Below are 57,671 nucleotides of genomic sequence, written 5' to 3'. Positions count from 1 at the left end.
TATGCCGCCATCCCTTGTCTCATCTTTGCAACTGCTCAAAGCTTTAATCAGCTGGTACTGGGTCGTCTGCTGATGGGTATTGTGGGTGCTGGTTTTGTGATTGGCATTCGCATGACAGCTGAGTGGTTCCCGCCTAAGGAAGTCGGCACGGCAGAAGGCATCTACGGGGGTTGGGGCAACTTTGGCTCCGCTTTCTCTGCCTTTACTATGGTCATCTTCGCGCTGGCGTTGACAGCTTTGCCGGGTGCTTTCCAGTTCCCCGAGGCTGAGACTTTCCGAGTACTCGTATTCCCACCCTTTCAGACCGATGTTTTGAACTGGCGAGCTGCGATCGCTGGTAGTGGTCTCGTGGCTGCCTTTTACGGTGTGTTCTATTACTTCAACGTCACCGATACCCCTCCTGGTAAAGTCTATCAGCGGCCCGATAGTGCTCGCGGTATGGAAGTCACTACCGTCAGAGACTTCTGGTTTTTGATGGCGATGAACTTACCCCTCACCCTAATTTTGATGGTGTTGGCTTGGCGCCTACAAAAGGTGGCTTTCCTAACCACGGGTGGTATGTATATTGCTTGGGTATGTTTGCTGGGACTTTATGCTTTCCAAGCTTACAACTGCTGGGCTGTGAACAAGGACTTGCTCTCTGGCGCTAAAGTCTATCCTCCCCAAGAGCGCTATCGGTTCAAGCAGGTGGCGATGCTAGAGCTGACCTACATTGTCAACTTTGGTTCTGAGATTGCTGTGGTCACCATGCTGCCAGCTTTCTTTGAAGGCACCTTTGGTCTCAACAAAGCAACCGCCGGTTTGGTAGCAGCGAGCTACGCCTTCATGAACTTGGCTTCGCGCCCAGGTGGAGGTCTTATTTCCGACAAGATGGGCAGTCGTAAATGGACGATGGTCGTGCTGACAGCAGGTATGGGCATTGGCTACCTGATGATGAGTATGGTAAGTGGTTCTTGGCCGCTGCCATTAGCAGTCATCCTGACGATGGCCTGCTCCTTCTTTGTGCAGTCTTCTGAAGGGGCGACCTTTGCCATGGTTCCCCTCGTTAAACGCAAGGTGACGGGGCAGATTGCGGGTAACGTTGGGGCCTACGGTAACGTCGGTGCGGTAGCGTATCTCTCTACTCGTCTCCTCTTTACCGATGCGTCGGCAGCTGCTAACGGTGGTACACCCATCATGCCAGTGGTCAATGCTCAGTTCTTCCAAATGTTGGGCACTGCGGGTCTGATTGTAGCCATACTCTGTATTTTCTTCTTGGATGAGCCTCAGGGATCCTTTGCTGATTTCCATGAGGGAGAAGATCCTGAAATGATTCCAGTAGGGCACCCGACAGTTTTGCCCAACGATCAGTCAACTCGTCTGCTCTAATTCCACGTTCGATCCCTGGGAAATCTTTCCCTTTAGCATCAGACAGTTGTCGGGGAGTACAGTTCTTTTAAGAAGGTGTATTCCCCGACTTTCTTCAAATCAAGGTTCCCTGTATTGGTCATCGGTAACTGGGGGATTTACTTCATCTATGACATCTACTAAAACTCTATGCCCCTACTGTGGCGTTGGCTGTGGTTTGGAAGTCGTCTCTGATGAGTCTGGATCATCTAAAAGAAATGACTTGACGGTGCGCGGCGATCGCGCTCATCCTTCGAGTCAGGGCATGGTCTGTGTAAAAGGCGGCACGATTGGCGAGGCTCTCGACAAAAACCGTCTTTTATATCCGCTGATGCGAGAGTCTTTGGATGAGCCATTTCGCCAGGTGAGTTGGGATGAAGCTTTAGATGCGATCGCTAACCGTATTCGCCATGTTGTTGCCCAGCAAGGGCCAGAAGCCGTTTGTATGTATGGATCTGGTCAACTCCAGACAGAAGATTATTATCTAGCGCAAAAATTATTGAAAGGGTGTCTAGGCACCAATAACTTCGATGCCAATTCGCGGTTGTGCATGTCTTCGGCCGTCGCCGCCTATATTCAAAGCTTTGGGTCAGATGGCCCTCCCCCCTGCTATGACGACTTGGAACAGACCGAATGCGCCTTTTTAATCGGCACCAATACAGCGGACTGTCATCCAATTGTGTTTAACCGTTTGCGCAAATATCACCGCAAGAAGAAAGGCAAAGTCAAGCTGATTGTGGTTGATCCTCGTCGCACCGAGACGGCCAAAGCTGCCGATCTGCACTTAGCAATTCGTCCAGGTACCGACATTACGCTGATGAACGGTATTGCTCACATCCTGCTTCACAAACGCTGGATCGATGCCGCCTTTATCGATGAAGCCACGAAAGGATTTCAAGATTACGTTGAAGTCATCCAGCAGTATCCCCCCGAGCACGTAGCTGAAGTCTGTGGCATTTCCGTCCAAGATTTAGAAGCAGCAGCCCAATGTTGGGGACTATCCAAGAGTGTGTTGTCTCTCTGGTCGATGGGGCTAAACCAGTTTGCCGAAGGCACTGCTAAAGCCCGGACGCTGATCAATTTACATCTCATGACGGGGCAACTTGGCAAACCTGGTGCTGGCCCCTTTTCTCTTACCGGACAGCCGAATGCTATGGGTGGCCGAGAGGCAGGAGGACTTGCACACATTCTGCCTGGCTATCGACTCGTGAAGAATGCGGAGCATCGCCAAGCCGTGGAACAGGCTTGGGGATTACCAGAAGGCAGCATTTCACCAACACCCGGCTTAGCTGCTTGGGACATGATGGTGGGGCTAGAACAGGGGGCTGTGGGTCTGTTATGGATAGCTGCAACTAATCCTGCCGTCAGCATGCCAGACATTGAACGCACTAAAGCAGCGCTGCGGCGATCGCCCTTCACCGTTTACCAAGAGACTTACTATCCCACCGAAACCGCCGAATATGCTCACGTGCTGCTACCCGCCGCCCAATGGGGTGAGAAAACAGGCATCATGACCAATTCTGAGCGCACTGTTACCTACTGCCAAGCATTTCGACCTGCTCCAGGAGAAGCCAGAGCTGATTGGGAAATCTTTGCTGAAGTCGGACGTCGTCTAGGATTTGAGCAGCAGTTTTCTTTTCAATCGTCTGCTGACGTCTATGCCGAGTTTGTCCAACTCACGGCTGGTCGCGTTTGCGACATGACGGGGCTAAGCCATGATCGCCTCGCAGCTGAAGGCCCCATCCAGTGGCCTTGCCCCGAGCATGAGACAGAAGCAACCGCAGCCACAAAACACGATAAGCGACTCTACGCAGACCACTATTTTCCAACTCCGAATGGACGCGCTAACTTTGCCGCTTTTCACGAGAAGGGACTAACAGAACCGCCGGACCCAGAATTTCCTTTTGTGCTAACCAATGGGCGACTCTATGGTCACTGGCATACTCAAAGCCGAACTGGCCGCATCGAGCGCATTCAAAAGATGCATCCTGAACCCTTACTAGAGATGCACCCGATTGATGCCCAGCACTTGCAGGTGCAGTCAGGAGATTGGGTGGAGCTGCGATCGCGCCGAGGCACGGCTCGATTGAAAGTTCATGTCACTCAATACATTCGCAAAGGGGTTTTATTTATTCCAATGCATTGGGGTTCGCTTTGGGCGGACTCAGCGGAATGTAACGCTTTAACCCATTCCACCGTTTGTCCGATTTCTTTGCAGCCAGAATTGAAAGCAAGCGCTGTTGCCGTCGTCCCCATTCCCCACGGCGAATATCGCTTGGAGCAAGACTATCTTTCAGTTGAGCGCGAAACCTATGCCCACAGCAAATCCAACCTTCTTTCAATTTGAAGCCGATTTTGTTCAATCGTTACGATGCATTCCGATGCAGGTCCGCTACAAGTTGGATACCTGCGGCATCAAGCTCAAACTTGAGCACTGGAACAAGTTCTCGAAGGAGGACCGCGAAAAACTGGTTACTCAGCCTTGCGACACCGCAGCGGACATTGAGGTCTATCGTAAAACGGTGCAGGCTTTAGTCGCTAAGCAGACTGAAACTCCTGCAAAGGATTTGCCAATTGAGGCAGATCCTCCCTGGCTACAGGCTAATCAGATTCCGGCTGATGTTATTGCTCAGGCGCAACACTTTCAGACAACGATATCCCTAGATCGCTGGGCAGCACTCTCTCCACTAGAGCGGTTTGCGCTTTGCAAACTCAGCCGCCCCGGTCACGAAAATCGCAATTTTTTGCCCGCGCTTCGAGAATTTGGCTTAGCTGCATAATGCTTCACAAGATTGACTACTCTAAAAGGGAATAGGAAATGGGGTGTGCTTGACTCAAATGCATGCCGCTTTAAGTACAGTCCAAAGAGAACAGGGAGTAGTTGACCGGGAACAGAGTGTACTTGTTGCACCTACACATCGCTGTAAGCTCTGTTTTGGGTCGGGTCGATTTGCTACCGCTTGCACCAAGCCGTCGATCAAGCCATCTTGACGGTGAGTACTGAACAACTTTCTAGAAGTTTCTCTTCAAAACTGTCGATGTTCTCGGAAATATGAGAACACTAAGCGAAAGGGGAAATAGAAAGCTTGTTATTCTCTCACGACTCTTATGATTCAGTGGCCTTCGATCAGCGTTATTGTGCCAACCTATCAGCGGGAAGACGTCCTCTGCAGCACGATCGCAGATGTCCTCAAACAGGATTATCCAGACTTTGAAGTACTGGTGGTCGATCAAACTCGTGATCATCAGCCTGCAACACAGCACTACTTACAAGAGACAAGCGAAGGCGGCCAAATTCAATGGTTGCAAGTCGATTGGGCGAGCTTACCCGCAGCTCGCAATTACGGTATCGAGCGATCGCGGGGCGATATCATTCTCTTCATTGATGACGATGTAGAACTGCCTGCAGGCTATCTCAAAGCTCATGCTCAGATTCTCGTTAGCAAGCCGGAGGTAGGAGCGGTTGCCGGACGTGTTTTCGACCGCATGAAGTTAGGCGACAATCCTGATCTCTCAATTGACTATTTACCTGAAGAGGCCATGGACCCGGGTATTGCCTGGTATTACATTGACCTGGTTCACACAACGCAGCCTCAACAGGTAATCACGGCAAGAGGCTGTAACATGTCGTTCCGTCGAGACATCTTTGGCAAGCATGGTCTTCGGTTCGATGAGCGATTTCGCGGCAATGCTGTTCGTGAAGAATCCGACTTTTGCTTGCAGATCCGGCAGACTGGATACATTGTCTGGTATGCACCGGAAGCCAATCTCATCCATCTAGGTGAAGAAACAGGGGGCTGTCACGACATCAGCACGCGATCGCTCTCCTACCAGATCACCTTCTACCACAATCATTTTTTAATGGGGCTGAAAAACCTTAGCTTTGGTCAGGCCATGCGCCTCTATGCGCGGCTGTTCGATTGTCACGTTCTGGGTCATCCTCCGTGTAACAAGAGTGGTTCTCCCCTTAAAATCATCACTCGCTTCAGTTTCTACTGCCTTGGATTTCTAGATGCGACGCGCACTTTAGCTCAAACGGGTAAACGGCATCGCGTTTATACCCATCCGACTGATACGCCGATGTCGCTCTCAGCTCAGTGTTAACCTGCTCGTCTAAAAGTCAATCTAAAACCGCCACATGAGAGTACTTGTTGCCAGCCATACCTATATCGTGGACTTGAATTGCGAAAAGTTTCGCACTCTGGCTCGGTTAGAACCCGATATAGAAGTCACAATTGTGGTTCCCAAACGCTGGCGTCCCGGTGGCGTCCAAAAGCGTTTAGTTGAAACGCATGCTTGGCAAGACGATCGCTTTCGTGTTGTCCCCATTTCCAACTTCAGCCAGAACAACCAAGGAATACTGACCTTTGGCTGGGATCTAGTGCGCTTATTGAAGGAGTTCCAACCCCATGTCATGCAAGTGGAACAAGGTTCAAAGGGATTAGCCTACGCCGAAATGATTACCCTAAATCGACTGTTAGGGCTGCAAGCTAAAATGCTCTTTTTTACTTGGTGGAATCTGCCCTACCAGCTGAAATTTCCAGTTTCTGCTCTAGAACGCTATAACTTGAACGGCAGTGACGGCATTATTTCCGGGAATCAGGACGGAGCAGACATCCTACGAGATCGCGGCTATCACGGTCCTATTCGCGTCATGCCCCAACTCGGCATTGACGAAACCCTCTTTCGACCTCAACCACAACCAGCGCTAGCCGACAGTTTAACTATCGCTGCAGATGATTTCGTCATTGGCTTTGTCGGACGTTTTGTGCCGGAAAAAGGACTGCTAACGCTGATGCAAGCGTTGGGTCAGCTGAAAGAGGCTGCCCAATCTTGGAAATGTTTATTGTTAGGACGAGGACCACTCAAGGCAGAGCTTCAACAACAGGCAGAAGCATTGGGAATTAGCGATCGCCTCCGTTGGGTTGAAAGCGTGCCCCACGACGACGTCCCAAGATACATCAACCTGATGTCAACCTTGATTCTGCCATCAGAGACAACCTATCAGTTTAAGACCATGACCTCCGTTGGCTGGAAAGAGCAGTTTGGGCATGTCTTGATTGAAGCAATGGCCTGTCAAGTCCCCGTTATCGGCTCCGATTCCGGTGAGATTCCCTACGTCATTGGAGACGCAGGACTGGTTTTTCCTGAAGGCGACGCTGACAGCCTGTCTGACCGTATTCGCAGCTTGCTGGAGTCACCGGACCGACAAACCCATCTCAGTAAGCGAGGTTACGATCTCGCCATGGAAAAATATACGAATCGCGCTTTGGCTCAGCAAGTCTTGGATTTTTACCGAGAACTATTGGCATGAGTCAGTCGTTGAAAATTTTACAAATCGTCCCGTCCATCTCATTAGTCTATGGTGGCCCCAGCCAGATGGTACGGGGCTTCTCTCAGGCACTCGCCACAGCGGGAACAGAGGTCACAATCGCCACAACCGACTCGAACGGCGATGTTGATGAGGTTCCACTGGATGTACCTTTGGGCCAACCTGTCTCTCAAGACCGCTACACCATCTATCACTTTCGCTGTGCTCCCTTTCGCCGCTATAAGTTTTCAGTTGGGCTTCTGAAATGGCTGTGGGAACATGGCCAGGAGTACGATATTGCCCATATCCACGCTCTGTTTTCCCCAATCACCTCCCTCGCTGCGACTGTGCTAAGGCAGCAAGGTGTGCCTTACCTTCTGCGTCCTTTAGGAACCCTCGATCCAGCCGATTTACAGAAGAAAAAACGGCTCAAACAGCTCTATGCTGCTGTGTTAGAACGTCCAAATCTGGCAGGGGCCACTGCGATTCATTTCACGAGTGAGCAGGAGGCTAAAGTCTCAGAGCGTTTTGGCACTCGAACTCCCGGTGTTGTTATGCCGCTGGGGGTGTCGCCTCTTCCGCCAACAGATATGAGACTCGATGTTCGCGATCGCTTCCAAATTCCCCGCAGCCAACCTCTACTCCTCTTCATGTCTCGGTTAGATCCTAAAAAGGGCATTGATCTGCTGCTGCCAGCACTGATGGCTCTACAGCAAGAGGGACATAACTTTCATCTGCTGATGTGCGGCGCCAATCCTCAAGATCGCGAGTATGAGCAGTCGGTTCATGCTCGCATAGAAGGCTCCGAGCTGCGATCGCACATCACCCTCACAGGCTTTGTTTCTGGGGATCTCAAGGCAGCTATTCTGCAAGCAGCTGATGTGTTTGTGCTGCCGTCCTATTACGAAAATTTTGGCATTGCTGTTGCTGAGGCCATGTTGGCAGGGTTGCCGGTCGTCATCTCAGACCAAGTTCACATTTGGCAAACCATTCAGCAAAATGAGGCGGGCTGGATCTGTAGCTGTGATGAGAAGACTTTAGCTCAACAGTTGCGGGCCGCTTTGGCGTCGCAGACGGAACGACAGCGACGAGGACAAAACGCCCAACACTGCGCGAAAACGCATTTCAGCTGGGATGCGATCGCCCAACAAGCGATCGGGCTTTATGAGGATATTTTGTCCGGAAATTTCAGCCCGACTTCCCTCTGATAGAGACTAGGTTGTGATGGGTCATTTACAATAACAGCCATGCGCGTTTCCCATGTGGGAATTCGTTGATTGTAGACGTATGGCAATACCGTGACTCTACAGTTCGCAATACTGATAGCTGCCTCTGCCCCATGACTAACCAGATCGATTTATTCGCTGCTTCTGAAACTTCCGAGGCAATCCCTGAAGACTTCGATATCGATGCGATTCCTACCAGCGCTAGCGTGCCAATTCCCCCTGGCATCTACGAGAATTTAGAAACTTTAGCAACCCACTGCAATGGCTGCCAGCGATGTGACCTAGCAGCAGGTCGCACCAATGTCGTTGTTAGTCGTGGCAATCCCAAGGCTCACATCATGATTGTGGGTGAGGGACCAGGCCAGCAAGAGGACGAACAGGGACTACCCTTTGTGGGGCGATCGGGACAGCTCCTAGAAAAGATTTTGGCCGCCGTCCGCTTAGACACCGAACAGGACGTTTATATTTGCAACGTGGTGAAGTGTCGCCCGCCCAACAACCGTACGCCCTCTGCCGAAGAAACAGCCGCCTGCAAAGGCTACCTATTGGAGCAAATCCGCTTGGTCAATCCTAAGATCATTCTTTTGACAGGGGCCACGGCGATGAAAGGATTGACCGGAGAAAAACGCGGCATCACAAAAATTCGTGGTCAGTGGATTGAGTGGGAAGATCGCTGGTGCATGCCCATCTTTCACCCAGCTTATCTGCTACGTAACCCATCCCGTGAAAAGGGATCCCCAAAATGGCTTATGTGGCAAGATATCCAAGCCGTTAAGGCAAGGCTGGATGAAATTGTCTCGCAGTCGCAGTAGCCTGGTTAAAAACAGTCTTGTGGGGCTGCCATGACCGTTTCGAGATGAAGTAACCTGCGGGAAAAAATAGCTCTGTGGAGACCGATACCGGTATGACGCGATATATCGCGCTTTGTCGTCATTCTCACCCATTCCCCTAAACCTCTTCCAACTGCTTCACTAATTCTGGCCCTCTCGAAGTCCCAATCCGAGTGGCACCTGCCTGTATTAGCAGCAAAGCCTGCTCAGCCGTCCGGATTCCGCCAGAAGCCTTAATCCCGACTCTTCCCTTCGCAATTTCGCGAAGCTGACGGATAACGTCCACCGTTGCTCCTCCTTGCCAACCTGTGCTCGTCTTCAAAAACGCAGCTCCAGCATCCATACAAATATCGGCAGCCGTTTTCAGCTCAGCCGGTGACAACACACTGGTCTCTAAGATTGCTTTTACTGGCGTTCCTGTCGCTTCACAAATTTCAGCGACTTCTCGATGCAAGCGATCATGCTGCCCTGACTTGAGCCAGCCTTGATTGATGACGACATCTAGCTCAGTCGCCCCATTCTCAACCGCTTCTTGAGCCTCATATAGCTTACAGGCGGTGGTGGTTGCCCCAGTTGGAAAGCCGATTACAGTACACACCTTGGCAGATTTGCCCTGGAGCTGTTCTCTTGCCAAAGCAACATAGACGGGAGACACACACACCGTCGCAAATCTGTAGCGATCGCAATCACTACACCATTGCATCACCTGCTCCGGAGTGGCGGTTGAAGTCAGTAAAGAATGGTCGATCAGAGGGGCTAGATCAACTTGTGGCAAGTCTTGATGAAGTTGCAAGCTATCCATGGCAAATCTACGAGAAAGACATCATGGGACACCGGATATTAACCTACCGTAAACTTTCGGTGCATACCCGGATGCATTTACTGAGATAGAGAGAATTGAACTACTTACGGGAATGATTAGAACGAGTCTATGCCCGTGGTAGTTAGGATGTGACCTTATGCCCGCTCGCCTTTCTGCAATTATTTGCACTCATAACCGAGAAGATTACTTAGGTGCGGCGATCGACAGCTTGCTAGAGCAAGATTTTGCCGACTATGAGGTCATCGTTGTGGACAATGCTTCTACTGATCGTACTCGGGCAGTTGTGGAAGCTCGTTTACCCCATCCACGCCTGCGATACGTTTATGAGCAAACGCTGGGACTTTCTGTTGCCCGCAATACTGGCGCCAATTGTGCTGAAGGCGAGATCTTAGCTTACCTAGATGACGATGCCGAAGCTAGTCAGCACTGGTTAACAGCACTTTCTCAAATCTTTGAGCACGATGAAAAGGTCGCGATCGCAGGGGGGAAAGTCACCCTCATTTGGCCGCCTGACTGTGAACCGCCCCAATGGCTCTCAAGCAACATGGCGGGTAATTTGGGAGCGTACGATTTAGGCAATGACATTCTTTATATTACTCAGCCTGGATTGACACCCAGAGGTCTCAACTATGCTATCCGAGCAGATTTCCTCAAACGCATTGGTGGTTTTGATCCCAACCTAGGCAGGGTAGGCAAAAATCTTCTCTCCAATGAAGAACTTTACATGACCGAGAAAGCATTATCAATGGGCCTCAAAGTCACCTATTTGCCAAATGCGCTAGTCGCTCACAACGTTGCGCCGAGTCGTCTGGCTCCGTCTTGGTTTATCAGCCGCAGTTGGTGGCAGGGCATCAGCGAGTGCTACCGCGAACGAATTGCCGGTCGATCAGGTTGGAAGCAGCTGCGATCGGGCGGAGAGCGATTCTGCCGAGGGCTTTATAAAACCGTCAAATATCTCCATGATCCGGCTCAGCGCTTTGAAAATCTGCTATATGCCTATGGGCAAATTGGTTATCTTGCCAGTGCTATTCGAGGCTTACTCTTTACAGCATCTGGGTAACCTTTAGTGGTAAGGAAACTTGGGATGCTCTACCTAAATACCGTTTGCTTCACTTCCTGTCTTGATCCCCTGCGCCAACTCAATCACCCATCAATCTACTATGACCTCCAAAATCCCAGTTTCTGTCCTCATCCCGGCTAAGAACGAGGAATCCAACTTGCCAGCTTGCTTGGAGAGTGTTGCCCGTGCTGATGAAGTGTTCGTTGTGGATTCGCAAAGTGCAGACCGATCAGTAGAAATCTGTGAGCAGCATGGTGCTCAGGTCGTCCAATTTCATTTCAATGGACGCTGGCCCAAAAAGAAAAACTGGTCTCTGGACAATCTGCCATTTAAGAACGACTGGGTTCTCATTGTCGATTGTGACGAGCGCATTCCAGACGAGTTGTGGGACGAGATTGAACAGGCCATTCAAGTCTCGGACTATAACGGTTACTATCTCAATCGCAGGGTTTTCTTCCTGGGCAAGTGGATTCGTTTTGGAGGGAAATATCCTGACTGGAATCTGCGGCTGTTTCGCCACGCCGTGGGGCGTTATGAGAATCTCAACACTGAGGAGATTCGTAATACTGGGGACAATGAAGTCCACGAACATGTGGTCATTGAACAGGGCCAGGTAGGTTACCTCAAAACGGATATGCTCCATATCGACTTTCGAGACCTCTTTCACTGGCTGGAGCGACATAATCGCTATTCCAACTGGGAAGCGCGGGTCTATTACAACTTGCTTACAGGCATGGGAGAGGATGGAACCATTGGTGCCAACCTCTTCGGGGATTCAGTACAGCGCAAGCGGTTTTTGAAAAAGATTTGGGTCCGCTTGCCCTTCAAACCTTTTTTAAGATTTGTTCTATGTTATTTCATTCGTCTCGGTTTCTTAGATGGACGAGCCGGATATATCTACGCACGTTTGCTCAGTCAGTATGAGTATCAAATTGGGGTGAAGTTATTCGAGCTGAAAAAATTTGGCGGACAGCTTAATGTTCGAGAGAAGAAAGAGGAGGTCAATACACCCATTCAGTCCACGAATGACAAACCGCAAGCGATCGCATCCGTCAATGTTCAGAGCTAGCGGCATTGAAACATGACGCATTCCTTTGATGAAAAGGCAGTGGTGCATCCAATGACAGTCTACTCACAGCCTCAACAGAGCAACGGGATTGGGGAACCTGCCCTGGTAGATCTACGACAATATGACCAGTCGTGGTACTCACCTGGACGGCCTAAATGGGTAGTGTTACTGTGGTGGTTAATACAAGCGATCGCGTTTCCGCTAACTCTTCACGCGCATCATGCCCCCCGCCGGGCCCTGTTGCGTTTGTTTGGGGCAAAAATCGGCACACAAGTGGTTATTCGCCCTTCAGCCCGATTTTACTATCCCTGGAAAATAGAAATTGGGGATTACAGCTGGATTGGTAGCGGAGTTGAGTTCTACAGTTTGGCCTCTATTCGTCTGGGAAATCACTGCGTCGTTTCTCAAAACAGCTACCTCTGCACAGGGTCTCATAATCCATCAGATTGTGCATTTGGCTTACAAGTTGCTCCCATCACCTTAGAAAACGGTGTTTGGATAGCCGCAAACTGCTTTGTTGGCCCAGGCGTATCCGTCGGCGCTAATACAGTAGTAGGTGCTAATAGCGGTGTTTTTTCCGATCTACCATCTCAGTGCATTTGCTTAGGAAACCCGTGTAAGCCCTACAAGGCTAGACATGTCAGCGAAAATGTTTACCAGATATTTACAGATGACACTGTCCATAAACCCAATAGGACAGGATTATAAGTAAAGACAGATCCCTTCATCTAACCCTCGGACCATGGATCAGAAAGACTATCAGAATTACAAAGATTACATCGAGCAGATTGATTTGCAGCGGTACTGGCTGGTACTCAAGCGACGCTGGTTACCTGCAACTGCTCTTGCCCTGCTGTGTGTCCTAGGGGCGGGCTTCGTAGCCATGCGAATGAAGGGAGGCTACAAAGCCTCAGGACGAGTGTTTATCCAGAGAGATCGGACAGCATCTTTGATTGGTATTGGTCAAGAACTGTCTACCCCGGCAACATTGGACAGAGAAGCCAACATTCTGGAAACGCAGCGTCAGATTTTGCAAGCGACTCCGCTCTTGACACAGGTTATCGAAACGCTGGATCTGAGAAATGATGAGGGCAATTTAATTTCTCCTAATGCCCTCAGATCTGACTTAACCGTTGAGTCAGTTCCAGGAACGAACATTCTTGAAGTATCATACGTGTCTGCTAATCCAGAACGATCAGCAGCGGTGGTCAACACTCTGATGGATGCATTCATCGAGAAGAATGTCGAGAACAACCGTAGTGAGGCAAGAGCCGCTAGGGAATTCATCGAGGATCAACTGCCGACGATTCGAGATGGCGTGGATCGAGCGGCTGCAGCGCTACGGGATTTCAAAGTTCGCAACGATATCGTTAACTTGGCTGAAGAAACTCAGGCTGTCGTTGGCTTTCTTCAAGGTGTTGAAGGAGAGGCACAAGGCTTAGAAACTCAGCTGGCGGCAGTGGCTTCCCGTTCTAACACCCTACGCGACCAACTGAACCTGTCTGCCGAGGAGGCTCAGGACCTGGTTAAGTTGAATTCTGCTGAAAGTGTGCAGGAGGTTCTAACCAGTTTGGGAGAGGTGCAAACTGAACTAGCGGTTCAGGGCGCTACGTATACTGAGAATCACCCGATTGTCTCTAATCTGAGACGCCAGCAAGATGCACTTGTATCGCTTTTGAACGAACGTGTCTCTGACGTAATCGGTCGGACCTACAGCTCCGATGTAGGAGACTACGAAATCAGTGATATCGAAGCCAACCTAACGGCGGAACTTCTGCAAGTCGAGGCTGAACGCCAGTCTATCGAGGAAAGTATTCGGGAACTAGAGCAGGCCCGTGAAGAGTATATCGAGCGTTCTGCCATCATACCAACACTAGAAAAAGAAGAACTGGAACTGGTCACCGATCTGGAGACAGCTCAACGAGATTACGACCTGTTGGTCAGCCGATTACAAGAGGTGCGGTTGACTGAAAACCAAACGTTGGGAACAGTTCAGATTCAAGAGCAGGCTACTCCACCTGCTAACCCAGTGTCCGATCGCAGTAGGCAGATGAAGCTCATTCTGGCCGGCATTGGTGCGGGTGTTCTGTCGGGTATTGCATTGGCCTTCCTGCTCGACTTGCTGGATAAATCGGTCAAAACGGCTAAAGACGCTGAAGCTCTGCTGGGGTATACCCTACTAGGCGTCATTCCTAAATTTGGTACCGGTGATAGCAATGAGTTTGTGCTACCGACGGCTCACAGTGGCGGCATTTCGCCTCGGGTCGTGACCCTAACTGGAACCCAGCCCATTATCTCGTCTGGATACCAGATGTTGCAAGCAAATCTGAAATTTATCCGGTCTGACCATCCACTACGGATGTTTGTGGTCACGAGTTCGGTTGCCCAAGAGGGGAAGACTGAAGTGTGTGCGAATTTAGCCGTTTCAATGGCACAAGTTGGTCGTCGCGTCTTGCTAATTGACGCCGACATGCGATCGCCCTCACAACACCATATCTGGAACGTCCTAAACCGCGTCGGTTTGAGCCACGTTTTGGTAGGAGAAGGAGAGCTAGAGGAAGCACTACAGCCTGTTGCCGAGAACGTTACGCTTCTACCTGCGGGTGTTGTACCACCGAATCCGTTAGCGCTGGTGGACTCCGAGCGGATGGCAAATCTGATGCAACAGCTATCGACTCAATATGATTACGTCATTCTGGATTCTCCACCTCTAATCGGGGCCGCAGATGCCGCCATTCTAGGCAAGATGGCAGACGGTGTTTTGATGGTTGTCCGTCCTCGTCACGTCGATTCTGCCAGTGTGCTAGCGGCTAAATCATTGCTGAGTCGAGCCGAAGCTGATGTTTTGGGATTTGTCGCCAATGGCATCAACGTTAATAACGAGCACGACGATTACGTATCCATGACCCGTAGCCGGTTCGACTGGCCTGGTGAGGAAGCTGAACGCTCCCTTATGAGCCCGAAGAACAAACAGGGTTCCATTGGCGTCAGATAGATAAAGCACAGCGCCACAAACTACTGTGGCGCTGTCCGATTACATCTTCAAGTTTTATTCTTAAAGTAGATATAGCGATGTCCCTCTCAAAGAACTACACAATTTTTCGGTGGCTGAGCTTCACCTTGCTGCCTTTGTCAAGTGCAGTACTGATCAGTCCCGCAGTGGCTGACTCAACTGAGATGACTGTGAAAGAGGCGACACCGACTCAGCTACAAATGGCTGACGCTCACATTGAAGACGAAGATTCTGAGCTAATATCCCCTTTGCCAGCTGCGTCAGAAACTCCTGACCCGCCCCCAGGAGAAGAAAATGATTCAGAGGAGATGGAGGACGATTCAGAGGAGATGGAGGATGATCTGGCGGATGAGGTCTTTGAAACGCTGCCTCCGCCTCCTGAAGAGCCAGTTTTCTTTGATGAAACCCTAGATTCCACGGTCCCATTCAGCGATCTTAATACTGGATTAACTGGGTATCTACTAGGACCGGGTGATCAGCTTGATGTTTCAGTCATCGGTGTTACTGACCTGGAACGTAACCGTATTGTCCTGCCAGATGGAACCATTCTGTTGCCACTGGTTGGTGCCGTAACCGCAGCAGGAAGAACTCTTGAGGATCTCGAAGCAGATATTACTCGTCGCTTCAGCTTCTATTTAGTTGAACCTGTTGTCGAGGTTAGTCTCAATACTTTAAGACCTGTTGTAGTAACGGTTGGCGGTGAAGTCAATCGTCCTGGCCCTGTGCAGCTCAATAGTCTTTCAACTTTCAACACCCGAGTTGATAACAATGCACAGCTGACATCAGCATCCACTGCACCTACTTTGAGTACAGCTCTAGTCGGTGCGGGCGGTGTTTTGCGAACAGCGGACTTAAGGGATATCAAAGTTCAGCGACAGCTGCCTGATGGACGTGACGTAACGCTAGAAGTCAACTTATGGGAGTCTATTTTTGAAGGGGGCGGGGACAGTAATGTCCTGCTTCAAGATGGCGATATTGTATTTGTTCCAGAAGCGCCTCCTGCTGCGATTGACATCAACCCGCAAGTTGTAGCTCGCTCTAGCTTGGCTCCTGAATCCGTTAATGTGCGTGTCATTGGTGAGGTAGTCAGACCTGGAGACGTCGAAGTCCCCACAGATGGAACCGTCTCAACGGCATTGGCGATCGCCGGCGGCTACGATATCGACACGGCAGACCTGTCCACAGTAGCGTTACTGCGATTGCAAGATAACGGGCAAGTGGAAGAGCAAATCATCGATATGAACTCAAACTTGGTGGATGGTACACCCATTCAAGATGGCGACATCATCGTTGTTCCTAAACGGGGTTACCTCAATACCCTGGACACCATTGGCCGAACACTATCCCCATTAACGGCGCCATTCAACTTCATCCTCTTATTGGAGCGCATCTTTGGTGGTGGCTAATTGCCTGAGACAGTCGTTCAATTCGGGTCGGATAACGACTAGGAACACCAAAAATAAGTTACAGCAGTGATTGCTAGAGCCAAAAGACAGACGTAATCTCTTGTTCAATTAAATTTCTGTTCTGACCATTTTGGCGACGATCATCTTAATTTCTGATTTGATGTTCTGCCGATTCGTGATTTCGAATAAATCTTGAACCTTAATGATTGAATTTTAAGGACCATTTTTTTATGGCTTGGGAAGTTTGGCTAAAAACAGCACTGGGGATACTGCTTGGGGCAGTATCTGTTGCCTATCTCGCATTAACTGCGTTGCTGTTGATGGAATGTCTCCTCGCACTCTTTCCGGTCTCAAAAAAGAGCCAACCTGATAATTCAGAATCGGCATTATCGTTTGCCGTTTTAATGCCTGCTCATAATGAAGAGAGCGTCATCAAGAATACCCTTAACCAATTAATTCCAGAAGTTGATAGTCCAAACAAAATCTGGGTTATCGCTGACAACTGTAGTGATCAAACCGCAGAACTTGCCCGCACCACGGGCGTCACTGTATTGGAGCGAACAGACACCTCACGTCGAGGAAAAGGATATGCTCTGGACTACGGTTTGAGAGCCTTAGCAGAGCACCAGCCCGATGTGGTGGTGATGGTCGATGCAGACTGTTGGGTTACGCCTGGAACGCTAGATCGCATTGCCCAAGAAGCCTTTCACAGTGATCGCCCCGTACAAGCACTTTATTTAATGGAGCAACCAATTGAGCCGACGTTGCGAGATCGCGTTTCAGCCTTTGCAATGACGGTTAAGAATCGAGTGAGAACTCAGGGTCTAACTCAGATTGGAGCGCCCATCATGCTGGGGGGAACTGGCATGGCTTTTCCCTGGAAGGCTTTGCAATCTGTGGAGTTAGCTAGTGGACATATCGTTGAGGATATGAAGCTGGGTATGGATTTAGCGATCGCGGGTTACAAAACTACGCTTGATCCTAAGTCTCAAGTGATTGGCGTTTTGCCTGACGATAGCGAAGCTGCGAAAAGCCAGCGAACTCGATGGGAGCATGGCCATCTACAGGTTCTCAAAACGTATGTTCCTAAGCTTGTCGGTCAATCAGTTCGCCAGTTGAGACCCGATTTACTGTTTCTTGCGCTTGATCTAGCTATTCCACCGCTGGCCTTGTGGAGCATTCTTGGACTATTAGCAACTGTTGTCACAGGCATCACAACACTTTTTGGAGTCATACTTCCCTTCCAAATCCAGCTGGTTGCCGATGTTATTTTAGTCAGTACAATCTTAATCTGCTGGATTGTTTGGGGCCGCAAAACGTTGACTTTTTCTCAGCTCATCGCGATTCCACTATACATTTTCTGGAAAGTTCCAATTTACATCAAAGCCTTCCTAAAACCTGAGAAAGATTGGGTTCGAACGAAGCGCAATACGTAGTTTTTTGACCGTCTTTCCTAAAATCAAGGCAAATTCATATTAGGGAATTTAATTGAATTAACAGGTTGAATTTCCTCAAGTTCATGTCAGAACTGAAGACGCAACGGGAACTCTACGACAAAACAGCTTAATTCGGAAATCTTCTTTTCGACGCTGTATTGATAGATAGATCCTAAAGTCGTCATTCGGGAGGAACGCGCATGGGCGCTTTCATTGGAATTAGTGTTTTCCTAATTGTGATTTTGATTGTGCTGGCTGTTGTGGCCGCGATCGCGATTATGAACATTTACAATCGGCTTGTCACGCTCCGCAATCGTTACCGAAATGCTTTTTCGCAAATCGACGTTCAGCTCAGACGCCGACATGATTTAATTCCTAACTTGGTGGAAACGGTCAGAGGTTACATGAAACACGAGCGTGAAACGCTGGAAGCGGTGATTGCTGCTCGTAACAGCGCGATCGCCGCAAACCAACAGGCCGCTCAATTGCCAGGAGATCCTGCTGCTATGCAGCAATTAGCAGGAGCAGAAGCTGCTTTGACAGGCACATTAGGACGGCTGTTTGCCCTTTCTGAAGCCTATCCCGACCTCAAAGCTAGTCAAAACATGGCTCAGCTTACGGAAGAATTGAGAACAACCGAAAACCAAATTGCATTTGCTCGTCAGGCTTTCAACGACGCCGTGACCCGCTACAACACAAGCCGAGAAGTCTTTCCTAACAATATGGTCGCCAGCGGATTCAATTTTCAATCCGCTGAACTACTTGAAACAATCGAAGCTCCCGAGATGCGACAAGCTCCTCAGGTCTCTTTCTAGCTCCACGTTTCACAAGGGCAGAAGACAGCTAGCAAAAGGCAGACTCGTAGCTTTTTAGCCGTTGAGACTAATGCATCAAGTAACGTCTAGGTGCTTGTCGCATAGTCAAAAGCAGAACTGACGACGGCTATAATTCTTACACAGCAAGCTTTTTGGCATTCCTGCCCGTCTCAGATTGAATGACCAAAGGCCATCTCCTAGGCTGCTCTTCCGAGCAATCATCGCATCGCTTCATTCCTTGGCTAGTGAGAACAACGCGACTCTACGCTCTGAGCTATGAATTTTTTTGAACATCAGGACCAAGCTCGTCGAAATACCGGAAGGCTAATTGCTCTCTTTGTGTTGGCAATCTTTGCCATGATTATTGCGTTCTACCTCATTGCTGTTTTCGGCCTGCAAGAGTATTCTGACGGCCAATTTCGGCTCTGGCAGCCTGCCCTTTTTGGATTGGTCAGTGTTGGGACACTAGGCATCATTAGTTTTGGCAGCCTTAGAAAGATGGTGGAGCTCCGGCGTGGAGGTCCTGCCGTGGCCGAAAGTCTAGGAGGCAAACAGGTCAATCCTCAAACGAGTGACTTTAGGGAGAAGCAACTGCTCAATGTTGTCGCAGAAATGGCGATCGCTTCAGGAACTCCCATTCCTACCGTTTATCTGCTGGAGCGTGAGACCGGGATCAATGCCTTTGCTGCGGGGTACGTTCCAGATGACGCGGTTATTGGCGTCACCCAAGGCTGTTTAGAACAGCTCAGCCGGGAAGAATTACAGGGCGTCATTGCCCACGAATTCAGCCATATTCTCAACGGTGATATGCGGCTCAATCTCAAACTGATTGGCGTACTTCAGGGTCTACTCTACATCTATATTCTAGGGCGCATGATGCTTGAGGGTTCAGGGCGATCGCGCTCTTCACGTAGAGATAAAGATGGTGGTGGCAAGGTAGCCCTAATCGGCATCTCAATGCTGGTGGTGGGGGGTATTGGTCTTGTGTTTGGACGGCTGATTAAAAGTGGCGTTTCCCGCCAGCGTGAATTCTTAGCAGATGCATCCTCGGTTCAGTTCACCCGCAATCCAGCAGCTTTGGCCGGAGCACTTGGTCGTATTGGTGGCTTTGCTAGTGGTTCACGATTGCGATCGCCCAAAGCCGAAGAAGCCAGCCACATGTTTTTTGGAGAAGCTGTAAGCCTTTCCTTGATGAGTAACTGGATGGCGACCCATCCGCCACTAAAGGAAAGAATTCGCCGCATCACAGGGGTGGTTATGGAGGGAGCTGCTATGCCAATAGCTACCGGAGCCGAATCCATGACGGGTGCTGTGATGGGTTTTCAGGCCAACAACGCACCAACCTCGCCCGACTTGGAGGCTATTGCGCCTCCCCTCCCGGCCCCAGCAACGACTTCTATTCAGGCCAGTGCCTTTGTTGCACAGATTGGCACAGCTAGTCCACAGCAGTTAAAGAAAGCGCAGACTTTTCTGCAAGCTTTACCTACTGATTTGAAGGACGCAGTACGATCGCAACAGGGAGCCATGGCCCTGGTCTATGGTTTGCTATTGGACACTCACCCAGATGTGCGATCGCGCCAGCTTGGCCTGTTTCAGACACCCCAAACACTGGTTCCACCTCAATCAGTGGAACACATGGCGAACCTATTGCAAGCCTTAGATTCTAGACAATATCTGTCCTTGCTTGATCTATCAATACCAGCATTAAGAACCATAACCCCCCAGCAGTGTGCTCAGTTTTTCAAGCAAATCCAGGCTCTTGTTCGGGCTGATAGCAAACTTAGTCTCTCTGAATATGTACTGCAGCTCATTCTGCAAAAGCGTTTACGTCCCCACTTTCAGAAGAAAGCAGAACCACTCAAGGAAATTACAAGCTTAGGACCAGTTTGGTCAGACTGTCAGGTTGTGTTAACGGTCCTAGCACGTATCGGTCATCAGCAACCCGCAGACGCCCTTTATGCGTTCAAATCTGGACTAAGTCACTTGCCCGAAGCCCGCAAACGAGAACCCCCCCATACGCTGTTCCGAGTCAGCTTGAATGACTTTGGTCAAAGTTTGAGGCGGTTAGAACCTGTCATCCCCAAACTAAAACAGTCCATCGTGGATGCAGCAGCGCATACCGTACTGCTTGATAACAACGTTACTTCCAAGGAAGCAGAGCTTCTGAGGGCGATCGTGATCATGCTGGATTGTCCCATCCCCCCTTTTCTCGAACCGGTGGAGCGACCCAACCTAACTCAGAGATCTGTGAAAGCAACTTGATTAACTTATCGTCCTGTGCAGCTTGGTCAAGTACATCTCAGGGTCTTAAGGGAGTAGGGAGTAGGGAATAGGGAGCGGGGTGTGCTTGATTCAAATGCATGCCGCTATGTAGCTGTCGTCAGTTTCGCTAGGACATGATGGCGAGCTATCTGACTAAAGCTATACATCAGCTACAGCTTTAATTTGGCTTGTCCTTCAGAGATCGCCGTGCCAGTTTACTGTAAGTCTTTGCTGTTTCGTAGGGCATATCTAAGTCGTTGGCAATGTCTAGGAGCGAGTCGCCTTGTTCTCGGCGAGCCAGAACTGTGGCCCATTTCTCCGCAATATTTTGAGCGCGATCGCCGCCCGTGCGTTTGCGCTGCTCTCGAAACAGGATTGTAAGTTCTTCAATGCGCTCTGCAAGTAACACTTGAACAGGGGGAACGTCCAAAGTGGTCTCTTTGAGATGCCAGCCTGCGATTGTGTGGCCAAGGCCAAAAGTCGTTTTATGTCCAGTGCCACAATAGGGAGCTAATCGTCCCAGCGTGAAAAATAAGTTATGGAAATTAGGATGGTTTTTAGCTTGAGACGTCAGGGCATAGGCGATCGCCCCAGTGAATCCCGTTACGGATCCCCGTTTGCCCGCTGCCACCTTAACTGACTGCATTTGATGTCGCTGAATAATAGCGTGGTCATCAATCCAGTCTAAAAACTCGTCTTGAGAAACCGCTTGCTCCGAGAAATGGTTCCAACGTCGCAGATAGCTATGAAAGACGTTACGCGGCCAGGGTAACGGTAGATGATGACCTTTACGTCGAAAGCTGGTGGGGCTAGCGAAGGTGAGGCTGAAGGAGTTGCTGTCCGATGGCTCTTTTGACAAAGCTTGGTAGGTTGTTGCTGGTAGGACAATCTGAATATCTTGAACAGTCAGGGGCGTTGTCTTGATGACCAACTCCGTTGGCGGTTCCTGCAACCAAGCGGCTAAGCCTGCAGCAGCCTCTTTGGAGAAACCATGCACTTGCCAACGATAGGTTTGTCCTTGCTTCAGCTGCAATGATCGCCGATGAGAAACGAATTGCCCGTCTAATCCCGTGATAGAAAAGGATTTTTCTGATTCGCCGTCGTGTAGATAGGCTGAAAGTTCTGGATCAAAGCTCTGAATTTGTTGTAAAAACCAGGCGTGGAGAGCGATCGTGTATTGCGGGTACAACTCACAGTCTTGCGTAGCTTGGAGCAAAAATTCCAGTCCAACAAGTTCTGTCTTCTTCGGCCAGGATAACTTTCGCTGCCGTTGAGGAGCCACAGGTCACCTCCGATCTCAAAGGCTGATGCCCCAGCATAGCATCCTTCCCCAAAAGGGGACTGAAAATCCTTGATGCCAATACCACCTTCGATTTGATGCATGCCGGCAAGAGTATTCGCTCTGTGGTGCTGTATTGACCGTATGGCTAAAAAAGATGGTTAGGGGATGCAGTTCCCGTAGACATGGGAAAACCCGTGTTTGGGGTGGGCTGAGCATTAGATTTTTGACGGCGCGATCGCCAACGACGAATCGAAATGGCCTGTCGCTGAATAGGCGTGAGATAGCCGTCTATCGGCTCCATTACATCATCCGGTTGCATCGAGCGGGGTTGATAGCTCAGGCCGGGTTGCAGCGTGTCGAAATAGTCTTCCAGCACTAATGCCCGCATCAGTTCGTCAACCGTTTCAAAGCGGTCAACGACATCAGGACTCAACATTTTTTCTAAAATATCGGTGAAGCGATTGCTAAGTTTGACTAAGTGCTGCCATAGAATACGGCCTGTTTTGGGATCTGAATCAAATTCAATCGGTGTCTTGCTCGTTAATAAAAACAGGCAGGTCATCCCCAGCGCATAAATGTCACTGGAGTAAGTAGGACGCAGCGCTTGCTGTTCTGGTGGGGCAAATCCGGGCGTCCCCACAAACTGTGTCATCGAGTTTTGGTAGCTGCCTTCTCCAAGTTCGCCTAAACACTCACGTACAGCTCCGAAATCAATCAGGACCAACCGCCCGTCGTCAGCACAACGAATGATATTGGGTGGTTTGATATCACGATGAATGATGCGGCAACGGTGAACAAACTTGACGACAGGCAAAATCTCTCGCAGAAATTGCTTGACGTGCCGTTCACTCTGAGGTCCATAACGCCGCACTTCTTTGGTCAGAACCTGTCCAGGAATATATTCCTGAACTAAATAAAAACCGTCATTGATTGTGAAATAGTCCAGCAGGAGAGGAATTTGAGAATGGCTGCCGACTTTTGCCAAGACCTTGGCTTCTTTGCGAAAGCGTCGTTTTGCCCGCTCTAATGCAAGAGGACTGTTGACCTTAGGACAAAGCTGCTTAATTACGCAAAGGGGACTCCCTGGAATAACACCATCTTGAGCCAGATACGTCACCCCGAATCCCCCAGAGGCTAAGACTTTAACGATCCGGTAACGATCCCGAAACAGGTGACCAGGTTTATGGAGCAGCTTGCGACGAGCTTGACGGCCACTAGCATCCCGATAATCCGATAGTTTTGGCGGAGAATCCTGCATGGCAACCGGGGTGAGGGTAAAAATCCTAGCAACTAATGTTCATATCAAGGTTACACGGTTTTCTCTAGCAGTGGGCGTGATCTGGCTTCGTGAGAGCCAGATGTCCCCGCAATTGGTAACCAAAATCGAAAGATGCTGCCCTGTCCGACGATGCTCTCAACTTCAATATGCCCACCATGAAGGTCGATTAAACGCTGGCAAATGGTTAATCCGATACCTGTGCCCCCGGAAGCGCGATCGCGTGAGCGATCAGCTCGCCAGAAGCGGTCAAACACATGATTGACATCTTCTGGCGCAATGCCTGGGCCAGTATCTTCCACGGACACCCAAACCTTCATCCCTTCCGACCATACCCTCACTTGAACATATCCGACCTCCGTATGTCGTAACGCATTGCTGAGGAGATTGACCATCACCTGCTCAATACGCTCTGCATCGGCTTGCACCAAAGGGAGCTTTTTGGGATAGTGCAACCGCAACTGGACCGGATCATCCGGCAAACGTTGATCGGTAAACCGAGCCATGATAGAGGCCAGCAGATCGTGTAAATCTGTAGGTCGGGGGTTGATGGATAAATAACCTGACTCTAGCTGGGATAGCTCTTGAAGATCATTTACCAACCGCTGAAGTCGTCCTGTTTCGCGGATGAGGCGATCGTAAATGGCAGGATCAGCCTCTAAAGTTCCATCTGAAAGCCCTTCTAAATAACCTTTCAGGATCGTTAGCGGAGTCCGTAACTCATGGGATAGGTCACTCACCAAATCACGTCGCCGCTGTTCCACGCTCTGAATATCAGCCGCCATGTGATTCACGCTATTAGCCAACTGAGTCAGCTCCAGAATTTCATACTCGGGCAGGCGTCGGTCCAGTTCTCCCGAGGCAAAGGCGCGGGTAATTCCTTCCATCTCTAACAGCGGATCGACAATGCGCTGAGACAGCCAATAGCTCAAACTACTGGCTGAGATTCCTCCTAGCAGCGCCGCCCACAACATCCCACGCCCCCAAGCAAACTGAAAAACTTCGACGAGTTGCCCTTGAACTTGGGCCATGCGGAAATTGCTGCCTTGGATACGCCGTAGCCGCAGGATAAAGAGTCGTGGCGTGTATAGCCAGCCCACAATTGTTAGGGTGATGATTCCGATCGCTAGTACAGTCAGGTGTGCTCTAAACAGACGACTTCGCAGGCTAGGCTTTCTCATGATGGATCAGCTTCGTCCTCAAACTTGTACCCTACCCCAATCACCGTTTTGATATGGGTTGGCTGAGCCGGGTCCGGTTCAACCTTTTTTCGTAGACGAGCTATGTGAGCGTCTACGATCCGCTCATCCCCATAAAAGTCTTCGCCCCAAAGCTTTTCGATCAGCTGGGGGCGTGTCCATACACGACCGGGGTAGCTGACAAAGGTTGCCAATAGGTCAAATTCTAGCGTGGTCAAAGACAGGGGTTCCGATGTGCCATCTGGGAGCGATCGCGTTGCTAGCCGCTGAGTTGGATCGAGCTGAAAATGCGGACTCTGAAACTGGGGTGTTTGCCCCCCCTGCCGTAGACTACGCCGTAGCAAAGCCCTCACCCTGGCGACCAACTCCCTTGGGCTAAACGGCTTCACCAAATAGTCATCCGCCCCAGTAGATAAACCAATAATGCGATCCAGTTCTTCCCCCTTAGCCGTCACCATCATGATGTAAGGATCTTTGTCCCCAGGTTTCTGACGGATTTGGGCACACACTTCGAGTCCATCCAGTCCAGGCAGCATCAGGTCCAGCACAACAACATCTGGCTGAATGGTCTGAGCCATTTGCAATGCCTGCTGCCCGTCGCGACAAAGATGAACCGTAAAACCTTCCTTTTCCAGATAAACCTTGATGAGATTGGCAATGTCTAGCTCATCTTCAACAACCAGGATATCCATAATAATGAGGGGAGGTGAATGACGACGCTGTCAGCAGGCCACACGTTAGAAGGCTGTTTAAGAGCACCCGTAGGATTGTCTACCAGCTGCGATCTAGTCTCATGCTAATACCTGCTATACACACCATAGAGAAAAACGATGTCTTTGCAGTTAGTTATTGATTATCCAGATACTTTTCCAGATGCCCTTGGCCGTACTCAAGAGCAATTTGAACAAGAAGCCAAGTGGGCTATGGCTGTAAAACTCTTCGAAATGAAACGACTGTCTTCCGGTATGGCCGCTAGGCTTCTGAACGTAGACCGAATCACATTTCTGCTCAAGCTAGATGACTATGGAGTGCCAGTGATTGATTTAACCGAAGCCGAACTGTTGTCTGATATTGCTAATGCCTGACTCAAAGGTAATTGTCGTTAATACATCTCCGTTAATCTCTCTTGTTGCTGGCAGACGCATAGCTCGGCTGTGTGGGTTATCTTTGACTGGCTCTATTGGAGTGCTGCTTAAAGACAAGCAACAAAACCCGTCTTTCTCACTCAAATCTGCTATCGATAACATGCTTAATCATCGCATCCGCCTCAGCAAAACCGTCATTGATTTTGCATTGAAGCAATCTGGCGAAAAATCATAGACGCTCTTGGAGATAGCCCGCTAAAACGATGCCAAAACGACCTCCTAAGCACTACAGTCAGGCAGTTGATTTTCCCTGTGAGGTGACGCTGAGGGCTATTGGGATCGTACGATCGCCCTATACAGAGCGCCATGGAACACCACGACAGTCTCAGCTCTCCACCGTGCCATCAGACTACAATCCCGCGATCGCCCGTATCGAACTCTTTCCAGATGTCGTGCCAGCGATCGCGCTAAAAGATTTAGAAGGGTTTGAATACTTATGGGTGATTGCATGGCTTCATCTCAACCATCACTGGAATCCCACCGTCATGCCTCCTCGTGGTCCGAGAGTACGTCGAGGCACCCTGGCAACCCGTGCTCCGCACAGACCCAACCCCATTAGCCTTAGCGTTACCCGCATTCTCAAAGTTGAAGCTGGTGTTATTCACGTGGAAGGCATCGATCTTCTAGACCAAACTCCTGTACTAGACATTAAACCCTACATTCCCTACTGTGACGCCTTTCCCCAAGCCAAAAGCGGCTACGTTGATGAGGCTGAAAAAGCGGTCAGCACCGAAGACGATATTTTTGGTCAAGCAGGCCATCCATTCAAATAACTAGGATAAACTCTCTTTCTCCTTGCATCTACCCATCTACATTATTCACTCGTCACCCCAATGATTCACTGGCAACAAGGGCAAACCCTCGAACTCGATATCACTGATCTCAGTAGCAGTGGTGAAGGTGTCGGTCGTTGGGACAATCGTGTAGTGTTTGTTCCCGATACGGTGCCAGGCGATCGCATCCAAACCCGCCTGATTTTCACGAAACCGTCTTTCGGCAGGGGCAAGCTATTGGAGATATTGCAAGCGTCTAGCGATCGCATCCGACCCGCCTGCATTGTGGCGGACAAGTGCGGGGGTTGTCAGTGGCAGTCTGTGACCTATGAAGCGCAGCTTGCCGCTAAACAGCAACAGGTTACCGATGCTCTTACACGCATCGGCGGTTTTGCTGACGTTCAAGTTGATCCCATTCTGGCGGCGGACCACCCTTTGGACTATCGCAATAAGGCAACTTATCCTTTGGGGCGATCGCCAGAAGGCAAAGTGAAGGCTGGTTATTTCCGCAAGGGGACTCATCAAATTGTGAATTTGAATCAGTGTCCCGTACAGGACGATCGCCTCGATCCGCTACTAGCCGAAGTCAAACAGGATATTCAGCAGCGAGGGTGGTCTATTTTTGACGAAAGTAGCCGAGAAGGTGCACTGCGGCATCTGGCTCTCCGCATTGGCCGCCGCACAGGTCAAATGCTGCTGACGCTGATCAGTACGACCTGGGAACTTGAGGGCTTGGAGGAGCAATGCCTCCAGTGGAAACAGCGTTATCCAGAACTGGCGGGAATTTGTATCAACCGGAATCGCAAGTCAGGCAATGCGATCTGGGGTAAAAAGACGCGATATGTTGTAGGGCAGCCCTATTTGGAAGAACAGTTTGCGGAACTGACCTTTCATATTTATCCCACCACTTTCTTTCAAATTCACACAGAGCAGGCTGAGCGGCTACTAGCCGTCATTGTGAATGAATTGCAACTACAAGGAACTGAGGCCATTGTCGATGCTTATTGTGGCATTGGCACGCTGACACTACCGATCGCACAACGCGCAGAATTCTGTTTAGGTTTAGAAGTCCAAGACGAAGCTGTTGAAATTGCGGCTGAAAATGCTGAGCTCAACGGGATCGCCAACGTGCGATTTCAGGCGGGAACAGTAGCAGAACTGTTACCTCAGGTAAGGCTACATTTGCAAGACCGCGTTCCTGATGTTGTCATGCTCGATCCACCCCGTAAAGGCTGCGATGATCACGTTCTAGAGGCCCTCATCTCGCTCCATCCGCAACGAATTGCTTACATGAGCTGCAACCCAGCAACACTAGCCCGCGATCTCAAAAAGCTCTGTCGTGCAGGCGGTTATCACTTAAATCGTGTACAACCTGCGGACTTCTTTCCACAGACAGCTCATGTAGAGTGTGTCGCGTTTCTGGTAGCGTAAGGAAGCTCCTGTTCACTTAAAACAGTATGAAGTTCAGCGCTATCGCCCAAGCTATCGGCATCACTGAGGAATCAAGTTTGTCGGCCTTTCCGGATCGGGATCCCGATATTGCAGGGGTTGCTGCGGTGCAGACGGCAGCGCCAGGGACCCTGAGCTATATCGAAGGTGAGAAGTTTGCCAAGTACGTCGAAACGACCGCAGCTAGCGCCCTAATTTTACCGAAGAATGAAGCGCTCCAAGCCTATGCCAACGATCGCAACATTGCCTGGATCAGCACACCAGATCCCCGCTTGGGATTTGCCCGGGCGATCGCGCTGTTTTATCAGCCATTCAAACCTTCTCCCAGCATCCATTCAACCGCCATCATTGATCCCGCAGCCCAAATTGGAGACGACGTGAGTATTGGTGCCCATGCTGTGATTCAAGCAGGAGCCAAGGTGGGAACTGGTGTCTGTATTCATCCCAACGTGGTGGTCTACCCCAACGCGGTTGTCGGCGATCGCACCGTACTTCATGCCAATTGTGTAATTCACGAGCGGACTCGAATCGGTGCAGACTGTGTGATTCACAGCGGGGCTGTGATTGGCTCAGAAGGGTTTGGCTTCGTTCCTACAGCTGCCGGATGGGAAAAGATGGAGCAGTCAGGCATTACCGTTTTGGAAGATGGCGTCGAGATTGGTTGCAACTCAGCGGTAGATCGCCCCGCAGTGGGTGAAACTCGGGTGCGACGCGGTACGAAGCTTGACAACTTGGTTCATGTGGCTCACGGCTGCGAGATTGGGCAAGGCGTTGTCATGGCGGCTCAAGTCGGTATGGCAGGTGGCGTCACTGTTGAAGATCAGGCGATTTTAGCGGGCCAAGTAGGAATCTCGAACCAGGCCAGGATTGGGAAAGGAGCGATCGCAACGGCTAAAGCGGGTATCCACAGCGATGTCAAACCGGGTGAAATTGTCACGGGCATTCCGGCGCTGCCCCACAAAGCTTTTTTGAAAGCATCTGCCGTCTTCAGCCGCTTACCTGAAATGCACCGAACGCTTCGTAAGCTGAGTCGTCAGGCCAATCTAGACTAGACTCATGCTATTTCGAATGATAAGACGATTACGCCCCAGATCCTTAGCTTCATACAGAGCTTTATCCGCTTCTTCGATGAGATCTGTAGGGTCTCTGGAAATCTGCGGAATGACCGCCGTTCCACCTGAACTGTACGTCACAATCTGGCTAATTGGAGACTGATAGTGAGGAATTGCCTGACGGGTTAATTGTGCGCGGATTCGCTGATCGATAACTTTAAGTCCTTCCAGAGAGGTGTTTGGCAATAGCAGGATAAACTCCTCACCACCATACCGGGCTACTAAATCCGTCGAACGTTCAACGGATGACCGAAGAATTGCCGCAAATTGCTTTAGACAGCGATCGCCTTCTAAATGTCCATAGGCATCGTTGTATTGCTTGAAATAATCTAAGTCACAAAGCAAAACACCTAAAGGGGTTTGTTCTCTAACCAATCTTTTCCATTCTTTATTTAGATTGGCCTGAAAAAACCGACGATTGGATAAGCCAGTCAGTTCATCAGTCGAAGAAATGTGCTGCAAGTATGAATTAGCTAACTCTAGTTCTCGAAGCAATTGACGTTCCTGCAGCACACGTTTTATGCGGTGCAGGAGGACAGAGAGATGGACCGGTTTCGTGATGAAATCGGTAGCCTGGGCCTCAAAAGCTTTCTCGACAGAAATTTCATCGCTCAGAGCGGTAATCATCAAGACTGGCGGGCAGCGATCGCGCAAGCGCTGATGCATAATCTCGCAGCACCGAAACCCATCAATATCAGGCAGAACCGCATCCAAAAGAACAATATCGACAACTTCATTCATGACGATGGACAAACCGCCCATACCAGTCGCTGCCTCCAGCACCTGAAAAGCTCCCGCTTGCAATGCAATGTTCAGAAAGCTTCGCGAATCGTTGTCATCATCTACTACAAGTACTGTGGGAAACCCCTGCACCATACTCCTTTAATTGAATTTTTAAGGGTCTACGTTGATTCGCTCACAAACGCCTGTATTACCAGATTAACTTATAGCACTCGCACTACTATCATTATCAAACTACTAATAGCTAAACAGATCCTTATGAAAGATTTAGTAATTGTTTGCTCTATTACAAAAGGTAGACGATACAACAAAAAATACTCGGATTAAGCATCGCCCCTGAAATGAGAATTCAGATACGATTTCTTATTTTACTTGAAATACTCTCTGCGACTCTTCTTAAAGCATACAAATATGGACTACTCAAGATAGAGTTCAACGTAATTGAAACAGAATTTTGTTACCGCTGCTGCAATTGGGGATGTCCAGCAAACACGAACAGACCACTATGCTGAACAGTTTGAGAGGGATTTTTGCAAAACACAAAAACTGAGGGCCACGCACAAAAAACTGTTCGTCACAGAGTGGCTTTTGTAAAAACTCACTACAAAAATGCTAGCAGTATTGCCAAGGATTTTTCAGAGAATGCGGTCTGATAGCCTGCTCAGCTTGATGTTATTTTTTGCTACAGTTTGCGACCACGCAGCGTGATTTTCTACTTTTTGTGAACGTGGCACTGCGGCTTACTTTGACGCAGCATAGCGATCGCGTTCCATCAAGATTCAACTTCGGTTGTCCAAGAAACCAGTAGATGGTTTAGCTTTGCTTTACAATTTGTCCAAAGCTGAAGTAGCTTCAACGTTTATATTGCTCCACACGTCCAGTTAGAGAGACGCAACCGTCATGAGTATCGGATATCTCGCCCTCGTTTTACATGCACACCTTCCTTTCGTTCGACACCCAGAAAGCGACTTCGTACTTGAGGAAGAGTGGCTCTTTGAGGCGATTACCGAGACTTACGTCCCGCTGATCACGATGTTTGAAGGACTCAAGCAAGACGGCGTTGACTTCAAGCTGACCATGAGCATGACGCCGCCTTTGGTAGCGATGCTGCGGGATCCGCTTCTACAGGAGCGATATGACGAGCACCTCACTAAACTAGAGGAACTAATTGAGCTTGAGGTTGACCGCAACGTTCACAATGGTCACTTACAATATCTGGCCGAACACTACGCCAAAGAGTTCAATCATGTTCGACGCATCTGGGAAAAGTACGATCGCGACCTAGTCAAGGCATTCAAGCAATTTCAAGACAGTAACAACTTAGAAATCATTACCTGCGGTGCAACTCACGGCTATTTGCCGCTTATGAAGATGTATCCAGAGGCGGTCTGGGCCCAAATTCAAGTTGCGGTTGAAAGCTACACCGAACATTTCGATCGCCCCCCTAATGGCATCTGGCTGCCGGAATGCGCCTACTACGAAGGGGTTGAGCGAATGCTGGCAGATGCAGGGTTGCGCTATTTTCTGACGGATGGGCACGGTATTCTCTATGCTCGGCCTCGGCCTCGATTTGGTTCCTATTCTCCTATTTATACGGAGACAGGGGTTGCGGCATTCGGTCGGGATCATGAATCATCTCAGCAGGTCTGGTCTTCTCAAGTGGGCTATCCTGGCGCATCCGAATATCGAGAGTTCTATCGTGATCTAGGGTGGGATGCTGAATATGAATACATCAAGCCCTATGTGATGCCAAACGGTCAACGAAAAAATGTGGGCATCAAGTATCACAAGATCACAGGTAAGGGACTCGGACTATCGGATAAAGAATGGTACGACCCCTATTGGGCTAGAGAAAAAGCAGCAGAGCATGCGTCCAACTTCATGTTCAATCGAGAACGGCAAGTTGAACATCTACATGACATCATGCACCGTCCACCCATCATCGTGTCTCCCTATGATGCGGAACTGTTTGGTCACTGGTGGTACGAGGGTCCTTGGTTCCTAGACTATCTCTTCCGTAAGACCTGGTTTGACCAAGGAACTTATAACATGACGCACTTAGCCGACTATCTACTTGAGAATCCAACTCAGCAGGTCGCGCGTCCCTCTCAATCCAGCTGGGGCTATAAAGGTTTTCATGAATATTGGCTCAACGATACGAACGCTTGGATCTATCCCCACCTCCATAAAGCAGCTGAGCGAATGATCGACTTGGCCAAACAAGAACCTGCTGACGAACTGGAATGGCGAGCGTTAAATCAGGCTGCCCGAGAACTCCTTTTGGCTCAGTCGTCTGACTGGGCGTTTATTATGCGAACGGGAACGATGGTGCCTTATGCTGTACGACGAACTCGGTCTCACCTAGCTCGCTTTACCAAACTCTGGGAAGACCTCAACCAGGAAAAAATCGATTCGGGTTGGCTCGCCAAAGTTGAGGCGATCGATAATATCTTCCCCAACATCAACTATCGGGTCTATCGCACTCTCTGACCATCAGAACGCTAAGGAGATTTCTGAAAATAGAAATATCCGACCGTGGTGCATGACGCTGCGCTAATGACACCCTACCAGCGGTAAATTCTTTTCTGGAGATCCCCTAAGGCACTTTGCGTAAGACAAACAGACTGCCCTGATTACCGCGACCAATACGGAGATCATCATCTAAATAGGTGATCTCCAGCCAACCGGACTGACGATCGCTATTGATTTGAAAATCAATCCCCTGCCAAAACGGCAGCTTTCCTTGAAGCTGTAGTGTTTGAATAAAAGATCCAGGATTCCGATATCCCAGCAAACGCTGCAATCCTAAGACCGCTCTTTCAAAGGCCACATTTACCCGCTTTTGAGAGACGGCTTCAAAGCGAGCCGCTACGGAAACGAGACCTTCAAGCTGAGGGAGTCCAACCACTTCAGCTACGTTATAAATTCGGGCTTCGTTCAAATAAACGCACTGATAGATCTGCCCGAGCTTGTAAAAGGGAATATTGTCAATACCCAAAAGGTCACGACTATTGGTATAAAGTAGCCGCCACACGCCGTTCAGCTGCTCAGTCGCCTCCAGAGGCTGAACATGGGGACTGCGGTCTTCTAAACGAGCAATCAGACTTTGGATCGCTTGGCGGTCCGTATCTGATGCCAAAAGCCCTCGATTGGTGGATGCGATCGCCTCTAACAGTTCGGTTTTGCCCAACATCTGCCTTGTCCAACTAGGGTTGCCAGTAAGGATTTGTAAATTTCGTCTTCAGTTACCGGAATAACTGTAAGCTTACGTGAGTTTTAATTGACAACTTTCAGTTTCTCGGTTAAAACTCCCAGTGGTAAACTCGAAAGGGATGCTCTCGACGCAGATCTTGTTATAGATAGAATATCAGTCACGACTTGTGGCGTGCATCTGTCCAATGACTTGGTCACAGCGATCCGGTAAAATCCCAACTTTTTTAAGATTGAGTTCTTTATGACGTATAACCCTTCTCTCCGAATCATTCCTCGCAACCAAACGGCTGATGTATTGCCGACTCAACAAGAGCCTTCTATTTTGACCTGGCTAGAAGGCACAGGTCGGCTGAAGGCACGGGAAGTTGTTGTCCCCGTCACCGCCGAGGAAGAAAGCGAAGAAATTGATGATCTGATGGGAGACTCTGATAAGAGTTTCGATGTTGACGATGATGACGACGACGATCTAAGTCTCGATGATGACGATTAGTAGTCATCTGGACTTGTGAAATGTGTCAAAGACCTTTAGGGTGCATCTGAGAGACCCTAGTGGTGTGGTGTAAGGGTCAGTGTGAGGAGTTAAGGTCGTTGTGGATGCCAAGTTTTTGTCGAATAAGCCCCTGAGGTCAATTGCACCCTCAGGCAGAGCGTTACTGCTTTTAGTTAGCACAAGTTTGTTACTCGGCAGCATAGTCTTGGATGCTGTTGCGGGTCGTTTAGGAGAGCTACAGTCGCTCACCAGTCCCTTGGTTTGTGTTTGGGGGATGACAGCGATCGCCGGATTTCTTGCTTTGCCTATCTTGCGAGCGCTAAAAACAGGTCAATTCATTCGCGAGGAGGGCCCCAAAGCGCATCTCAAGAAAGCGGGCACTCCAACAATGGGCGGCGTTTTCTTTGTGCCTCTAGGGGTCGTTTTTGCCATCGCGTTTTCTGGCTTTTCGCCGCTGGTGATGGCGACTAGTTTTCTGACGCTGGCCTACGGTTTTATTGGCTGGTTGGACGATTGGCAAGTCCTACGTCGTAAGTCCAACAAGGGCATCTCTCCTCGCATGAAGCTGGTATTGCAAATTAGTTTTGCGATCGCCTTTTGCCTGTGGGTGATGCTAACTCAACCAGTGACTGTCACTCAGTTATCGCTGCCCTTTGGGTTGATGCTGCCTTTAGGCATTCTGTTTTGGCCCCTCGCAGGGTTCGTATTGGTTGCGGAGAGCAATGCAACTAATCTAACGGACGGCTTGGATGGGTTGCTTGGTGGCACAGCCGCGATCGCATTGTTAGGACTAGGTGCACTCATCGCCCCGACTCATCCAGAGCTAATGGTGTTTTGCGGCGCTATGAGTGGCGCCTGTTTAGGCTTTTTGGTCCACAACAGCAATCCCGCTAAGGTCTTTATGGGAGACACTGGGTCATTGGCGCTTGGTGGTGCGCTGGCTGCGGTTGGCATTTTGAGTGGAAACCTGTTCGGCCTCCTGATTGTGACGCTGCTCTTTTTCGCTGAGACCCTATCCGTCATCATTCAGGTGACTTATTACAAAGTTACGAAAGGACCGGACGGTGTTGGCAAGCGATTTTTCCGAATGGCTCCCCTGCATCACCATTTTGAGCTTTCTGGATGGTCAGAGCTGCAAGTGGTAGGTGCTTTCTACGGAATTACCGCCCTATTGGCTGCGATCGCCATCTCCATACTGTAATCAGGGGACCTCTAGAAAAGAATTTATCGCTGGTAGGGTGTCACCAGCGCAGCACAGTACACCACAGCCAGGTATTTTATTTTCAGAAATCTCCTAATGGGCTAGCTCTATAAGAGGGCGAGGCCCATATTTGCTTAGCACTATGGCTTAAGCAGGGTACATTCCACGTTGACGGCCTTCAAGTCAATGACATTCCCCAAGTTGGGTAAGGCAAGATTTCTATTTGCCCCTCTTGGGGAAAATTGGTATCCGGTACGTCAAGTGCTCCATTGGTGAGCAGATGGTCATGCAAAAAAGCTTCAGCTTCTCTCAGTGTGCCGAAAGTGAGGTTGGCAGCGTAGAGATACGGCAAATTAGAGGTCTGTCGACCACTGGAAGACCCTGGCGGTTCCCATAGTCGAAGCTTGATATAGCCTACCTCTTGCTTCAATTGGTAGTGAATGAAGTGATCACCCTTGAGGGCATACGCTGAGGTCATATCCTCAAAATCTTGATTAAGAACAACTGACTTACACCCTGAGTACAGTCTGAATTCAAGTATTCAGTGAATACTCCAAGAAATATTGCAGAAGTGTTTTGATTTCGTAAAGTTTCTACAAATAATCCCGATAACAATCATAGTCGCGGCATGATATCGCTGCCAACTACCTGAAGAGTTAGTTTAGGCTTATTTGAGTTGCCGAAGCCTCTTTGCGGACACTACTCAGACTGGTCACTCCTCCGGCTAGCAGTAACCCATAGGTGAGCCAGTTGCCCCATCGAACGTATAGCGTTTGCGTTTGGCGTTTATAAATCTGCGCTAAATAGGTCCCGTACTGATTGGGTGAAGAAAGCCACAGAGTCGCTCCACGGGGGGACACCAAACCAGAAATTCCTGTGTTGGTTACTCTGACTGACCAGCGATCGCTCTCGATAGCCCGCATTACATCCTGAGCATGGTGCTGCATCATCATTCGAGGAGGGTAGGGATCGTTGTTCGAAGCCGTCATAATCCACTCGCCTCCATGAGCAGTTTGCAGGCGGAATAAGTTGCTATAAGCAGATTCGTAACAGATGCCAATCACCGCTTGTCCAAAGGGCGTCTCAAAAACCTGATCAAACCTTCCTGGTTTTAAACTGCTGCTGACAGGAGACAGACGGGAGATTAGTCGCCCGAGAAGAGATTCCAGGGGAATGTATTCCCCTAAAGGAACTAGCTTGACTTTGTTGTACTGGCTAGTGACCTGTCCCCGAACGTCTAAGTTGACTAGGCTTTGGTGTAGGTCACGAGAGAACTGGTCTGCAACTGGGCGAAACGTACCGAGCCATAGCACTACCCCTTCCTGAATCACTGCCTGCCGGATTGGACTCCGAATTTGACGGTTTTGTATCCAAACTTCAGGAATCGCGCCCTCCGGTGTGAGAACTGCATCTGCTCCCTGCGCAACCAAATTTTTATATCCATCGGTATAGGCCGCGATCGCCTGACGAGTCCCAGCTGGCGTGAGCTTCACACGGGTTGGAACATTGCCCTGAATGAGACCAATTTTCAAACTGGCAGCAGCGGGTTCAGCTAGCGGTTGGCTGTATAGAATGCCGCCCAGTCCATGAACACCCACTAACAGAACAAGCCCCCCCAGGAAGGGCTGCCAGCGCCAGGACCACCCTTGGGCCGGATATCTTGCGTAGCCTAAGCTCGCTTCTGCCCAAGCACCATTGACAGCCACAATAGCTGCTGTGACTGTCATGGGACCAGCTAGCTGCCCCAAATGTAAGACGCCAAGATTGTGGGGACTCTGGGTAAACGCCAAAAACGGCCATGCCAGAGGTCCCCAGCTCAAGACGGTCTCCAGGAAACACCAGAGTGCTGTTCCCACTAAGAGGCGTCCTGCTACGCCTAGTGCCCTGCGATCGCTGAGCCACCCTATCAGGACAGCCCACAAACCAAAAGTGACTGTCCCTAACCCAGTGATAAATCCCCAAGCAAACAAGGCGATCGCAATGCTCGCTAGCCACGGCACGCCCATCCATGTCAGCGGATGTAGATGTGTGATCCAGGACAGCACGATGCCATGGTAGATACCACTCCACAAGGCTCCTAATTGAAACCGTGTCCAGCCCGAACGCGGCTGTAGTGGATCTACAACCGCACGCCACAAGGGGACCAGCGCAATCCACGCCAGCGGCCAGAGGTTGGTTGGGGCCGGCGTGAGACCCATCAATACCCCCCCTATCAGCACCCATCCCCAGGGCGATCGCCAGAATCGCCAGCGATTTAAGCTTCCTGAAATTGTTCCTAAACCGGAGCGAAATAAACGACGACTTTCGGATTTTGCGACTGAAGTAGGGCGGTTTCTGCCCTGAGAGGGGGGTTTTCCCATTGGCAAGATGAAAGGGTATTTAGAGAACAACGTAGCTAGGAGCATATCGCATCAGACGTCTTGTCCGCCTACACCAGTGTTCAACCACAGCAGCGTAGGAACGATGTCAGCCTTTTGAGATCAACTATGCCAACTCTCGATGCTCCCAAGGCTACCCAGAGTGTCTACAGGTGGTGGACATTAATTTTGCATTAACTGGAGGTATCTAATAGCGCGTTTGTGTGAGTCCTATGTGACTTTTCCTCTCTGAATAGTTCACCTTTCGTTTTCGTAATTCTGCTGCCAAGGAGTGTGACATGCCTGTCAAAAAAGACCCTCAGCCCCCTCGGTCACGGCAAATCATCAATCTTCTGTTTTTGATTAGTACAGGGTTTTTGGTTGTTAATTTGCTGTTTCCCAGCCTTTTCGGTCCGTCTGTACCGCGTGAACCTTACAGCATGTTCATTCATCGAGTACAAGACCAAGAGGTTGTTCGGGCTTCTGTAGGGCAAGAAACAATTCGCTATCAGCTACAAGGAGAAGACGGCGAACCTGGTCAGGTCTATGAAACGACTCCTATTTTCGACTTGCAGCTTCCTCGCGTTCTGGAAGCCAACGGTGTTGAATTCGCTGCCGTGCCACCACCCCAAAATCGTTGGTTCACTAGCTTACTGAGTTGGGTCATCCCACCTCTCATCTTTGTAGCGGTTTGGCGATTTTTCATAGCGCGGAGTGGTGGCGCTCAGGGTGCCCTTTCTATTGGCAAAAGCCGAGCCAAGACCTACGTAGAGGACGAATCAACCAAGACTACCTTTGAAGATGTTGCGGGCGTAGAAGAGGCCAAAGCCGAACTAGTCGAAATTGTAGATTTCCTCAAGACACCCAAGCGCTTTACCCAACTCGGTGCCAAGATTCCCAAAGGGGTATTGCTAGTAGGCCCCCCTGGAACGGGCAAAACACTGTTGGCAAAAGCAGTCGCTGGGGAAGCAGGTGTGCCGTTCTTCAGCATTTCGGGATCAGAGTTCGTAGAACTATTTGTCGGGGTAGGCTCGTCTCGGGTACGAGATTTGTTTGAGCAGGCTAAGAAGCAGGCTCCCTGTATCGTGTTTATCGATGAGCTGGACGCAATTGGCAAGTCTCGGAGTTCAGGCGGATTTTACGGCGGCAATGACGAGCGCGAGCAAACGCTAAACCAGCTATTAACAGAGCTGGATGGCTTCAGTGCTGGAGACACGACAGTCATCGTGTTGGCAGCAACCAACCGTCCCGAGACCCTTGATCCGGCTTTATTGCGCCCTGGTCGCTTCGACCGACAAGTCCTGGTTGATCGTCCAGACCTCAAAGGCCGCGAGGCAATCCTAAACATTCATGCCCAGGATGTGAAACTGTCGCCAGAGATTGATCTCAAGGCGATCGCTACTCGGACACCTGGCTTTGCCGGTGCTGACCTAGCCAATTTAGTCAACGAAGCTGCACTATTGGCGGCTCGCAATAACCATAACGCCGTTGAGCAATCGGACTTTTCAGAAGCGATCGAGCGGGTTGTAGCTGGATTAGAGAAAAAGAGCCGCGTCCTCAATGATTCTGAGAAAAAGATTGTTGCCTACCACGAGGTAGGGCATGCGATTGTTGGGGCTGTGATGCCTGGCACCGATCAGGTTGCCAAGATCTCTATCATTCCCCGAGGCATGGCTGCTTTGGGCTATACGCTTCAGCTACCGACGGAAGATCGCTTTCTGCGGAATGAAGCAGAACTAAAGGGGCAAATTGCCACTCTATTAGGCGGTCGCTCAGCTGAAGAAACGGTCTTTGGCAGCATCACGACAGGTGCCGCTAATGACCTGCAAAGAGCAACCGACTTAGCCGAGCAGATGGTGACGACCTATGGCATGAGCAAGGTGTTAGGACCGCTTGCGTATGACCGTGGCAATCAAAATAACTTCCTAGATAACGGCATGATGCCGAATCCTCGGAGAATTGTTAGTGCCGAGACAGCCAAGGAAATTGACCGCGAGGTCAAAGGAATTGTTGAGGAAGGGCACCAGCGAGCGCTAGGCATTCTGAAAGCTAACCGTGACCTGATGGAAAAGATCACTGAGCAGCTGCTCGACAATGAGGTGATCGAAGGTCAGAACCTGAAGAACTGGCTATCTAAAGTGCATCTTCCCGAAGAGGATATGCTAGCGGCCTAAAAGCGACTTAAAGCTTTGGCGATATTCTGTGGGGCGTATGGCATACGCCCCGTTTCTGATAGGCGGCCTGAGTTGTCTAGGCTAATGCAGTGTCAAGCTGAAGGGTTGATACTAAAATCCCCAAAATTTTATCAACCTCCTTAATGAAGTAGTTATTGATATCAATAAAAGCTGTGTCACCGGACAATTTCAAAAACTTCCAATCGCTGCCGGTGGTAACAGCTCCATAGATAGTGTCTATAGCTTTGCCTGCTCGTTCATTAAACAGTCGGGCTGCCAGCATAGTGGCAATACATTGCCCTAACCCACTAGGAATATTCTCGTTTTTGGCTTCAATAATTGTAAGAATTGGGGCCGCAATATAGTACTGCTCTGGCGATCGACTCAGCATAAAATCGCAACGCCCCTCTAACCCTTGAGCAGGATCCACTTCAAAAGATGTGCCGGAGAAAATAGCAATTTGATTTTGCAATCGTCGCCTCACCTCTATTAACAAAGGCATAATTATGAGTTCGGAGCGAGCCTTCTCGGTATTGATGGCACTTGCCAATGGTAGTTGTTCGTTAAGGACCGCTGTCAGTAGGTTGCTAGGCTCTACCGGCTGTATCTTTGCAAATATGTCCTGGGTCTCATCAGTGACGAGGTCAAATTGAGATGTGACTGTGCTGAGAGTAAATTTGCTGTAGGACATGGGGTTGGAGTTCGAGAAAACAAGTGAACATTCGGCAAATTAAGTTTGCTATTACACCAATAAGCTGCTTGGCTTAGATCTTGCAGTTGTCCCGACATTGCCTGGTCTGGCCCCCCTGCCCCCCAAATTTGGGGGTTCTGAGATCGAAGTCCCCCAAAATTGGGGGATTTAGGGGGCAAATGCAGGATATTGATGTACTAGTACAAGATCTCAGTTTGGCCCACCTCGCCTACGGACATTCTGCATAAGCTCTGTTGGAACTTGTCGTTGCTATTTCATAAAAATTCTGCCGTCGAGGTCCAATCTCTATTATCTAGCCTAAGCTGAGGCATATTCCTAGATCCAGTCAACGTTTACTATCTGCGATTATGCGTTCTCGACATTCTGACTCCGAAGCTCAGTTTGAGACTTTGAAGCTAGTCATTTATCTAGTGCCTATTTTTGGTTTCTTTCCATCGCTATGGAGTTTGTATTTCAAGCAGGGTAGCCCGCGAGAAAAAACCGTTAGTAAAACAGCCGTAACGCTGGCCCTTGCCTGGGTTTTGGTTTATCTATCAACAGCCGCAGGCAGCCAAGCACTGGATCTTGCCTCGACTCGCCTCCTCGTCACTAGTCTGCTGGCAACAACAGGGTATTTCATTACGAACCTTTGGCTAATGGTGCGGCTACTCCGGGGGGGGTCGGTACGCCTTCCAGGTATCAGCCCATTGAGCGATCGCTTACCGTAGGGCGTCGTCATTGTTAGATTTCTTAGTCCATCGTCAACATGACTGGGGCGATCGCCAATTCTGAGTTGATAGCCAATACAAGTCCAAAATGGAGTTTCGTTAGCGGACAAAGCTGCTAGTATTTCATCTACTTGTGTAGAGACTATGACTCATTCGGTATTCCTCAACGCAAGTAGCTCCTTTAGAATCAAAATAAAACATTTGTACCTCTGAGGTGCTGTTACTGATTACTAAAAGGTGACTGAATTCTAATTTAGGAGCTGAAACTGTGACTGTAGCGCCGTCTTCATTTACTATTGGTCGACTCATGTGGTTTGAGGTTATTCGTGTCTAGCAAAAAGTCCTCTCGTCCTATTCAGCACTATCAGCCCCATGCGTCTGCTAAAAAGCCGCGACGCTTTCGCGTTCCTAAGTGGCTTGGAGTGAGCACTGCTCTCATTGGCGTTGCCAGCGTTTCGGCAGTGGGCGGCGCATTTTTAGCGGTATCGCTGAACAGCACACCTTTGCTGCACAATAGCCTTACTGAAGAAGAATCAGCCGTTTTCAATCAGAACGAACCCATTACAGAAGGCAACAGTCTTCAGGTTCCGCGCCTGACACGTCCTGTCAATATTCTTGTGCTCGGCATGAAAGTTCTCACGTCGGACGTCAATGATCTGCCGTCCGAGGCTGAAGATCTGGGATATCACGCTTTAGTGAACTCCTTTGATGGTTTGTCAGACACCATGTTGCTGATTCGCTTCAATCCGCACACCGATCAGCTGGTGGTTTTGTCGATTCCCCGCGATACGCGAACGCTGGTGCAGGGCCGTATGACAAAGCTGAACGAGGCCAATCGAGATGGTGGACCGGCTCTCTCAGCCATGTCAGTTAGTGATTTGCTAGGAGGCGTTGAAATTGATCGCTATGTTCGCATCAACGTTCAAGGGGTAGAAAAGCTGGTGGATGCGCTGGGGGGCGTTGAGGTCAACGTTCCCAAAGACATGAAATATCAGGATGATAGCCAGCACCTTTACATCAATCTCAAAGCGGGGGAGCAGCGATTAGATGGCGCCCAAGCCTTACAGTTTTTACGGTTCCGTTATGACGATAATGGAGATATTGGGCGAATCCAGCGACAGCAAATGATGATGCGGGCCGTTTTAGAACAGGCACTGAATCCTAAGACGGTCGCTCGGCTACCCAAAATTCTGTCCGTTATTCAATCTCACGTTGATACTAACCTCAGTGTTGAAGAGCTATTAGCCCTTTCTGGATTTGCCTCTAAAACAAACTCTTACAACGTTCAGATGCTGATGCTGCCCGGTGATTTCAGTAGCATGAACGACTATGAGCTGAGTTACTGGCTGCCTAGTATTCAAGAAATTGACGAGATGGTATCGGAGTATTTCGGATACGGCACTCGGCAGGTAGCCGCCTCTGAAGATCCACAATATTTACGCATCGCGATTCAGGACGGCACAGGAGATGCGATCGCGATCGACAGTCTGGTTCAAACTTTGTATGACAGCGGTTATTACAACGTTTACGTCGAAGACAGTTGGAACGAGGAGCTGCCCATCACAAGAGTGGTTGCTCAGAATGGTGATTTAGCCAGTGCAGAAACACTCCAGCGCTTTTTAGGCTTAGGTGAAGTGCGAGTTGAAAGCACAGGTGTCCTCAATTCAGACATCACCATTCAGCTCGGACATGACTGGCTAGACGAATATGGAACTAGCTCCAGTCTATAGAAACGCACAATGGCACCTACCTCTGACATAGCTCAATTCCACATTGGTCTGCTGGACAGCGATCCCCTGATTTGGCGGCGCTTTCAAATCCATCAGCAGGCGTCTCTAAACGACTTACATTTTGTTATACAAGTTGTGATGGGCTGGGAGAATAGCCATCTTCACGCTTTTGATATTGGTGGCGATCGCTACGCCGATCCGTTTCCTGTTCCCCTCGAAGACACTCTGGATTCAACTGCCATCACACTTGCTGAACTGCGTTTAAAGCAGGGCACAAAGTTCATCTATACCTATGATTTTGGTGACGGTTGGATGCATCAGTTGACGGCGGAAGCAATCACGCAATCAGCCGTAAAGCCTCCGGTCTGCTTAGCTGGCGAGAGGGCTTGTCCCCCTGAAGACTGCGGTGGCATTTGGGGCTATGAAGAACTGCTAGAGCGATTGGCCGATCCAGAAGAACCAGAGTATGAAGATTTGCTGGATTGGGTCGGAGCAGATTTTGATCCTGAGGTGTTTAGCGTGGATGCCGTGAATCGACAATTGCAAGGACAACGATAGAGCTAGTACTCTACGGCAGAAATAGGCTCACCATTCAAAACATTGGGAAAGCCCATCTGCCTTGGTTTTAAGTTCTGAGTTTTGTAGGGCTTTGCCCTTCCCAGAGGGTATTTTGAATTCCGCGTAGCGGTACTAGCAAGAGGCAAAGGCATGTCAACCCAACAGCCTTTGGCTGGGTGGACAGACAGAGATAGCACATGCATTCGAGTCAAGCACACCCCATTCCCTGCTTCCTATTTTTTATTCCTTTGAGACACTGAGGAACGGGAACTTATTTAAGTATCAACTTTGAGCTTTGGATTTGCTGATAACTCAATCCTTCAAAACTCAACACTGAGAACTTAAAATTCATTCATTCCTGAGATGGACTTAACCAAGCTGCACAGGGCTATCAATCGCAGCATCGACTCCAGTATTTTTACTGATCTGACGCTACGCTGTGACAGCAATGAGTGAATGAGTCAACGAGTCTTTGCTGCTCGTATTCGCGTTCTCCGTCACACTAGAACAGGATACTTTTCGATTAGGGACTATGAGCGCAGACGTTGTCGTAGTGGGCAGTGGCATTGGGGGATTGAGCTGTGGTGCGCTGCTGGCTCGCTACGGACTGAATGTGGTTGTCTGTGAAAGCCACACGATTCCGGGGGGATCTGCCCATGGTTTTGAACGTGACGGCTTTCGATTTGATTCAGGCCCATCACTGTATTCAGGGTTGTCCTACAGCCCATCTGCAAATCCATTACGACAGGTTTTAGATGCCATTGGTGAAGATGCCGAGTGGAAAACCTATGACACTTGGGGCTGCTGCTTGCCAGAGGGGACCTTCAACACTGAAGTCGGAGCTGACCAGTTCTGTGAGGTGTTAGCAACGCTGCGAGGAGAAGCCGCGATCGCGGAATGGCGACAACTTCAGACTTTAATGAAGCCTTATGGAGAAGCCGCGATCGCGCTTCCCCCTGCCGCCGTCCGTTTCGACTGGGGTTTCTTTCAAACGGTCTCACCCTATGCGTTGTCAATGCTGGGGCATGCGCCACGATTGTTTGATCTCACAGGCCCTTTCAGCACATTGATGAATCGTGTGGTTCAGGATCCCTTTCTACGAAACTGGCTTGACTTGCTGTGTTTTCTTCTATCGGGACTGCCTGCGTCTGGCACCAGCGCTGCTGAAATGGCCTTTATGTTTGCTGACTGGTATCGTCCGGGAGTGAAACTAGATTATCCCGTTGGTGGTAGTGGTGCGCTGGTGAACGCCCTCGTGAGGGGACTAAAAAAATGGGGAGGCAGTCTGCGTTTAGGCACACATGTTGAGGCCATTCTGATGACTAACGGTCGTGCTACAGGCGTGCGACTGAAGTCTGGCGAGGTATTGTCAGCTAAGCGAGCGGTCGTTTCCAATGCTTCCATTTGGGACACACTGAGGCTGTTGCCTAACCAATCAGCAGCCCATTCTTTCCAACGAGAACGGCAGTCCATCCCGACCTGCAATAGCTTCATGCATTTACATTTGGGCATCGATGGCGCTGATCTGCCCCCCGATCTCGCCTGTCATCACATTGTGGTGAATGACTGGGATGCGGGTGTCACAGCGGCGCAGAATGTCGTCCTGATTTCTATTCCGTCCCGTTTGGATAGCACGATCGCGCCGCCCGGGAAGGAAACCATTCACGTCTATACACCCGGTAACGAGCCTTACAGCTACTGGCAAGGGCTCAAACGGCAAAGCGATGAGTACCAAATGCTGAAAACGCAGCGATCGCAGGTGATGTGGCAAGCGCTAGAGCGAGTGATTCCAGATGTGCGCGATCGTGTTGAGGTGGAATTAGTCGGCACACCGTTAACTCATGAAAGATTTTTAAGGAGATACCAAGGTAGTTATGGTCCGGCGATCGCGGCTGGGCAAGGACTGTTCCCAGGTCCCACAACCCCTATCGACGGCTTACTCTGCTGTGGTGATTCAACCTTTCCGGGCATTGGCCTACCGGCTGTAGCCGCTAGCGGATTGATTACGGCCAACACTCTTGTTCCGGTGAAAGATCATCGGAAATTAATGCAGGATATTGGCCTCCGTTAAATTTTCAAGGCAATCTCAGTATTTTTCCGGTCAGCATTCTTCATCGCAGAATGACTGAACATGGTGCGCAATCTTTAAATTCGTTGATCTTACGCATTTGAAATACGGCTGATGCTCATTTTTCGATTTTGAATTCTTGATGAGGTCTGAAGACTGTGAACCTGCCGTTTTCTTGGCCTCAACAGCGAGAATAGTCAACCCGCGAAATGCTGTATGGAGGGTCTAAGTCCGACCCGATACTGCCTCTCTTTTAGAGCTAGAAACCTTCAAGCTGGGAGCATTGGCATTGAACGTACAGCTTCAGCCATCGTTCTCAAATCCGCCATCAAGAATCCATCATCAAGAACCGGAATCAGCCGAGATCCCAAAATCCCTAAACACCCTTAACAGAGTGTGGTCTACCATTCCCGCCTGTTATCTTCACGCCTCTCTTCATATTTAATTCATATGGTTTCACCCCACCTTGCTCGTACTGCCGCAGATGGGGATCATTCCTCATTATTGGAAGCGGGTGCTGCCCAATCAGAACCGTGGCAATCCCAATCCTCAGCTGTTGCACCAGCAGCCGTTTACGAACCCATTGTGCAAACTTTGCACAGCCTGGCTTGGAGTTGGATGACCTTCTCACTGGTCGGAGCAAGTGCCGGGGGGAGTGCTGTGATGATGGCCTTTTCGTCTCTCATCAGTCTGCCGCCAGAACCTAACTGCTCCGATTTAGAGCCAGAAGCAACTCATCGAGACAATTTAACTTGTCTACAACAGGCGATCGCTGCGGGACAACCCGAAGCCCTGCCCTCGGGTTTAGCCTTCGTCGGGAGGTGGCAACCCACCGACCCATTATTCAACGAAGGAACGCAGCTATTAGAGCAATGGTCTGATCCCGCCTTCCAGCAAGCTCAGGAAGCCTATGCCAACGGTACTCTCTCACAAGCCGCTAGCTTCGCGGCGGAAATCCCTCACGGTAGTTCCCATTACATCCAAGCTCAAGCCTTACTGCAAAGCCTGAGCGAGGAACAGTATCGTCTTGCGGCTCCGGTTTACGAAGCGGCCCAGGTTGCTCTCCAACAGCAGGACTGGGCTAACGCTTTTCAAGCACTTTGGGCACTGGAAACGCTAGATCATCCCAAGTTGCAAACCGGATTAACTCAAACAGTAGCCCAACAGATTGAAACGGAGCGACAAGCCACTCGGCTGCTCAATACAGCGGTCCAGCAACAGGCATTGGGCACACCTCAAGATCAAGGACACGCGATCGCGATCGCGAGCCAGATTGATCCCTCAACTTACGTCTGGCAAACCGCACAGCCCTTGCTCGATCAGTGGAGTGATGAACTCTTTCCTCTGGCCCAATATCGCCTAGCGAAAGGCGATGTCACCGGAGCAACTGAGATCGTTCAGCAGATTGCCAAAAATCCCAATCGTCGCTCCCTGGCTCAGGACTGGCTAATTTTAGTCCAAGCCAATCGCTTAGCCACGGTCAGCCTCGCCCAAGAGTCTTCATTAACAACACAAATTGGTCTCTATCCAGCTGTCCTAGCAACGCGCAGCATACAGCCCGAGAGTGTTTGGCGATCGCACGCCATGACACAAGCCCATCTGTGGGAAGACACCTTCAAAGCCAGATCCCCCGTGTTGATTCGATGGGCCAGTGATCTGCAGCTTCCTCAACCGCATTCAGTCTCGCGATCGTCTCACCAACAGCAACACCAAACACCCTTGCCACAAAACCGTACGGTTGAAGTATCACCACAGCCCCTTCAGCCCATGTTCTCAGACCAACAGCGTGTCCCAGCCTTGATATAGTGGCTTGGAAGAATGGTGCACCTGCGGCAGGTGATTGATGTTGGGGGGTGTTCTGACTTTCTAACGGGGAAAGCGATATTTGGAAAAACATTCCCTTTAATATTTCTCGCCCAAAATCCCTTCCGCGAGGTCCAGGACGGCGGTTCGTCCTGGTCGATGGGGTTTGGGGCAAACGAAATGCCCCCGAGCAGCCCTCAAAACTCAACACCCACTCATCCGCCTTACGCTCCCTATTTACATCCAGTCACTTCGACGTGCGTGACACCTGTTTCTGCTGCTTTTGCTATACCTTTACAGAGAGTCCCCCCGAAACCTCTCACCATGTTGCAATTTCAGCCGCCCGGATTTAAACAGAAGGTCACAGAAACGGCCTTAGGCATCATGGCCTACTACACTCAAGCCGCTGACGCACCTTGGCACACTCCCCACAGTGCTCCCGATGAAGGGACGCTGATTTGTCTGCACAGCTTGGGGGGTGGATCTTCCGCTTACGAATGGTCAAAAGTTTATGCCGCCCTAGCCGCAGACTATCGCGTCATTGCGCCTGACTTAGTGGGGTGGGGACAGTCGGCGCACCCAATTCGAAACTACACCGCCGAAGATTACAGTGGCCTTATCGCTCAACTCATTGAGACGGTAGCGGGTGCCCCGGCTATTGTGGCAGCCACCTCTCTAACCGCAGGAGTCGTTGTTCGCTTAGCCATTCGCCGACCAGACCTGTTTAAAGCCCTTTTTCTGGTGTCGCCTTCGGGTAACGACGACTTTGGCGTGGGCTATGCGTTCAGCCTGCCTGCAATACTAGCAGGGACTCCCATTATTGATCGCCTCATTTATCAATTAGGGGCAGCCAACGAAGCCGCAGTGACCCAGTTTCTCTCCAATTTTCTCTTTGCCCATCCAGAGCGCATCACCAACGAACTGATCCAGGCCTATGTAACCTGCACCCAGCAGCCCAACGCTGAATACTCCGCTCTGGCGTCTTTGAAAGGAGATGTCTGCTTTGATCTAAGCCGCTATATCGGTCAACTTACCGTGCCGACGACGCTGGTGGTTGGCGAATATGCTCGTTTTAACCGCCCCAGCAAAACAAAGCGTCTAGCAGCGCTGAACCCTAAAGCCATTCAGACTATCCATATCGTTCCCGATGTTGGTGTATTGCCCCATGTAGAGGCTCCTGCTGTTGTTGTGGGGCTGTTGCGAGCATTTTTACGCGACATGAAGGGATGATGGAATAGTTCTATCTCGTCCTTGCAGGCAATGTCTGATCTAGCAGCGCTTGTTTCTCAGCATCAATTTGTTGCCAATCGTCTAGCAGGATGCCGCCTGTGTCAGCACTGTTTGGGTTCCAACTCCAGTAAGCATAGCCCAATGACTTTTCTTGAATGAACTCAACCAGCGATCGCTGCCACAGTCCTTCAGTCGAGTCCGCGTCCACCTGTCGCCCCCCAAACTCGCCAATCAAAATTGGCGCAATGTTCTCGTCTGCGAGGTATTGAAATCCGATTTGCCAGCGATCGCGGAGGTTGGCGGGAAAGTTGGGCTCTGAAAACCAGGGTTGCTCAAAAACTCCAGTGCCATATTCATGGGGCGAGTAAACTAGTTTGTCCGGCCTCAACAACCGTACGGGATAGCGTCCTGCCCCCTCCAAATTGCCTCCCTGCCAGTGAATATCAAGCTGCTGGTCTGGCACGTTATTCTCCACGCCCTGCACCACCATGAGCCATTGTGGATTGATTGACAAGACAGCATTTCCTGCTCTCTCGGCGGCTAAACGCCAGTCTGTCGCTAAGTCATTGGTCCCCCAGCTAGCGGCTCCGTGGGGTTCGTTCTTCAAGTCAGCGCTGAAAATATTGGGTTGGTTTTGATAGTGCCATGCCAGCCACTTCCAAGTGTTGATCCAATCCGCTTCGCTATAGTCTTCGTCGTACCAGAGTTCAGGAATGAATTCATCATTGAGCTGATGGCAATCCAGCATGATCAGCAATCCCTGCTGTTCTGCCTCTTCAATCACAATATCCATCACTTCTAAAGGCGTCTTACCTTCAAAGTCTGCATTGTCACCAATCGTGAAATCAATCCCGCTAACTTCACGGGAGTCCAGCGATTCAAGGGAGAAGGGAAGACGAATGAAGTTATATCCTAGATCTTTGATTTGGGCCAGCATCTCTTTGTAGTCTCGTGCCCAAAGACCATGAGGTGCATGGGTTTCAGTTTCGATACCAAACCAGTTGACGCCTCGTAGCAGCACAGGCTCTCCACGGGCATCCACAATTTGGGCACCCCGAGTTGCCAGAGGCATCGCGGGCAGACTAGCAGCATCACTGGCGATCGCCTCCGACGCAAGCGAGCCAAAAGAGAGACTGATGGCAGCGATCGCGCCCCAAACAGCACAAACAATCAAGCTAAAACAGCGGCGATGTTTCATGGTCTTGCAAAGCCCATTAAATATATAGAGATAATCAATAGTTGTAATGTGAGCAGCTCACACTCAATCGAACAGGTATCCGTGGCAAAGAGCCGATAAAGTCGACAAAAATTCCCGGATGGTCCAGCTAACTCTAGAAGATTTCATTGTTCTCTTATTCTGCTCAAGCCTGAAGTTTCAGGATGGATTGCAATAGAAACTTAAGAACTTTTGTCATGCGTTTATTAACAAATTAGTCACATCGAAATTATGTGATGTGTAGGAGACTTTCGATTCACACTAAGCGCGTTTAATCTTAGACCCAATTAGCACAATAAAGTTTCTATCTTGGTGTAACAAGCGTATTCCCTTTTAGCTAAGTTGTTTATTGAGAGCTTACAATTTTGAAAATGCCTCAATACTTTCTTCGCACAGTTTCAGGTTTGACCGTAGGCGCAGCTTTGTTACTCAACGCGGCTTGCTCTACTGATCGTGAATCAACACCATCTCAAACTAACGAGGGATCGATCTCGCTAGTCAGTACTGAGACTGATCTTGAAAATCTTTTGTCAGAAAGCTGGCAAATTTATCAGCAGCAATTTATTCAGCAAGACGGTCGAGTCATTGATTTTGAAGCGGGCGATCGCACCGTCTCGGAGGGGCAAGCCTATGCCATGATACGAGCCGTTCTCGTTGACGATCAGGATACCTTTGATCGGACACTGAATTGGGCTGAGGACAACCTACGCCGCCGGAATGAGGATGGCGAAGTTATTGATCAGCTTTGGGCTTGGAAATGGGGACAGCAAGACACTGGACAATGGGGGCTTATTGATGAGAACTTTGCGATCGATGCTGATATTGACGCCGTTTTTGCGTTAATTCTAGCAGCTGAACGTTGGCAAAATCGCAGCTATCTTGACTTAGCAAAGCTGAAACTAATCGATATTTGGAACTATTCAACCGTCGAATTTGAAAGCGATCGCTATTTACTGCCGGGACCTAAATCTGCCTTTCAAAAACCAGATCAGATTTACTTAAATCCATCCTATTTAGCTCCCTATGCGTTCAGATTATTTGCTGATATTGACCCTGAGCGCAACTGGATGCAGCTGGTTGACACCAGTTATGAAATTTTGGAGGAATCCGCCTCACTTTCAACCCTTGGACTTCCTGGAGATTGGGTTGCTTTAAATCTGAATTCAGGTGAGTTCGAACCTGTACCATCAGACAGTCTATTAAAGAATCAATATGGCTTTGACGCTTACCGTGTTTGGTGGCGAATTGGATGGGATGCGATCCTGTTTGATGCTGATTTAGCACAGCGCTATCTAACAGATCATTTAGCTCCTTTACAAAATCTTTGGGAGTCTGAAAAGAGTATTCCAGCAGAATTTGATTTAAACGGGAATGCCCTCGTAGAGTACGACACGATCGCCCAATATGCCATGCTCTATGCTGGCTTCCAAGTCGTTGATCCTGCTATTGCTCGCGATATGTATCAACGCAAAATTTCCCCCCAATATCAAGCGGGCATTTGGGATAATCCTTCTGCGTATTACAGTCAAAATCTGGTGTGGTTGGGACTATATCCGCCCTCAGATGTGGAGCAGCTTTTGCCGTAGCTCATTCTATTCATTCACCGACGGCAAAAGACAAATCAGTGGGCTGATCTAGGATAGCCTGACTGAAGTCAACGCCCTGTATGTTGGCCTGGGTCAGCACGGTATCCTTCAGGTAGGTGTAATTCAATTTAGCGCCCCAGAGATTAGCTTGAGATAGGTTGGCCGCACTTAAATCGGCCTCCGACAAATCAGCGCCCCAAAGATCTGTTTTTTCCAAATTGCTGCCGATCAAAATGGCTCCCTTCAAATTTGCCCCCGCTAGACAGGTGCAACTTAAATCGGCATACCAAAGACAAGCCCCTGGACCAATCCAGAGCATCCCAGCATCGTGCGGATCGAAGTTATCTGGAAACTGAGTCGTATCGTCATATATGGCGGACACCAGATTAGCCGCAGAGAGATTAGCTTCCTTGAGAACGGCACCAATCAAATTAGCCTTTTGCAACTGTGCAAAACTTAAATCGGCTGCCTCTAACATGGCACCTTTGAGTTGAGCACCACTGAAATCAGCTTCAGATAGATTTGCTCCTGTCAAATCAGCACCTGACAGTTGGGCATGAGTCAGTGAGGCACCAAAAAGACTGCTGAACTGTAGCTGAGCAGTCTTGAGGTTGGCCTCGGCCAGATCCGATCCATCCAGTTGGGCTTTCTGGAGATTTGCCCCTGCCAAATTTGCCCCTGCTCTGACGTAATATCCTTGAGATTGCCAAAGACCGCGATCGCTCGGAAATTGAGTCGTACTGTCGTAGATGATGGCTTCAAAAAACGCATTCTTAAGGTTCGCAGTACTTAAATCAGCGCCGCGTAGATTTGCTCTTCGGAAATTTGCGCTGCTCAAATCAGCGTTCTGAAAAGTGACGCGCCTCAGATCGGTTCGCGTGAAATTAGCGGCATGGAGATTGCTATTGGACAGGGTTGATCGCCAAAATACCATCTCACTGAAATCGCGATAGCATCCGTCTAGATGACTTAGATCGAGACTACAAAAACTGCGATTTCCAGATTCGTATTCATGCCAGAATTCATCAATGCTCATGGTTCTTAGTGGCTTACAGTATTCTCTGAACGCCACCACCAAAGCAGTTTTCAACTCCCTTGGCTGGGGTTAGAGTTGGTCATCAAATTGCGCAATTCGGTCACCAATAATTCAACACATAGCTGACTGCCACAGAAAGGGGCAACATTCATTTACCACAATCCGCCAGCTTTCTTCTGTCTTAAGCAACCGAAACTAACTCAGCCTTAGGCTCCAATACCCAAACGGCATATCCCTGGTTCATGTGCGTCAAAATAGCCGCGTGATTTTCCTGGGCCAAATGCTTCACAGCAGCTAGCGCTTGATCCTTGGAAACGCCAGCACTCAGCAGGCCATAAAACTGCCCGTTGAACTCGATCGCATACTGATGCTCGTGCTGATTAGGCACCTGAATTCGACAGCGTTCATATTGTCCAGGAAAAATCGTAACCGTCTGATCCACGTCTTCTTTTGCGGTTTCTGACTCAGAAGCAATTGACTGGGTGTCAGCGATCGCGACGGGCCAAACCGCTTCGGGGACAGCTTGTGAAAATGGATAAGGATGATCAGTACGAGCAGCCGTTGGTGTCTTGTCCTCCTGCTCTGATGACTCAGCATCTGGCCAAGCTGGAACAGGTTGTGGCAAGTCAGCTATCAGAGCCGCAAATTGAGCATCCATCTCACGTTCATCTTGCTGATCGTGATTGTCAATAAAATCAGCTAGAGCAGCTTTTAAATCAGGGGCTTTTCCTAACGTCCTCTGATAGCGCTTGCGGAGCAGCTCAGCCGTGGCAATCCCCATCCCTGTGCTAACCACCATCGCCGTACCGATATAGGAGATTGCGACCTCCTTGTGGACACTTTCCAACTGCATTCGCAAGTGTTGATCGGCAGAAAGCCTCTCCGTAGAACCAACCTGTGATAGCTGATTGACCAAAGGCGGCACCACAAAGGTTAATGCAGAAAAAATAGAAGCACCGACAACAGCAGCTGGAAGAAAAATATTGCGAATAGGTAGATCTTGCATGGGGCTAGCTCCGAATGACAACAGCAGCAGTGATGGCCGCCTTTAGTTCAATAGTCAAAGGTAGATTGCACGGAGAACCCTGTTAATAGGACAAGGCGGTTTTACCAATGAATCGCTCGAATACAACCAAATCTGATTACTTTTCGTCTGATTTGCATCCAATTAATGAACGAAACTTCTAGAAGATCAGGTTCATCAACGGCCATATAACCAATAGTCTCAAACAAGTTCCACGTTATCTAAAAACAATTTGAGACTAATAATGTTACCAAGAGCTCAACTTCAATTCATCTTAAGAGTTAACTCTATTATACAAATTTGTTCATTCTTCAAGACAAAACTCTTTGAAGCTTACAAGAATAAAAATCTCGATATTTAGGATGCTGCAAATTAAATTTATAAAACCTTTAAGATAATGTTCCTGAAATATTTAGAAGTCTTTGAAAGCTAGAATGTCGCTCTAAACGTTGACTCTACAAAGGTTGTAAAGTTTGCTTTTGTGTATAAAACATCTCTATGAAATATAATCCACTACTAATAGGCAGTCTAATATTTGTTACGCTTGCTCCGATCGCTGGCTATACCCTTCTGGTGCGCAATTCAGTAAAGCCTAAAACCATAGAGTCAGCGAGTTCCGCTTCAACTTCTACGGAGGAACAGCCGGCTTTTTCACTGCTCGATAGGATAGGTAACTTTCGACCCAACCAAGATTTGCAAGCCAATCATCGTTGTGTAGGTTGTGACTTCTCTGGCACAAATTTCAGCGATCGTGACCTGAGTCGAGTCAACTTAGGGCAAGCCAATTTACAACACGTCGATTTTTCAAACACGCAGCTTGTCAACGCTATTTTGTCAGACTCTCAGTTGGAAGCCGCCACATTGGTCGAAAGCAACGCAACAGGTGCGGACTTCAAAGGAGCAAATTTGAGCAACGCTGACCTGACGCGCTCTCAACTCATGCATGTTGATCTTGTGCAAGCCACTTTAGATGAGGCCACGATGGCGAGCGTGGAGCTGAGAGAAGCAGCATTAAGTGAAGCATCCCTGAGGAATACAGATCTTTCTAACGCCAGCCTATATGGAGCGATATTGAGAGAGACCAATCTAGCGGGCGCAAATCTACAAAATGCTGATTTGCGATACACGGATTTGACCGATGCAACCTTTACAGGCGCAAACTTAGACGGTGTTTTATGGGAGGGGGCGATTTTGCCCAACGGCAGCAACTATAGCGGTGCAGACGACATTCTGCTGCTTTCAGGAGATGGAGAGCCGGAAGAGTAAGGTCCTCATACATCGGTCTCAATACCTTCAGTTTTTATCCCCCTGCCTTTCGCTAACGTCAATACAGAAACTCTTCGGAAACGCTAGGGGCATTCGTTCGGCGGTTTTCAGGAAAGTCTAACTGGCGCTCATTAGGCAAATCAGGCAGTTCTAAGAAGCGGTTGCCCCAACCTCCGTTGATGTCTTCCTCCTCACGCAGAACGACAGGCGCCGTTTCGCCCTCTGGTAGTCCAATAGTCAAGGCTTTTCCCGTTTGCAGATAGCGTCGCCCTTCGATTGTGGTTTGAATCAATTGATTGGAAATGCCTCGATTTTCTGAAGCAAGCTGCCGTTCGATCGCCGCTAAATCGTCGAAGGGGGTCAGCGTTGCTAGAAAGAAAATTTCATCTTCCGGCTCAACCGCAAGTTCCAGCTTGTCGGTCTGTAATTGCCATGCTTCCTTGAATTCTCCATCAGGTGATTGCCGCCATAGAAATAGCTGAGTTTCCCAATCGCCATCTTCTATTTCTACAATTTCATAATCCAAGATGGAATAAGTGGGTTTGGCCTCCAGGACTGTCAGTGGAGACTGTTCAAGCTCTAGATAGCGAACAGCCATAACAGTCAGCTTAGTTGTGTCGGGTAAGTCAACTTCGCCCGACAGGGTATAGCTGCCGGGTTGTTCATCGGCCTTAACGTCTAGCGAAAGTTCGATATTGTCAATGTTGGGTTGAGAGCGAAACGGATTGAAGGGAACGGAACGACAGCCCGACGAGATCGCAACAACCAGTCCGAGGGTAATCCAACGGTTGAAATGCATACACCTGGATCTCTGATGAGTGGTTTCCACTGGTGAATCCGATATACTTTGCCTGACATTGACGCAGGATCGAAAAGAGGTTGAGTCGCGAAAAACAGGCATTGATTTAGCCCCGTGCAATGAAAACGTCTTGATAAGGGTGTGCCACTGTCGTCAAAAGGGTTAAGACAGCGATCGCAACAGCTTTTTAATTTTGGATAGTTGCTGGGATTTGAGAGATTCTGGAAAGCGCAGTTCAACGGCAAACCGCTGTCGCCAAGCACTCGTCTCTGTTGAGGACATTGCTAAAACAGGTAGTTCTTCGGCAGTAGCGACTTCCGCTAGTAAACTTTGGGCAGGGCGATTGGTTGAGCGATCGCTAACCAGCAAGCCAACAAATGATTGACTTTGGATGAGCTCTTCCAGCGATAGATCCCATTCAGTTTCCAGTTCGATACGGGCTTCATGAGAGCTAATCTCAGTCATCCAACCGGCGACGGACTGATCGCCCCAGCCTTCCCAACTCAGTTCAATCGGGGCTGAGACTTGCTTACGCACTTTAACACCTCGTTCAGGCTGCAACTCCTGAAAAGCCCGCAGTAAACTTGTTGCCACAAATCGAAGAGAGTGCAGAGGGTGATCGCGCTCTGCACGCTGTTGTGAATACCACTGCTCAACATCACTGTAGATGAGCACGATTAAATCATCGAGTTGGGTTCGGCTAATGTTGATAAACTCTATCGACAGTAGTGTATGCAAGCTGCGAGTTGCAGTCGCTCTGATGATGTGAGCATCGAGTAAGACCCGCGACCCCATATCACCCACGAGTTCGACCTTGACCTGATCGGCAACATTAGGCCACTCATCCAACACAACACGAGTACCGCTTTCACTGACGTTGAGCGTTTGTCCTGTCCAGCTTTGACCTTCGCTGTGAACAATAGCTGTTAAATGACGAGGCAGACGGTGGGCCTCTCGGCGCTGGGGTTGCTCAAACGCAGCCAAGCAAGCAGCCACCACCAGCAGCAGATTGAATAAACACCACAGCGCATTGACCACTACCGCCTGAGTCGCATCTGGATTCAGAATTAACCAGAACGGAATGGTCAGTAGGGACGTGCCAGTGATCACGCCCAAAACCACGAGATATCGAACTGAGTCCAAGTCGAAGCTGCGCTTGGTGACCGAAAGACCCTTATCTGTAACGTTAAACGAGCCCAGTTTGGGATTGACTAACGCTAGCAGAGTCACAATGCCCGCCTGAAACGACATGGCAAATTCATAAATCTCATTCCAAAAAGAAAAGCGAACGTGCTTGTACGGAATGTGATTGGCCTGCATCGGCAAAATGATGTGCGGCAAGGCATACACCAACGTCTCAAACCCTAGTCCTTGCACCGACTCAATGCCGAAGAGCAGAAAGAGATTGGGCGCGATCGCGTACATCAATCGTGGAAACCCAAAAAAGAAGTGCATTGTGGCACTGAAGTAGCAGATCCGCTGAGGAATTCTGAGCTTGAGCCGACGATTAAGCAGTGGGTTCTCCAACCGTAGAATCTGCGCCATGCCCCGTGCCCATCGGACCTGCTGACCAACCAGCGATGAGAATTTTTCAGGGGCAAGTCCGGCCACCAAAATTTTGTCGTAGTAAACCGTTTCGTATCCTAAGGAATGCAGTCTGAGAGCAGTATGACAGTCTTCAGTGACAGTTTCCGTGGCAATGCCGCCAACCTCCAAAAGATGATCGCGACGGATGATGGCCGCTGACCCACAAAAGAAGGTAGCGTTCCAAAAATCATTGCCCTTCTGTAGCACTTTATAGAACAACTCGTTGCTAACAGGAACTTGTCCACCTGTCAGCAAGTTGCGCTCGAATGGGTCAGGGTTGTAGAACCAGTGGGGAGTCTGGACGAGAGAGACATTGGGATTGCCAAAGAAGCCCACCGTTTCCTTAAGGATGTTGCGGGCCGGAATATGGTCACAGTCAAGAATCAGGATGAGTTCTCCCTGAGTTCTTTGCAGCGCCGTGTTAATGTTGCCTGCCTTGGCATGGTCGTTGTTGTCTCGCACCAGCATCTGACAGCCCAAGTCATCACACATTTGCTGGAGTTCGGCTCGTCGTTCAGGGTATTTACGTCCGTCATCCAGAACGTAGACCTGTTTTTTGCCATACACGTAATCCGTTTCCAAGGCACCAAGCACTGTCTTGCGAACGATATCAATCTCTTCGTTGTAGGTAGGAACGTAGATATCGACAGTCGGCCACTGCTCAGCAGGCACGCCATCCATCGGTATCGGACGCCGTGTTTTCTGCTTGAGTGTCTGAAAATAGCTCAGCAGCAGGGTCAGAATGGCGTAAAGCTCAGCGCCAAACAGCATTAACCCAGCGATCGCAGGGATGGCACTACTAAAGTTCAGCGTGTAGTGGCTGCGGTAATACAGATAGCGTCCGGTATTCACCATGCTCAGGGCAATCAGAAACAGGTGTAGCGCTTCTGAAACTCGAACACTGCGAGCATTTTCCTCCAGCTGCAACACAAATTGTCCCATGCTGATGAGCGCAAGTGCCACGAGACACTGCTGCAAAATCGTGGGCCGCGTCGTGATCAGCGGCCAACAGAGAATGGCACAGGCAGCCGCCAATAAGAGGACTTGCCGACGGCCCAGCCACTTCAAAAAGACATTGCTGGTTGATGGGACGAAATGAACAATGATCGCCCGGGTATGATCGCCCACTTTCTTCGTAAAAGTGCCCCAATGGCGATTTAGAGAAGAGCGAATCAAATGTTTAGAAACGCCAGGCATAGCAGTCACTCAACGATAGAACAGGCAAAAATCAAACGGGCAAGGTGAAAGAATTGCATTCTTCTACCTTTGGCAATAGTTCCTGTGCGGGGACGCGATGCAT

47 protein-coding genes (1 of these 47 running past the window's edge) are annotated in these 57,671 nt (G+C 49.6%); 32 read left to right on the top strand and 15 right to left on the bottom strand.

The window, feature by feature from the left end; genetic code table 11:
• The 7 genes from PN498_RS00465 to PN498_RS00435 all read left to right on the top strand — a co-directional run.
• Positions 1–1,368 carry the 3' portion of an MFS transporter gene (locus PN498_RS00465; protein WP_272060695.1) on the top strand. The gene continues 264 nt to the left of window position 1, outside the view, so 1,368 of the gene's 1,632 nt are visible here — the last part of the coding sequence; its start codon lies off the left edge, out of view; it ends in the stop codon at positions 1,366–1,368.
• Positions 1,369–1,516: 148 nt separating this feature from the next.
• Positions 1,517–3,733: a molybdopterin oxidoreductase family protein gene (locus PN498_RS00460; protein ID WP_272060694.1), complete on the top strand. Its 2,217-nt coding sequence runs from the start codon at positions 1,517–1,519 to the stop codon at positions 3,731–3,733.
• On the top strand, positions 3,699–4,166 hold the full coding sequence (locus tag PN498_RS00455; protein WP_272060693.1) for a nitrate reductase associated protein: 468 nt from the start codon (positions 3,699–3,701) through the stop codon (positions 4,164–4,166). The genes PN498_RS00460 and PN498_RS00455 overlap by 35 nt, the downstream gene beginning before the upstream one ends.
• Before the next feature lie 331 nt (positions 4,167–4,497).
• Complete coding sequence (gene hpsN / locus PN498_RS00450) at positions 4,498–5,490, top strand: hormogonium polysaccharide biosynthesis glycosyltransferase HpsN (protein ID WP_272060703.1); 993 nt, start codon at positions 4,498–4,500, stop codon at positions 5,488–5,490.
• 34 nt (positions 5,491–5,524) lie between these two features.
• A complete protein-coding gene (gene hpsO, locus PN498_RS00445; protein WP_272060692.1) occupies positions 5,525–6,700 on the top strand; it encodes a hormogonium polysaccharide biosynthesis glycosyltransferase HpsO in 1,176 nt (391 codons plus the stop codon).
• Complete coding sequence (gene hpsP, locus PN498_RS00440) at positions 6,697–7,905, top strand: hormogonium polysaccharide biosynthesis glycosyltransferase HpsP (protein ID WP_334312203.1); 1,209 nt, start codon at positions 6,697–6,699, stop codon at positions 7,903–7,905. The genes hpsO and hpsP overlap by 4 nt, the downstream gene beginning before the upstream one ends.
• A gap of 131 nt (positions 7,906–8,036) precedes the next feature.
• Positions 8,037–8,735: a uracil-DNA glycosylase gene (locus PN498_RS00435; RefSeq protein ID WP_272060691.1), complete on the top strand. Its 699-nt coding sequence runs from the start codon at positions 8,037–8,039 to the stop codon at positions 8,733–8,735.
• Between the two features lie 136 nt (positions 8,736–8,871).
• On the opposite strand, the gene deoC is transcribed toward PN498_RS00435, so the two are convergent.
• Positions 8,872–9,555, bottom strand: coding sequence for a deoxyribose-phosphate aldolase (deoC, locus tag PN498_RS00430; protein WP_272060690.1), 684 nt, complete (start codon positions 9,553–9,555; stop codon positions 8,872–8,874).
• Between the two features lie 157 nt (positions 9,556–9,712).
• Between deoC and PN498_RS00425 the strand changes: the two genes are divergently transcribed.
• The 8 genes from PN498_RS00425 to PN498_RS00390 all read left to right on the top strand — a co-directional run bounded on the left by PN498_RS00425 (position 9,713) and on the right by PN498_RS00390 (position 20,637).
• The gene (locus tag PN498_RS00425; RefSeq protein WP_272060689.1) at positions 9,713–10,636 is read left to right on the top strand and encodes a glycosyltransferase family 2 protein; all 924 of its coding nucleotides are present in this window, start codon (positions 9,713–9,715) and stop codon (positions 10,634–10,636) included.
• A 100-nt stretch (positions 10,637–10,736) separates the two neighbouring features.
• Positions 10,737–11,705, top strand: a complete 969-nt coding sequence (locus tag PN498_RS00420; protein ID WP_272060688.1) for a glycosyltransferase family 2 protein — start codon at positions 10,737–10,739, stop codon at positions 11,703–11,705.
• A gap of 12 nt (positions 11,706–11,717) precedes the next feature.
• Positions 11,718–12,413, top strand: a complete 696-nt coding sequence (locus tag PN498_RS00415; protein ID WP_442951391.1) for a WcaF family extracellular polysaccharide biosynthesis acetyltransferase — start codon at positions 11,718–11,720, stop codon at positions 12,411–12,413.
• Positions 12,414–12,447: 34 nt separating this feature from the next.
• Positions 12,448–14,700 (top strand): GumC family protein, encoded by a 2,253-nt coding sequence (locus PN498_RS00410; RefSeq protein WP_272060687.1) that lies wholly within the window; start codon positions 12,448–12,450, stop codon positions 14,698–14,700.
• Positions 14,701–14,777: 77 nt separating this feature from the next.
• The gene (locus PN498_RS00405; RefSeq protein WP_272060686.1) at positions 14,778–16,124 is read left to right on the top strand and encodes a polysaccharide biosynthesis/export family protein; all 1,347 of its coding nucleotides are present in this window, start codon (positions 14,778–14,780) and stop codon (positions 16,122–16,124) included.
• 230 nt (positions 16,125–16,354) lie between these two features.
• Positions 16,355–17,560, top strand: coding sequence for a glycosyltransferase family 2 protein (locus tag PN498_RS00400; protein ID WP_272060685.1), 1,206 nt, complete (start codon positions 16,355–16,357; stop codon positions 17,558–17,560).
• Between the two features lie 200 nt (positions 17,561–17,760).
• Positions 17,761–18,375, top strand: a complete 615-nt coding sequence (locus PN498_RS00395) for a LemA family protein (protein ID WP_272060684.1) — start codon at positions 17,761–17,763, stop codon at positions 18,373–18,375.
• Positions 18,376–18,651: 276 nt separating this feature from the next.
• Positions 18,652–20,637 (top strand): M48 family metallopeptidase, encoded by a 1,986-nt coding sequence (locus tag PN498_RS00390; RefSeq protein ID WP_272060683.1) that lies wholly within the window; start codon positions 18,652–18,654, stop codon positions 20,635–20,637.
• 178 nt (positions 20,638–20,815) lie between these two features.
• Here the strand turns inward: PN498_RS00390 and cas6 are convergent, their stop codons facing one another.
• From cas6 to PN498_RS00370, 4 genes are all read right to left on the bottom strand, one after another.
• On the bottom strand, positions 20,816–21,919 hold the full coding sequence (gene cas6 / locus PN498_RS00385) for a CRISPR-associated endoribonuclease Cas6 (RefSeq protein ID WP_272060682.1): 1,104 nt from the start codon (positions 21,917–21,919) through the stop codon (positions 20,816–20,818).
• A gap of 145 nt (positions 21,920–22,064) precedes the next feature.
• Positions 22,065–23,177, bottom strand: a complete 1,113-nt coding sequence (locus PN498_RS00380; RefSeq protein ID WP_272060681.1) for a serine/threonine-protein kinase — start codon at positions 23,175–23,177, stop codon at positions 22,065–22,067.
• Between the two features lie 50 nt (positions 23,178–23,227).
• A complete protein-coding gene (locus PN498_RS00375) occupies positions 23,228–24,376 on the bottom strand; it encodes a sensor histidine kinase (RefSeq protein ID WP_272060680.1) in 1,149 nt (382 codons plus the stop codon).
• Entirely contained in the window at positions 24,373–25,086 is a 714-nt protein-coding gene (locus tag PN498_RS00370; RefSeq protein WP_272060679.1) for a response regulator transcription factor, read from the bottom strand. Before PN498_RS00370 ends, PN498_RS00375 begins: the two co-directional genes overlap by 4 nt.
• A 138-nt stretch (positions 25,087–25,224) precedes the next feature.
• Between PN498_RS00370 and PN498_RS00365 the strand changes: the two genes are divergently transcribed.
• From PN498_RS00365 to lpxD, 5 genes are read left to right on the top strand one after another with little or no spacing between them, the layout of a single operon-like run.
• On the top strand, positions 25,225–25,479 hold the full coding sequence (locus PN498_RS00365; RefSeq protein WP_272060678.1) for a UPF0175 family protein: 255 nt from the start codon (positions 25,225–25,227) through the stop codon (positions 25,477–25,479).
• On the top strand, positions 25,472–25,714 hold the full coding sequence (locus tag PN498_RS00360) for a DUF3368 domain-containing protein (protein WP_272060677.1): 243 nt from the start codon (positions 25,472–25,474) through the stop codon (positions 25,712–25,714). The genes PN498_RS00365 and PN498_RS00360 overlap by 8 nt, the downstream gene beginning before the upstream one ends.
• A gap of 28 nt (positions 25,715–25,742) precedes the next feature.
• Positions 25,743–26,312 carry a tRNA (N6-threonylcarbamoyladenosine(37)-N6)-methyltransferase TrmO gene (gene tsaA / locus PN498_RS00355; protein ID WP_272060676.1) on the top strand — a complete coding sequence of 190 codons (570 nt, stop codon included), beginning with the start codon at positions 25,743–25,745 and terminating at the stop codon, positions 26,310–26,312.
• A 60-nt stretch (positions 26,313–26,372) separates the two neighbouring features.
• Positions 26,373–27,743, top strand: coding sequence for a 23S rRNA (uracil(1939)-C(5))-methyltransferase RlmD (gene rlmD / locus PN498_RS00350; protein WP_272060675.1), 1,371 nt, complete (start codon positions 26,373–26,375; stop codon positions 27,741–27,743).
• A 26-nt stretch (positions 27,744–27,769) separates the two neighbouring features.
• Complete coding sequence (gene lpxD / locus PN498_RS00345) at positions 27,770–28,813, top strand: UDP-3-O-(3-hydroxymyristoyl)glucosamine N-acyltransferase (RefSeq protein ID WP_272060674.1); 1,044 nt, start codon at positions 27,770–27,772, stop codon at positions 28,811–28,813.
• On the opposite strand, the gene PN498_RS00340 is transcribed toward lpxD, so the two are convergent.
• Positions 28,805–29,749 (bottom strand): diguanylate cyclase domain-containing protein, encoded by a 945-nt coding sequence (locus PN498_RS00340; protein ID WP_272060673.1) that lies wholly within the window; start codon positions 29,747–29,749, stop codon positions 28,805–28,807. The genes lpxD and PN498_RS00340 overlap by 9 nt on opposite strands.
• A 765-nt stretch (positions 29,750–30,514) precedes the next feature.
• On the opposite strand from PN498_RS00340, the gene PN498_RS00335 reads away from it, so the two are divergent.
• Entirely contained in the window at positions 30,515–32,104 is a 1,590-nt protein-coding gene (locus tag PN498_RS00335; protein WP_272060672.1) for a glycoside hydrolase family 57 protein, read from the top strand.
• A gap of 106 nt (positions 32,105–32,210) precedes the next feature.
• Here PN498_RS00335 and PN498_RS00330 read toward each other — a convergent pair whose 3' ends face one another.
• Complete coding sequence (locus PN498_RS00330) at positions 32,211–32,807, bottom strand: PAP/fibrillin family protein (protein WP_272060671.1); 597 nt, start codon at positions 32,805–32,807, stop codon at positions 32,211–32,213.
• Positions 32,808–33,068: 261 nt separating this feature from the next.
• Here PN498_RS00330 and PN498_RS00325 point away from each other — a divergent pair, with 261 nt between their 5' ends.
• Together PN498_RS00325 and mraY are read left to right on the top strand one after the other, a co-directional pair.
• Positions 33,069–33,317: a DUF3134 domain-containing protein gene (locus PN498_RS00325; RefSeq protein ID WP_272060670.1), complete on the top strand. Its 249-nt coding sequence runs from the start codon at positions 33,069–33,071 to the stop codon at positions 33,315–33,317.
• 100 nt (positions 33,318–33,417) lie between these two features.
• Entirely contained in the window at positions 33,418–34,518 is a 1,101-nt protein-coding gene (mraY, locus tag PN498_RS00320; protein ID WP_272060669.1) for a phospho-N-acetylmuramoyl-pentapeptide-transferase, read from the top strand.
• A 178-nt stretch (positions 34,519–34,696) separates the two neighbouring features.
• Here mraY and PN498_RS00315 read toward each other — a convergent pair whose 3' ends face one another.
• Entirely contained in the window at positions 34,697–34,996 is a 300-nt protein-coding gene (locus tag PN498_RS00315) for a hypothetical protein (RefSeq protein ID WP_272060668.1), read from the bottom strand.
• Between the two features lie 178 nt (positions 34,997–35,174).
• On the bottom strand, positions 35,175–36,878 hold the full coding sequence (gene lnt, locus PN498_RS00310) for an apolipoprotein N-acyltransferase (protein WP_272060667.1): 1,704 nt from the start codon (positions 36,876–36,878) through the stop codon (positions 35,175–35,177).
• 296 nt (positions 36,879–37,174) lie between these two features.
• Between lnt and ftsH4 the strand changes: the two genes are divergently transcribed.
• Entirely contained in the window at positions 37,175–39,049 is a 1,875-nt protein-coding gene (ftsH4, locus tag PN498_RS00305) for an ATP-dependent zinc metalloprotease FtsH4 (protein ID WP_272060666.1), read from the top strand.
• A 76-nt stretch (positions 39,050–39,125) separates the two neighbouring features.
• Here ftsH4 and PN498_RS00300 read toward each other — a convergent pair whose 3' ends face one another.
• Positions 39,126–39,740, bottom strand: a complete 615-nt coding sequence (locus tag PN498_RS00300; RefSeq protein WP_272060665.1) for a hypothetical protein — start codon at positions 39,738–39,740, stop codon at positions 39,126–39,128.
• Between the two features lie 368 nt (positions 39,741–40,108).
• Here PN498_RS00300 and PN498_RS00295 point away from each other — a divergent pair, with 368 nt between their 5' ends.
• From PN498_RS00295 to PN498_RS00270, 6 genes are all read left to right on the top strand, one after another.
• Entirely contained in the window at positions 40,109–40,468 is a 360-nt protein-coding gene (locus PN498_RS00295; RefSeq protein WP_272060664.1) for a hypothetical protein, read from the top strand.
• A gap of 326 nt (positions 40,469–40,794) precedes the next feature.
• Positions 40,795–42,198 carry an LCP family protein gene (locus tag PN498_RS00290; RefSeq protein ID WP_334312202.1) on the top strand — a complete coding sequence of 468 codons (1,404 nt, stop codon included), beginning with the start codon at positions 40,795–40,797 and terminating at the stop codon, positions 42,196–42,198.
• Between the two features lie 9 nt (positions 42,199–42,207).
• Entirely contained in the window at positions 42,208–42,756 is a 549-nt protein-coding gene (locus tag PN498_RS00285) for a plasmid pRiA4b ORF-3 family protein (RefSeq protein ID WP_272060663.1), read from the top strand.
• A gap of 532 nt (positions 42,757–43,288) precedes the next feature.
• Positions 43,289–44,827 (top strand): phytoene desaturase family protein, encoded by a 1,539-nt coding sequence (locus PN498_RS00280; RefSeq protein ID WP_272060662.1) that lies wholly within the window; start codon positions 43,289–43,291, stop codon positions 44,825–44,827.
• A gap of 447 nt (positions 44,828–45,274) precedes the next feature.
• A complete protein-coding gene (locus tag PN498_RS00275; RefSeq protein WP_272060661.1) occupies positions 45,275–46,630 on the top strand; it encodes a hypothetical protein in 1,356 nt (451 codons plus the stop codon).
• 12 nt (positions 46,631–46,642) lie between these two features.
• On the top strand, positions 46,643–47,857 hold the full coding sequence (locus PN498_RS00270; RefSeq protein ID WP_334312201.1) for an alpha/beta fold hydrolase: 1,215 nt from the start codon (positions 46,643–46,645) through the stop codon (positions 47,855–47,857).
• Between the two features lie 10 nt (positions 47,858–47,867).
• On the opposite strand, the gene PN498_RS00265 is transcribed toward PN498_RS00270, so the two are convergent.
• A complete protein-coding gene (locus PN498_RS00265; protein ID WP_272060660.1) occupies positions 47,868–49,055 on the bottom strand; it encodes a glycoside hydrolase family 5 protein in 1,188 nt (395 codons plus the stop codon).
• Positions 49,056–49,444: 389 nt separating this feature from the next.
• Between PN498_RS00265 and PN498_RS00260 the strand changes: the two genes are divergently transcribed.
• Positions 49,445–50,659 carry a glycosyl hydrolase family 8 gene (locus PN498_RS00260; protein WP_272060659.1) on the top strand — a complete coding sequence of 405 codons (1,215 nt, stop codon included), beginning with the start codon at positions 49,445–49,447 and terminating at the stop codon, positions 50,657–50,659.
• A gap of 10 nt (positions 50,660–50,669) precedes the next feature.
• Here the strand turns inward: PN498_RS00260 and PN498_RS00255 are convergent, their stop codons facing one another.
• Positions 50,670–51,695: a pentapeptide repeat-containing protein gene (locus PN498_RS00255; protein ID WP_272060658.1), complete on the bottom strand. Its 1,026-nt coding sequence runs from the start codon at positions 51,693–51,695 to the stop codon at positions 50,670–50,672.
• 181 nt (positions 51,696–51,876) lie between these two features.
• Positions 51,877–52,701 carry a hypothetical protein gene (locus PN498_RS00250; protein ID WP_272060657.1) on the bottom strand — a complete coding sequence of 275 codons (825 nt, stop codon included), beginning with the start codon at positions 52,699–52,701 and terminating at the stop codon, positions 51,877–51,879.
• A gap of 516 nt (positions 52,702–53,217) precedes the next feature.
• On the opposite strand from PN498_RS00250, the gene PN498_RS00245 reads away from it, so the two are divergent.
• Positions 53,218–53,985: a pentapeptide repeat-containing protein gene (locus tag PN498_RS00245; protein ID WP_272060656.1), complete on the top strand. Its 768-nt coding sequence runs from the start codon at positions 53,218–53,220 to the stop codon at positions 53,983–53,985.
• A gap of 58 nt (positions 53,986–54,043) precedes the next feature.
• On the opposite strand, the gene PN498_RS00240 is transcribed toward PN498_RS00245, so the two are convergent.
• Together PN498_RS00240 and PN498_RS00235 are read right to left on the bottom strand one after the other, a co-directional pair.
• Positions 54,044–54,784: a hypothetical protein gene (locus tag PN498_RS00240; protein ID WP_272060655.1), complete on the bottom strand. Its 741-nt coding sequence runs from the start codon at positions 54,782–54,784 to the stop codon at positions 54,044–54,046.
• 162 nt (positions 54,785–54,946) lie between these two features.
• Complete coding sequence (locus tag PN498_RS00235; RefSeq protein ID WP_272060654.1) at positions 54,947–57,568, bottom strand: glycosyltransferase family 2 protein; 2,622 nt, start codon at positions 57,566–57,568, stop codon at positions 54,947–54,949.
• Positions 57,569–57,671 lie beyond the last annotated feature (103 nt).

Origin of the sequence: Oscillatoria sp. CS-180 (assembly GCF_028330965.1) — a bacterium.
Classification (GTDB): domain Bacteria; phylum Cyanobacteriota; class Cyanobacteriia; order Phormidesmidales; family Phormidesmidaceae; genus Halomicronema.
Note: the sequence above shows the minus strand (reverse complement) of the source record. Positions and strands in the feature narration are given on the sequence as shown.

What these genes read in the sequence shown, in the direction of transcription:
- PN498_RS00460 (WP_272060694.1), top strand. Translation starts at nt 1,517, where the DNA reads ATGACATCTACTAAAACTCTATGCCCCTACTGTGGCGTTGGCTGTGGT.
- PN498_RS00455 (WP_272060693.1), top strand. Translation starts at nt 3,699, where the DNA reads ATGCCCACAGCAAATCCAACCTTCTTTCAATTTGAAGCCGATTTTGTT.
- hpsO (WP_272060692.1), top strand. Translation starts at nt 5,525, where the DNA reads ATGAGAGTACTTGTTGCCAGCCATACCTATATCGTGGACTTGAATTGC.
- hpsP (WP_334312203.1), top strand. Translation starts at nt 6,697, where the DNA reads ATGAGTCAGTCGTTGAAAATTTTACAAATCGTCCCGTCCATCTCATTA.
- PN498_RS00435 (WP_272060691.1), top strand. Translation starts at nt 8,037, where the DNA reads ATGACTAACCAGATCGATTTATTCGCTGCTTCTGAAACTTCCGAGGCA.
- deoC (WP_272060690.1), bottom strand. Translation starts at nt 9,555, where the DNA reads ATGGATAGCTTGCAACTTCATCAAGACTTGCCACAAGTTGATCTAGCC.
- PN498_RS00425 (WP_272060689.1), top strand. Translation starts at nt 9,713, where the DNA reads ATGCCCGCTCGCCTTTCTGCAATTATTTGCACTCATAACCGAGAAGAT.
- PN498_RS00420 (WP_272060688.1), top strand. Translation starts at nt 10,737, where the DNA reads ATGACCTCCAAAATCCCAGTTTCTGTCCTCATCCCGGCTAAGAACGAG.
- PN498_RS00415 (WP_442951391.1), top strand. Translation starts at nt 11,718, where the DNA reads ATGACGCATTCCTTTGATGAAAAGGCAGTGGTGCATCCAATGACAGTC.
- PN498_RS00410 (WP_272060687.1), top strand. Translation starts at nt 12,448, where the DNA reads ATGGATCAGAAAGACTATCAGAATTACAAAGATTACATCGAGCAGATT.
- PN498_RS00405 (WP_272060686.1), top strand. Translation starts at nt 14,778, where the DNA reads ATGTCCCTCTCAAAGAACTACACAATTTTTCGGTGGCTGAGCTTCACC.
- PN498_RS00400 (WP_272060685.1), top strand. Translation starts at nt 16,355, where the DNA reads ATGGCTTGGGAAGTTTGGCTAAAAACAGCACTGGGGATACTGCTTGGG.
- PN498_RS00395 (WP_272060684.1), top strand. Translation starts at nt 17,761, where the DNA reads ATGGGCGCTTTCATTGGAATTAGTGTTTTCCTAATTGTGATTTTGATT.
- PN498_RS00390 (WP_272060683.1), top strand. Translation starts at nt 18,652, where the DNA reads ATGAATTTTTTTGAACATCAGGACCAAGCTCGTCGAAATACCGGAAGG.
- PN498_RS00380 (WP_272060681.1), bottom strand. Translation starts at nt 23,177, where the DNA reads ATGCAGGATTCTCCGCCAAAACTATCGGATTATCGGGATGCTAGTGGC.
- PN498_RS00375 (WP_272060680.1), bottom strand. Translation starts at nt 24,376, where the DNA reads ATGAGAAAGCCTAGCCTGCGAAGTCGTCTGTTTAGAGCACACCTGACT.
- PN498_RS00370 (WP_272060679.1), bottom strand. Translation starts at nt 25,086, where the DNA reads ATGGATATCCTGGTTGTTGAAGATGAGCTAGACATTGCCAATCTCATC.
- PN498_RS00365 (WP_272060678.1), top strand. Translation starts at nt 25,225, where the DNA reads ATGTCTTTGCAGTTAGTTATTGATTATCCAGATACTTTTCCAGATGCC.
- PN498_RS00360 (WP_272060677.1), top strand. Translation starts at nt 25,472, where the DNA reads ATGCCTGACTCAAAGGTAATTGTCGTTAATACATCTCCGTTAATCTCT.
- tsaA (WP_272060676.1), top strand. Translation starts at nt 25,743, where the DNA reads ATGCCAAAACGACCTCCTAAGCACTACAGTCAGGCAGTTGATTTTCCC.
- rlmD (WP_272060675.1), top strand. Translation starts at nt 26,373, where the DNA reads ATGATTCACTGGCAACAAGGGCAAACCCTCGAACTCGATATCACTGAT.
- lpxD (WP_272060674.1), top strand. Translation starts at nt 27,770, where the DNA reads ATGAAGTTCAGCGCTATCGCCCAAGCTATCGGCATCACTGAGGAATCA.
- PN498_RS00340 (WP_272060673.1), bottom strand. Translation starts at nt 29,749, where the DNA reads ATGGTGCAGGGGTTTCCCACAGTACTTGTAGTAGATGATGACAACGAT.
- PN498_RS00335 (WP_272060672.1), top strand. Translation starts at nt 30,515, where the DNA reads ATGAGTATCGGATATCTCGCCCTCGTTTTACATGCACACCTTCCTTTC.
- PN498_RS00330 (WP_272060671.1), bottom strand. Translation starts at nt 32,807, where the DNA reads ATGTTGGGCAAAACCGAACTGTTAGAGGCGATCGCATCCACCAATCGA.
- PN498_RS00325 (WP_272060670.1), top strand. Translation starts at nt 33,069, where the DNA reads ATGACGTATAACCCTTCTCTCCGAATCATTCCTCGCAACCAAACGGCT.
- PN498_RS00315 (WP_272060668.1), bottom strand. Translation starts at nt 34,996, where the DNA reads ATGACCTCAGCGTATGCCCTCAAGGGTGATCACTTCATTCACTACCAA.
- lnt (WP_272060667.1), bottom strand. Translation starts at nt 36,878, where the DNA reads ATGGGAAAACCCCCCTCTCAGGGCAGAAACCGCCCTACTTCAGTCGCA.
- ftsH4 (WP_272060666.1), top strand. Translation starts at nt 37,175, where the DNA reads ATGCCTGTCAAAAAAGACCCTCAGCCCCCTCGGTCACGGCAAATCATC.
- PN498_RS00300 (WP_272060665.1), bottom strand. Translation starts at nt 39,740, where the DNA reads ATGTCCTACAGCAAATTTACTCTCAGCACAGTCACATCTCAATTTGAC.
- PN498_RS00295 (WP_272060664.1), top strand. Translation starts at nt 40,109, where the DNA reads ATGCGTTCTCGACATTCTGACTCCGAAGCTCAGTTTGAGACTTTGAAG.
- PN498_RS00285 (WP_272060663.1), top strand. Translation starts at nt 42,208, where the DNA reads ATGGCACCTACCTCTGACATAGCTCAATTCCACATTGGTCTGCTGGAC.
- PN498_RS00280 (WP_272060662.1), top strand. Translation starts at nt 43,289, where the DNA reads ATGAGCGCAGACGTTGTCGTAGTGGGCAGTGGCATTGGGGGATTGAGC.
- PN498_RS00275 (WP_272060661.1), top strand. Translation starts at nt 45,275, where the DNA reads ATGGTTTCACCCCACCTTGCTCGTACTGCCGCAGATGGGGATCATTCC.
- PN498_RS00270 (WP_334312201.1), top strand. Translation starts at nt 46,643, where the DNA reads ATGGTGCACCTGCGGCAGGTGATTGATGTTGGGGGGTGTTCTGACTTT.
- PN498_RS00265 (WP_272060660.1), bottom strand. Translation starts at nt 49,055, where the DNA reads ATGAAACATCGCCGCTGTTTTAGCTTGATTGTTTGTGCTGTTTGGGGC.
- PN498_RS00260 (WP_272060659.1), top strand. Translation starts at nt 49,445, where the DNA reads ATGCCTCAATACTTTCTTCGCACAGTTTCAGGTTTGACCGTAGGCGCA.
- PN498_RS00255 (WP_272060658.1), bottom strand. Translation starts at nt 51,695, where the DNA reads ATGAGCATTGATGAATTCTGGCATGAATACGAATCTGGAAATCGCAGT.
- PN498_RS00250 (WP_272060657.1), bottom strand. Translation starts at nt 52,701, where the DNA reads ATGCAAGATCTACCTATTCGCAATATTTTTCTTCCAGCTGCTGTTGTC.
- PN498_RS00245 (WP_272060656.1), top strand. Translation starts at nt 53,218, where the DNA reads ATGAAATATAATCCACTACTAATAGGCAGTCTAATATTTGTTACGCTT.
- PN498_RS00240 (WP_272060655.1), bottom strand. Translation starts at nt 54,784, where the DNA reads ATGCATTTCAACCGTTGGATTACCCTCGGACTGGTTGTTGCGATCTCG.
- PN498_RS00235 (WP_272060654.1), bottom strand. Translation starts at nt 57,568, where the DNA reads ATGCCTGGCGTTTCTAAACATTTGATTCGCTCTTCTCTAAATCGCCAT.